The following is a 56945-nucleotide window of genomic DNA, read 5'->3' on the forward strand; positions in this document are numbered from 1 at the left end:
CCCGGGCCGCCCTGAGTTGCCACTGGAGGTGTGGATTACTTGGCGTTCGGGTTCGGCATCCACGCCGGCATGGCGACATCGGCATGGGCGAACTGCGGCAGCTTGGCGCCGAGTTCTTCCATGTTCTTGATGTCGTTGTCGTTGAGGTCCTTCTGGGTGATCAATGTCGGCGGGACGATGACGCTACGGCCCGGATCTTCGCCGGCCAGCAACATGGCCAGCGTGCGCACAGATACCTGGCCCACGACAGCCGGGTTGGTCGCGGCAGTTGCTGCCCAGGCGCTCTCCGGCTCGCGCATCGCGGCGATATCCGAGGTTGAGATGTCGGCCGAGTAGATCTTGACGCTGGATGACATGCCCGCCTCATCAACGGCAATTTTCACGCCCTTGGCGAATTCGTCGTAAGGCGCGAACATGACGGTGATGTCCGGATTGGCTGATATGACCGAGCGAGCCTGGTTGGCGACCGAGTTGGCAATCGGATTGTCCATCGTGCCGAACATCGCGGCTTCATCGATGCCCGAATACTTCTTCTTGAATTCCTTCCATGTCTCGTCGCGGCGATCAAGCGGCGCGATGCCGGCGACGTAGACATAACCGGCTTTCCAGCTTTCGCCATTGTCCTTGACGGCCTGTTCCAGGGCCAGACGGGCGAGGTCGCGGTCGGACTGTTCGACCTGCGGGATCTTGTCGTTCTCGACATTGACGTCGAAGGCGACGACCTTGATGCCGGCATCAACCGCACGCTGGGCCGCTTCCTTCATCGATTCGGTCAGGCCGTGCTGGATGATGATGCCCTGAACGCCAAGCGCGATGGCCTGGTCGACCATGTCGGCCTGCAACGCTGCGTCCTGGCGGCTGTCGAGCACGCGCAGATCGACGCCGAGCGCCTTGGCCTGCGATTCCACGCCCGACAGATAGGACTGGAAGAAGTCGCCGGTCGAAAGGTAGCGTACCAGCGCGATCTTGACGTCGCCCGGCTTGTCGAACGGTGCCGGCATATCAGCGGCAAACGACACGCCTCCCAGCGTCGTTGCAGCCAGCATTCCAAGCGCGAGCTTTGAAAAAGTTCTCCGCGTAAAAGTCATAAGGGTCTCCTCCACATTAGACTTGTTGTTTGATTTGCAGTCCCGCACGGAGCTTGGCGCTCCCTAGCGTTTGCCCCTCCTCGAGAGCGCAAAGGTGAACACCAGGGCGATGACGAGCACGAAGCCCTTGACGAAGTCCTGGGTGTAATATGGCGCGTTCATCATCGTCAGACCCTGCAAAAGCACGCCGACGAACAGGGCGCCGATGGCGGTGCCGAACGCATTCGGCTTGGCTGCGCCGAGCACGGCAAAGCCGATCAGGGCTGCGGCGACCGAATCCAGTAGAAGATTGTTGCCGGAGGCGATATCGCCGCGCCCGAGCCGGGCGGCCAGAAGAATGCCGCCGATCGAGGCAAAGACGCCGGAGATGATATAGGCCCAGATCTTGTAGGCATTGACGGGCGCGCCTGCGAGCCCGGCTGCCCGCTCATTCGAGCCAACCGCGTACATCATCCGGCCGAAGCGGGTATATTCGAGGAAGAACCAGATGAGGATGGCAAGCACGATCAGCACCACGACCGAGACTGGCACCAGATTGGGCAGGACGAGATCGAAACGGTGACGGCCGAGCGCCAGGAAGGCGGGACTAAACGTGCCTGTCGCGGTCGAACCATCCGGCATGCTCATGCCCGTGGCGATCGAGCGTCCTTCGGTTGGAATGCGCTGCAAACCGACCAGCAGGAACATCATGCCCAGCGTCGCCAAAAGGTCCGGCACGCGCATGTAGACGATCAGGAAGCCGTTGATCAGGCCGACGATGACGCCGATGGCAAGGCAGACAAGCGTTGCCGTCAGCGCGTCGCCACCCAACACCACCATGACATAGGACGACGCCATCATTGCCGTGGTGGCGACCGATCCGATCGAAAGGTCGAAGCCTCCGACCACCAATGTGGCAGTCACCCCGAGCGCCAGGATGCCGGTGATCGATACGGACTGGAAAATGAAGACGGCGCTCTGAGGCGAGGCAAACCCGCTGGTCATGATGCAGAAATAGAGGATCATGCCAAAGAGCAGCGTGATGAAGCCGTATTTGATGGCGATCTCGCGCGGTGTCAGCGTTGCTGCCGCCGGTGCGGCCTTGTGGGTGGATGGACTTGCAGTCGTCTGTTCAATGCTCATGTCTAAGTACCATTTCATGTTGACCGGCAATTTCGGCCAGAAGTCTGTCGACATCGACGTCGGCGTTGCGGTGCTCGCCGACCAGCGTGTGCTCCGACATCACCAGAATGCGGTCGGCGATCTCGAAGGCTTCGTCCAGTTCGGTCAGGAAAACGACGGTGGCGCGGCCTGGCGCGCAGGCCCGCAGTTTCGCGGCGATATCCCGGCGCGCGGAAATATCGACGCCCTGGAACGGCTCGTCGAGGATCAGCAGGCGCGATGCCTGGCTCAGCCAACGGCCAACCATGACCTTCTGCTGATTACCGCCTGACAATGTGTGCATCTCGTCGCGCTCGGTTCGGCAGACAATGCCGAGTGCCGAAATCTGCTGGCGCGCCTGCGCCCGCTCGGCACGGCGATTGGAAATGCCGAAATTCGAGATCCGCTTCAAAAACGGTAGGCTGACATTCTCGTAGATGTTGAAATCCGGAACGATGCCGCTGTCGCCGCGATCCTTGGCCACCAGGAAGACGCCTTGGTCTATCGCTGCCCGTGTGGTTTTTGGCGCATAGGCCCGGCCGTCGAGCATCATCGATCCGGACACAGGAAAGCGGGCACCGAACAGGGTCTCGGCCAGGGCCGTCTTGCCGACACCGACAAGGCCGGTGATCGCCACCACTTCGCCGTCACCCAACGTCATCGAAAATGGCTTTGCACCCCGCGCGATCCTAAGGTTTTCCGCCTTGAACACCGGGGCCGTACCGTCGCGCACAACGATGTTGCTCAGGCTGATTTTCTGGCCGAGCATGGCGTTGACCGCGCCCTCGTAATCGAGGTTCTCGCCTTCAAACAGCCCGGCGATGCGGCCGTCCCGCAACGAGACGATGCTGTCGGCTAGGCGCCGGATGTCGGACATGCGGTGTGAAATATAGAGAATGGCAACGCCACGGGCGCGCAAGCGGTCGACCAACGCGAACAACCGGTCTGCCTCCGCACTCGACAGCGACGAGGTCGGCTCGTCGAGAATAAGCACCTTGGGTTTATGCGCCATGGCACGGGCAATCGAGACCATCTGCCGGTCGGCCAGTGAAAGATCGGCGACCGTTGCATTGAGATCGATGGCCAGCCCCATGCGGTCGGCGACGGCCTCTGCCTCGCGACGGATACGCCGCGGGTTGAAAATCAGGTGGGCGCCACGACCGTTCATGCGGTCGAGGGTCAGGTTGGTTGCGACATCGAGATCGGCGACGACGCCGTCATTGATGTTCTGGTGCACGGTGACTACACCGGCGCGCATGGCATCGGCGGGTGTAACAGGCGCATACGGCTGACCAGCAAGCGTGATCGTGCCTGCGTCGCGTCCATAGACGCCGCTGACGATCCTCACCAGTGTCGATTTCCCTGCTCCGTTGGCGCCCATCAGTACCGTGACGGCCCCGGCGCGCAAATTCAGATCGACCCCACCCAGGACCTGGATTGGACCGAACGATTTGCGCAGACCCTCAATACGGAAAACGTGTTCCTGTATCATCTGCTCCTCCCTGATGATCAGGTTAGGCCGCTATCTAATCAAATGTCAAGCCCATTGACATTTGACAGAATGGTGGCTTACCAAAAGAGAAAGGACGGCGTGAACGTGTGTGGAGACGCATCATGCCGGGAGCGGAACGAGGAGGGTGCCGGGTATATTTTCTGCCTGGCGCGCCGCTCCGATAGAGAGGAGGACACATGAGTACGAACAATTTCGAAGCGCTGACGCCCGAGACCTTGCCACTGCGGCTGGGCAGCAATGCAGCCTTGGCAGGCCGGATTGGCGGAGATGGTGCACGCTGGAAGGTGCGCGAGGTCGGCGACGGCAATCTCAACCTTGTCTTCATCGTCGAGGGCCAGACTGGCAGCGCCATAGTCAAGCAGGCGCTGCCCTATGTGCGGCTCGTCGGCGAGAGCTGGCCGCTGCCGCTGAAGCGTTCCTATTTCGAATATCATGCGCTGAAGCGCGAGGCAGAACGCGATCCCGGCATGGTGCCGGAGGTTCTTCATTTTGACCCCGATCAGGCGATCATCGTCATGGAATTCCTGACGCCGCACGTGATCCTGCGCCGGGCACTGATCGATGGACGGCAACTGCCGAAGATCGGCCGCGACCTTGGCCTCTTCCTTGCCCGCACGCTGTTTCGCGGCTCCGACCTCTCGATGGAAGCGCGCAAGCGCAAGGAAGACCTGGCGCTGTTTGCCGACAACATCGAGCTTTGCGACATCACCGAAAACCTGGTTTTTTCGGACCCATACTTCGACGCCAAGCTCAACCATTTCACCACGCCCCAGCTTGACGGTATCGTTGCGGCGCTGCGCGCTGACCGCGATCTCAAGGTCGAGGCACAGCGGCTGAAACATCTGTTTACCGCCAATGCCGAAACGCTGCTGCATGGGGATCTGCATACAGGTTCGGTCATGGTCACCGACACGGAAACGAAGGTCATCGATCCGGAGTTTGCCTTCTACGGGCCGATGGCGATCGATGTCGGCATGCTGCTGTCGAATTTCTGGATGAGCTATTTTTCGCAATCCGGCCACGAACAGGATAGCAGCCGCGAGCAGATGCGATCTTATCTTCTCCGCGTTCTCGTCGAGATATGGGAAACCTTCCGGGCCGAATTTGCGCATCTCTGGCGCACCGAGCGGACCGGTATTCTCTACCAGCGCACATTGTTCGAAGACCAGGGCGATCACCTTGCATCGGAGCAGGCGCTAAATGAGGTGCTGCACACCTTGTGGACCGACATGCTTGGCTTTGCCGGCATCGAGATGCACCGCCGCATCCTCGGCCTTGCCCATAATGCCGATTTCGAAACCATCGAAGACCCGGACGTCCGGGCACGCTGCGAAACCAAGGCGCTCAAGCTCGGGCGCCACCTTGCCGTCAATCGGCGCCGCATCCACAGCATTATCGATATCAATGCGCTTGCGGAACGCCTCGAGAAGGAGACAGTCATTTGAACGTCGGAGATCGCCACTACCATACCATCTGGCGCAACGAGGATGGCCGGTCGGTCGATATTATCGACCAGCGCTGGCTGCCGCATGAGTTCCGCGTCGTTACGCTGAGGACCGTCGATGATGTCGCCGTCGCCATCCGTGACATGTGGGTGCGCGGTGCGCCGCTGATCGGCGTCACTGCCGCCTATGGTGTTGCCATCGCCATGCAGACCGACGCCAGCAACGAAGCGCTCGACGCCGTCTGGGACGTTCTGCACGAAACCCGCCCGACCGCGATCAACCTGCGCTGGGCGCTGGATGAAATGCGAAACGGTCTTCGGAACGTGGCGGTTTCTGATCGGCCCGCCGCTGCCTATCGCCGTGCCACCGAAATCGCCGAGGAGGACGTGCAGCTCAATCGCAGTATCGGCGCCAACGGGCTGAAGGTGATCCGCGAGATCGCGGCAAAGAAGAAGCCGGGCGAACCCGTTAACATTCTGACCCATTGCAATGCCGGCTGGCTGGCAACCGTTGATTACGGCACCGCCACCGCACCGATCTACATGGCGACCGAAGCAGGCATCAAGGTTCACGTCTATGTAGACGAGACGCGGCCACGCAACCAGGGCGCCCAGCTAACCGCCTGGGAATTGAACGGCCACGGCGTGCCGCATACGCTGATCGTCGACAACGCCGGCGGCCATCTGATGCAGCATGGCCAGATCGACATGGTCATCGTCGGAACGGACCGGACCACCGCCAACGGCGATGTCTGCAACAAGATCGGCACCTATCTAAAGGCGCTCGCGGCCAAGGACAATGGCGTGCCCTTCTATGTCGCCCTGCCCTCCCCGACTATCGACTGGACCGTGCATGACGGCGTCAAGGAGATCCCGATCGAGGAGCGCAACAGCAATGAAGTGACCTTCGTACAGGGACGCGCGGCCGATGGTTCGATCGCCACGGTGCGCATCTCGCCGGAAGGCAGCCCCGCCGCCAATCCGGCCTTCGATGTCACGCCTGCGCGACTGATCACCGGCCTGATCACCGAGCGCGGCATCGTCGATGCATCGCCTCAAGGGTTGAAAGCCCTGTTTCCGGAACGGAGCTGAGTAATCATGAGCCTGTCCAACCAGCAAACTACCGAGGATGTCGCAGCGGGCATTCGCAAGCGCGTCTTTCTGCACACCATGCGCAACAATGGCGGCTATCTCAGCCAGGCCTGCTCGGCCGCCGAAAGTCTCGCCTTTCTCTACAATGAGGCGCTGACGCTGGGTGAACCGACCTTGCCCAAGGTGCCGCTGCCTTTCGGTGGTGTGCCGTCAGCCACTAACCCCGACGCTTTTACCGGTGCCGGTTATCACGGGCCGTTTGCTCCGGAATTCGACCGGCTAATCATCTCGCCAGCACATTACGCATTGGTGATCTATTCAGCGCTGATTCAGGTCGGTCGCATGGACGAACATGCGCTCGACTACTTCAACGTCGACGGCGGCTCCGTCGAAATGATCGGCGCCGAACACAGTCCTGGCATGGAAGTGACCACCGGCTCGCTGGCGCAGGGGCTTTCGATGGCCTCGGGCATTGCCTTCGCCCGCAAGCGCAAGGGAGAGCCCGGCAAGGTCTGGGTCTACATGTCAGACGGCGAGTTCCAGGAGGGGCAGACCTGGGAATGCCTGGCCGCGATGGCCTATCACGGTATCGACAACATCCGCGTCATCGTCGACGTCAACCGCCAGCAATGCGACGGCGCGATGTCAACGGTCCTCGACATTGGAGACCTCGCCGCGCGTATCACTTCCTTTGGCGTGACCTGCCGTTCGATCAATGGGCATGACCTCAGTGCGATGCGGGATGCCACTGACAGTGCCGAGCCCGGCAAGCCGCTGATCATTCTGGCCAACACCTCGCCTTACCAGGGCATGGAGTTTCTCAAGAAACGCTTTCCGCGCCTCCATTATGTGCGTTTTAAATCGGCTGACGAACGCCGGGAAATGCAGACCGCAATCGCTGCCGAACTCGGCGTCGATGAAGCCGAAATTGCGAGGGCCTGATCATGGTCGATATCGTCAACCGTCCCTATGCGAAGGCCTTCGAAACCTTCGCGTCCGCTCGTCCGGAGATCCTCTGCCTGTCGGCCGACCTCACGTCGTCCTGCGAAGTCGATGGTTTCCGGGACCGGCACCCCGACCAGTTTCTGTCGCTCGGCATGGCTGAACAGAACATGCTGTCCTTTGCGGGCGGTCTCGCCATGCAGGGCTTCCGGCCGTTCCTGCATACGTTCTCGGTGTTCCTCTACCGCCGGCCCTATGACCAGTTGATCAACTCGATCGCCTATTCCAACCGCAAGGTCAGGCTGATGGGCTTTCTTCCCGGCATCACCACGCCGGGCGGCATCACCCATCAGGCGATCGAGGACATTTCGGTAATGCGCGCCATCCCCAACATGACCATCCTCGAATGTGGCGATGCGACCGAAGTCGAAACCGTGCTCCAGGTTGCCGACAGCATCGACGGCCCGGTCTATGTCCGCGTTCTGCGTGGCGAGGTGCCACGGCTGTTTTCGACCCCGTTCGAATTCAATAAGCTGCGGACACTGAGCGAAGGCGACGACGCGCTGGTGGTGACCGCCGGTGTCTGCACCGAGGAGGCCCTTCGTGCCGCCGAACCGTTGAAGGCCCGTGGTGTCGGCATTCACCATCTGCATGTCTCGACCCTGAAACCCTTCGACCGTGACGGCCTGATCAGGGCGGCGCGCGGCAAGAAGGGTGTCGTGACGCTGGAAAACCACACCATCAACGGCGGCCTCGGTTCGCTGGTGGCGGAAATTCTTGCCGAAGAAGGGCTCGGCGTCAAACTGCGGCGTCTCGGCCTGCAAGATACGTTCGCGCATGGCGCCTCCAAGCCATACCTGATGAAGAAATACGGGCTCGATGCCAGCGCGCTGGTCTCCGCTATCAGCCAGCTTCTCGGCAAAGATCTCGATATCGACGACGCGGAACTTGAAGCCGTGCGGATCGACACCGTCCATTCCGCCCAGAAGGCGGAGGCGTTGTAATGGCCCGGTTTTCGGTGACCTACTGGATCGGCGTCGAAACAGAGGCGGAGGCGCATGCCCGCGCGCTAGAAATTGCCGTCGAGCAGACGGTGGAAATCCCGCGAGATATCGTGCCAGCAGGCTATGTCGAGGATGAAATCCTCGGGCGGATCGAAGCAGTGCATCCGGGCGCAGACGAACGCGGCGGTTTCCTTGCCGAAATCTCCTATAGCGAAGATGATATCGGCGACGATTTCCTGCAGTTTCTCAATATCGTCTTCGGCAATTCCTCGATCCGCCGCGATACCCGCGTCGAGACGATGACACTATCACTTGGCATTGAAGACCTGTTTCCCGGACCACGTTTCGGCACTCAAGGGATAAGGGAGCGCTCCGGGGTGAGCCAGGGGCCGATCCTGATGTCGGCATTGAAACCCGTCGGCTTGTCAACGGCGGAGCTTGCCGGACTTGCGCGTCAATTCGCGCTCGGGGGCATGGACTACGTCAAGGACGATCATGGTCTGGCCAACCAGAAAACCTCGCCCTTCGCCGAACGCCTGAAGGCATGCACGGATGCGATTGGTGATGCCAATGTAAAGACCGGTTTTGCCACCACCTATGTGCCAAACATCACCGGCCCTGCCGACCAGACATTCGAGCGTGCGTGGATGGCCAAGGAAATGGGTGCCGGAGGCGTCATGCTGGCGCCATCGTTGGTCGGATTCGATGTTTCGCGGACTTTGGCCGCCGACCCCAACTTCGCCCTGCCAATCGTCTCGCATCCGACATTCGGCGGAACGAACGTCATTACGCCCACCACCGGCTTTTCGCACCGCTTTTTCTACGGCATCCTCCAGCGGTTGATGGGGGTCGACGCAGTAATCTATCCGAATTTTGGCGGCCGCTTCAGCTTCTCCCGTGACGAATGCCTGTCGATCGTGGATGGCTGCGCAACGGATCTCGGCAAGCTCAAGCCGATCCTGCCGGCGCCAGGCGGCGGCATGACATTCGCGCGGCTGCCGGAAATGCGTGACGCGTATGGCGACACGGTGATGTACCTGGTCGGCGGCGCACTTCTGCGCGAAAAAGCAGATATCCCCGCAGCCTGCCGTACGTTGGCGGACGCAGTACGGACACGCAGCTGATATACGCTCTGTCCAGGAGTATTCATTGAACTGAACTCTACGGGATCATTCAGGCGCTAAGGCTGTGCGATGATGTTCACGGCCGGCTCCCGGCGCCTTAGGCGGGGGCCGCATAGCGGCTTTCCCGGCAGTCCAGCCCGAGATGATCGCACAGTGTTTTACCCTCAAGCACGAGATTGAAATAGCCGCGCGGTTCCAGGATCGGCAGCACATGGGTGGCGAAGTCGTGGACCCCTTGGGCAATCATTTTCCGCAACCAAGGGCTGGCAGCTTGTCTTCGCCTTTGACGCCTATGCGCGTGCAAGCGGTGGAAAAAATCCGATCCTGGCGCTTGCGGCCTATGCCGCCGAAGACGCCAGCGCAGCGCGCAAGGCTGTTGGCGATCTGCGCATCGTCAAGGTTTTCCTGACCGACGGCAGAAGCGTCAATGTCGGCAGCGAGGAGCAGGCTGCTGAAGCGGATCGCGGTCAAAACCTCGCGCAAATCCGTCTCGATTGGACGACCGGTCTTGGTCTCGCCAGGCAGGAAGGGCTGTATGCAGGCCCATTCCTCATCGGTCAGATCCGGCGGGTAGCGTTCGCCTTTCTGGCAATGTCGGCCATCCGGCCACGCGTCGTTGAGGTCCACATCCCAAGCTGGAATCACATTCCAACAAGCCGTTCAATGGGTTCTCAAACAGTCTCTTAGGGAAGAAAGCTCAGTTGCACCTTGCAGGCAGCCGAGCGGTCGCCCGCTTGCACGAAGGCTTGAACCGCCTCATCAATTGGAAAACGATGGGAAATGATCGGCCGCACGTCAATCCGGCGGGTGGCAATCAATTCTAGCGCCACGGCGAATTCCGTATCGAACCGCTGTGACCCGATCAGCCGCAGTTCCTTGCCGACGATCGCGTTCAAAGGAAGCGTGATATCGCCAGTCACGCCGACTTGCACGATCAGCCCGCGCGGCCGCACGGTGGCAATCGCACTGCGAAGCGCTGGTTCGGCCGCGGAGCATTCGAACACGACGTCGAACTGCCCCTTGTCCTTTTCGTAGACCGTCAGCTTTTCGGGGGTATGGCGAACATTGATCGTCTCGGTCGCACCCATGGCCGTGACCCGTTGGAGGGCGGCATCGGCCAAATCGGTAACGACGACGGATGCCGCTCCGGCATGCCGCGCGGCCGCGGTGACGAGGGTGCCGATCGGACCCGCGCCCGTGACCAGCACCGACTTGCCGTCGAGGCTTCCCGCTTGTGCGACAGCATGGAGGCAAACCGCCAGCGGCTCGGCGCAAGCGGCTTCACCAGCCGTTATCAACCTTCCAGCCGGAACGCATTGCATTGCTGGGACGATCAGCCAGTCCCGGAACATGCCTTGCTCGTGGGGTAAGCGCATGGCGCTGCCCATGAAGCGCATGGTCTGGCAATGGATCGGCAGATGTTCCCTGCAGAACCGGCAGGTGCCGCACGGCTGGCTGGGGTTGACGGCAACCAGATCGCCGATCGCAAGCCCGGACACGCCAGCGCCAAGGGCTGTGATGTAGCCGGAGCCTTCGTGACCGGGAATGATAGGCTCGCGGACGCGCACAGGTCCGAAGCCACCGTCCTGGTAGTAATGGAGATCCGAGCCGCAGATGCCGGCGGCCGCCATCTTCAGCAGAACCTCGCCATTGCTGGGCTCTGCTACCGCCGCCATCTCCAGCCGAAGATCGGTCCGGCCATAAAGGCGCGCCAGCCGCGTCTGTACTGGGTCGTTCGCGCTCACCGGATCAACCCCACTTCGGTCGGCAGCCAGAGCGTGATAGCCGGAATGAAGGTGATAAGGATCAGGGCGATGAACAGCGGCACAAGCCAGGGCAGGATGGCCATGGTGGTGCGTTCGACCGAGAGCTTTGCCACACGCGACAGAACGAAGAGGACCATGCCGAGTGGCGGGTGCAGCAGTCCGATCATCAGGTTGAGGGTCATGATCAAGCCGAAATGCACCGGGTCGATATCGAATTGAAGCACCAGCGGCAGCAGGATCGGAACGAGAATGGTGATCGCCGCAATCGTATCGAGGAAGCAGCCGACGAACAGCATCAGGATGTTGACCAGGATCAGGAACACCCATTTGTTCTCGGTAATCGTCAGGATCGCGCCGGACAGCAGCTGCGCCGCCTGACTGACTGTCAGAAGCCAGGCGAAGATCGATGCGGCCGTCACGATGAACAGCACCGAAGCCGTGGTCTCGATCGTATCGAAGGTCGCGCGCGCGAGGGACGAAAGTGTCATCGTCCGATACCGCACGAGGCCAAGGAACAGGGACCACAATACAGCCGCAACGGCCGCTTCGGTCGGCGTAAACCATCCCATTGTCATACCGCCGATCAGGATGACCGGCGTCATCAGAGCCATGACGGCGGAAAAGTCGAAATACCAATCGACGGCGATCAGGACGACGAGGGCGATACCGACGGAGATATTCAGGGAAAGGCCGGCAAGCATCATAAGATAAATGGCCAGCGGCACTGCCAGAACGATCAGGATTTCCACGGAGGCCGCCATAAGACGCCTGATTTCAAACGGCGTGTCCGAACCCCAGCCGTGACGATAGGCGAAGATCGCGACGGTCAGCATCATCAGCACGGTCATGACAACGCCTGGAACGATGCCAGCCATGAACAGGGCGCCGATCGAGACATTCGCCATCATGCCGTAGATCACGAAGGGCAGCGACGGCGGAAAGATCGGGCCGAGCGTGGCCGATGCGGCCGTCACGCCGACCGCCACTTCGACAGGATAGCCATGCTCCTTCATCGCCTTGATCTCGATCGTTCCGATACCGGCGGCATCGGCGAGCGCCGTGCCGGACATGCCGGAAAAGATCACCGATCCGATGATGTTAACCTGCGCGAGGCCGCCCTTCATCCAGCCGACGAGGGCCACGGCAAAGGAATAGATGCGGCCCGTGACGCCGGCCGAATTCATCAGGTTTCCCGCAAGGATGAAGAACGGCACGGCCAATAGCGGGAAGCTCTCGACGCCGGCGATCATCCGCTGCGCGGCGATGATGTCTGGAGCGACGTTATAGAAGACGAGATAGAGAACCGATGCAACAGCCATGGCGATGGCGACGGGAACGCCGATCAGCATCAGGACAAGAAAACCACCAACAAGCAGAAGCATGGATCAATCCTCGACCTTCTGGAATTCCTCAGGCCGTTCGAGAACCGAATATCCTCGGCGCTGATTGGCAATGAATACCTGGATGGAGCGGCCGAGCATCAGCACGAAGCCTGCCAGCACGCTAAAAAAAACGATGTTGCGTGGCAGATCGACGGTCACCATGCGCTCGTCGGCGACGATCGCCACGTATCGCCACATCAGCCAGCAGCCATAGGTGAAGAAGCTGATGCGGACGATGTCGACGCAGACGGCCAGTGCACGGGCAACGCGTTCGGGCAGGTAGTGATAGAGCACGTCGACCTGAATATGCCGTGACAGCCGGACGCACATGACTGAGCCGAGGAAGACGATGCCGATCAGGCAATTAGTTGCGATTTCCTCGGTCCAGGCATAGGAATTGTTGAGTACGTAGCGCGTGAAGAACTGCAGGAACACGCATCCCGTCATGATCCAGAAGATTGCGAGCGTGACCCAGTCCTCGACGGCATAGTCGGAAATATCGGCGGTCGGCGCCACATCTTCGAAGGAGTGGGCAAGCTCCTCCGGCGTCACAGGGGTGTGGATTTCGTGTGGCATGGGATCATCCGGCACAGGAGAAAGGAATGCCGGCCACCGTTGCGGGCGACCGGCACGACGGTTCACTTGATGGCGCGGATGGCCTCCCAATCCTGCTTGTCGTAGCCGAACTCCTCGAACGTTACCTTTTCGACGACGTTCTTCTCGAAATCGGCCTTATCTACTTCGGTGACGGTCAGGCCCTTTTCCTTGAAGCTGGCTACAAGCTCCTTTTCGCGGTCCTCGATCGTCTTCGTGGTGCGTTCTGCTGCCTGCTGCATGACCTCGGTGAAGATCTGCTTGTCCTCATCTGACAGGCTGGACCACAGCGTTTTCGAGATCAGCGTGTTGAGATGATCGACGATATGGCCCGTCAGGATAATGTGCTTCTGGACCTCGTAGAACTTCTTCGCCTCGATGGTGGTCAGCGGATTTTCCTGCGCTTCGACGGTGCCGTTCTGGAGCGCGAGATAGACCTCCGCAAAGGCGATCGGTGTCGTATTGGCGCCACAGGCCCGCGGCATTGCCAGATAGGCTGGCACGTCGGGAACGCGGATCTTCAGCCCCTGCAAATCGGCGCATTTCTCGATCGGCTTGTTCGAGGTCGTGTGGCGCGTGCCGTAATAGCTGACGGCGGTAATATGATTGCCGGACGCTTCCTCGTAGCCGGCAGCCAGCTTCTTGAAGATGTCGCTCTTGGTATAGGCGATCAAATGGCTCGGATCGCGGAAGATATAGGGAAAGTAAGTGACGCCGATCGGCTTGTGTTCGCGCGCCGCGAAGCTGGAACCGGAAATGATAATATCGACAGTTCCGAGCTTCAGGCCCTGATTGAGGTCGGCTTCCTTGCCGAGCTGCGATGCCGGAAAGACATCGATTTTGTAGCGCCCTTCCGTCCGCTTGCCGATCTCTTGCGCCGCCCATACGGAATCGGTGTGAAACGGCTCCGAGGTTTCGTAGACATGGGCCCATTTCAGTGCTGTTTCGGCCTGCGCAGTCAATGCCGAGGCCAGGATCGCAGCCGTTGCTCCCAGTAGCATTTTCAGTGTGAGCTTCATCTTATGTCTCCTCCCAAGTTGAAGTTCGTTGATTCTCCTAGTTTCGTCCGGCGCGACTCCAGGGGGCCGGTATCGTGCTGTCGGCCGGCTTCTCCTCGAAGCTTTCCGAAAGCCGCAATTGCGATTGATCGAGATGCACACGCATAGCGACGCGCGCTGCAGCTGGGTCACCCGCTGCGATGGCGTTGCGGATGACGCGATGCTCCTCCATCGCGGCCCTCCAGGTTTCGGTATTCTCGAAATAGCTGGCAAGCTTCTCGAAATAGGGGGTCATCCGCATATCGTGAATACTGCCGACGAAACGGGTCAGTGTGGCATTGGCAATAATGCCGGAAACGATCACGTGGAAGTCGCGGTCGAGCGCGAGCGCCCGATGCCGGTCATTGAGGGCTACGGCCATTTGGGCGAGATTATCGTCAAGCACCAGAATGTGTTCCGGCGTCGCCAGCCGGGCAGCCTCTTCGGCGACCGCGCACTCGACGACGGTGCGCGCTCGCAGCAGCTCAAAAGGTCCCTCGAAATCCTCAGGCGGAAGGTCGGCGAGCACCGGCTTGCGGGCATTGACATAGACGCCGGAGCCCATGCGGATGTCGATGAAACCTTCAACCTCGAGAACGATGAGCGCCTCGCGGATCGTCGGACGCGAAACCCCAAGCATCTGCGCCAGCTCCCGCTCTGCAGGCAGGCGTGAGCCGGGAGCGAGTGAGCCCTTTTCTATCAAGCTTCGCATCTGATCCGCGGCCTGGCGATACAGGCGGCGTGATTCCACTGCAGAAAACATATTCCCTAACCAATGCGGTCAAATGGACAGGTGGTCATACCAATCAATACGATACCAGCGCCGTTCTCATGTCAAGCCCCGGCATGCGTGCTTCCTGGTGAAGACGCCACGCGATGGCCGGCCGGCGGCCGACCACCGGCAGTGGCATGCGGTCATCGAGCCCCGAGCAGGTGGCCCCGCATAAAGCGGGCAGTAAGCGATTCCCTGCGCAGGAGCACAGGGCAGATGTCCACGACCCTGTGCACAAGGGCGCCGAAACGATTGGATGAGCTTCCTAAACCATCGAGTTCTTCGATGTAATCGGCGCCAACAAAACATCTGGCTCGGCTAACCCTTCAGAAAGTCTGCGCGGTGCGGGTGAAGCAATCGACCAGCCGGCCGTTTTCCAGCGCCCTCACCCCGTGTTGCTGGTCGGATGGTGCGTTGAAGCTGTCGCCCATACCCAGCGCCTCGGTCCGGCCTTCGATCGTCACGTCGAAGGTACCCTCGGCAACATAACTCGACTGCACGTGCGGCTGGGAGTGCATCCAGCCCTCTCCGCCTTTCTCGAAGGCGAACTCCACCATCATGAGCTCGTCCGTAAGCAGACGATACGGCGCCGGTTCCCCTCGGAGGTTGTGTCCCACTCCCCCTCGCACGCGCGCACGAAAATGCCTTTTCCCTGAATGAGGATTACCTCGCAAGCCAGCCGGCGTCGACGGGAATGATGGCGCCGTGCATGTAGTTAGACGCGCGCGCATGGAGGAACACTGCGGCATCGCCAACGTCGCCGGCCACGCCCCAGCGGCCGGCCGGAATACGCTCGAGCAGCGCCTTGCTTCTATCCGGATCATTGCGCAGCTTCGGTATTGTTTGTCTCGATGTATCCTGGCGCTATCGCGTTCACGTTGATGCCCTTGGCCGCCCATTCGTTGGCAAGCAGCCTGGTAACGCCAAGCGCGCCGTTTTTTCGATGCCGTGTAGGACGGCACGCGGATGCCGCCCAGGAAGAACAACGACTTCAGGTTCACCTCCATCACGTCGTCCCAGTCTGCCTAGGTGAAGTCGACGCTGTCGGCGCGGCGGATGATGCCGGCATTGTTGACGAGCCCGTCGAGCGCGTCCTCAGCCATCAGGTCGTTCAGCATGGCAACCGAGCCCCCGTGTCGCTGATATCCGCTTTGACGGGCAGGAAGTCTGCGCCTTCGGCCTTCACCATTCTTGCCGTCTCGTCCATCGCCGAACGGCCGATGCCGAACCATGCCTCCAGCGCGCGCGACCGCGACAGCGATGCCCTGTCCAATTCCGGTATTGGCACCGGTGACGGCGATGCGCCTGCCCTCCAGGCTGAATTCGGATAGATCGCTCACAGCATCTCTCCAATCGCGACGGGGTCCACGTCGGTATAATCGACATTGTCACCGGCCATCGCCCATATAAAGGCGTAGTTGGAGGTGCCGCAGCCCGAATGGATCGACCAGGCGGGGGACAGGACCGCCTCTTCGTTCGCCATGACGATATGGCGAGTCTCGGACGGCTCGCCCATAAAATGGAAGACCCGTGCCGTATCAGCGAGATCGAAGTAAAGATAGGCTTCCATGCGCCGGTCATGAATGTGCGCCGGCATGGTGTTCCAGACCGAGCCCTTGGCAAGCTGCGTCATGCCGACGACGATCTGGCAGGTATCGATCGTGGTCGTGAACTGAAAGATCGATCGCTCATTCGAGGTTTCCTGGCTGCCGAGGTCGAGGCGCTTTGCCTCGTCGAGCGTGATGAGCTGTGTCGGGCATTTACGATGTGCCGGGGCGGACAGTAGATAGTATTTGGCGGGCGTATCAGCATTGGCCGAGGAAAACGTCACCTCTTCGCCGAGGCCGACATAGAGCATGTCGCGGGTGTTGAGCGTGTGCTGTTCGCCGCTCACGACGGCGGTGCCCTCGCCACCGATGTTGACGACGACGAGTTCGCGGCGCTCCAGGAAGGATTTCGTACCGGCGGGCTTGATCGTCTCCAGCTTCAACGGCTGACCGAGGGGCATCGCGCCACCGACGATCATCCGGTCATAGTGGGTGTAGGTGACGTTGAGCTCACCCGGCTCGAAGAGGTTGCCGATATGGAAGTTGTGGCGCAGTTCATCCGTGCCCATCGCAGCGGCGGCGAACGGGTCGATCGCGTAACGGCTTGTATATTCAATCGTCATGTCGCTCTGCTTTCTGTTCAAAAGGTTCGGATACGCGCCGACGGCGCAACGAGTTGGGAATAGTCGGCCTGCTGGCCGGAAAGACGCTTGCGATAACGCTCCTGCGCCGCGAGCAGATGTGCCCGCATTGCGTCGCGGGCGCTGTCCGGATCGCCGACCGATATCGCCTGGAGGATGCGCAAATGTTCACGCTGAAGGCCATTCAGATATTCCTGGGACAGGACTTCGACCGAATACCACGGTGAGTTGCGGTCGCAGGGAATGGTGCGGTCACCAAGCGCATCGAGAATTTCGATATAAAACGGATTGTTGGTTGCTGCTGCGATTTCGCGATGAAATGCGAAGTCGGCCTTGCCGGTCGGCTCCCCCTGCTTCAGCAGGCGTTCGAATTCGAAAAACGCCTCCTGGATACGTGCCTCCTGGGACGGACTGCGGCGCTGGGCGGCAAGGCCCGCGCTTTCGATCTCGATACCCATACGCACTTCCAGCACATTCATGGCCTGGCTGATGCGGTTGCCCATGTCGGCGGTCATGGCGCTGATCTTGCGGGTCGGATGGTCTAGGACGAAGACGCCTGCACCATGCCGCACCTCCACCAGATTATCGGCTGCCAGCGAGGCCACAGCCTCGCGCACTACCGTTCGGCTGACGCCAAAGATCTCGGTCATGCGCGATTCTGTCGGCAGCCTTTCCCCAAGCTCGAAATCGCCGGCGAGAATTTGCGTCCGTAGAGCGTGCGCCACATTCTCGAAGAGTTTCGGCTTGCGCTCCACTCTCATGTCCGTCGTGTTTCCACTCATGTCCATTCCTTACTTGAAGATGCTCGGCAGCCAGAGCGACAGGGCCGGTATATACGTGACCATCATCAGCACGGCGATACCTGCGCCATAGAAAGGCCAGATCGAACGCATGGCTTGCCATACCGATATCTTGCCGACAGCGCAGGCCACGAACTGCACGGCTCCGACCGGCGGCGTGTTGAGACCAATCCCGTAGTTCAGGATCATGATCACCCCGAAATGCACCGGATCCACCCCATAGGCGGTGGCGATCGGCAGGAAAATCGGCGTGGTGATAATGATTGTCGGCCCCATGTCCATAAACGTGCCGAGGACCAGCATCAGGACATTGAGGAGCAGCAGGATCATGATGGGGTTTTCTGAAAGCGTCTGCATCCAAGCGACCAGTGTCGCCGGAACCTTGAGAAACGCCATCAGCCACGAGAACGCCGCCGCGCAGCCGATGATGAGAAGTACCATCGCGGTGGTGCGCACCGCGCCCATGGTGGCGTGGACGAAATCCCTCCAGCTCAGCTGTCGATAGACAAAGACCGTGATCAGCAAGGCATAGATGACCGCGATGCAGGAGCTTTCGGTCGCCGTGAAGATACCCGAGCGCACGCCGCCAAAAATGATGGCGATGAGCAGCAGACCGGGGATGGCGACGGCAAAAAGATGGAGCGCCACCACCAGGCCGGGAAAAGGCTCAGTCGGATAGCCACGCTTGCGGGCAACGATATAGGCGGTAACCATCAGCACCGCTGCGAACAGAAGACCGGGAACGATGCCGGCGGTGAACAGGTCGGCAATGGAAATCGTGCCGCCTGCGGAGATCGAATAGATGATCATGTTATGCGAAGGCGGCAACAGCAGCGCGATCAGAGCCGCCATCGAGGTGACGTTCACCGCGTAGTCGGCGCCATAACCGCGCGCCTTCATCTGGGGGATCATGATGCTGCCGACGGCTGCCGCTTCGGCCACCGCGGAGCCGGAAATTCCACCGAACAGGGTGGAGGTCAGGATGTTCACCTGGCCAAGGCCGCCGCGCAGGTGCCCGACGACGGTCGCCGCAAACGCAACAATGCGTCCGGCAATGCCGCCGCGGACCATCAAGTCTCCGGAATAGATGAAGAAGGGGATCGCAAGCATGGAAAACACGCTCATGCCCGAATTCATGCGCTGGAACACGACCAGTGGCGGCAGGCCCATATAGAGAACAGTCGCAAGGCTGGAAACGCCGAGGCAGAACGCGATCGGTGTTCCGATCAACATCAGGAGCGTAAACGCTCCAAAGAGGATCCAGAGTTCCATCGATTACCCTTTCTTGCCGAAGTGCTCGGCGTCGTTCCGAACGAAGTCGGCGGCGCCTTTTTGAACGTCAGGAATATTTTCGAGCTCGACTGCAACTTCTGTCGGTACAATTTCATCAAGCGCGTCGTCGATCGGAGCGCCAAGCGCCCTGACGGTGATGCGCTCAAGAGAGAACAGACCGATGAGTATTCCGCCTCCCACCAGCGGCACGTAGTCCCACGCGCCTGATATGCCTAGCGCCGGCAGTGTCGTGTTCCATGTTAGCGTGACCAGATTGCTGCCGTACCAGATCATGCCGAGACCGAAAGCGAAGATGACGATGTCGGAGATCATGCGCAGCCACTTTTTGGCAGCCGACGGCAACGCGTAAAGAAGCACGTCGAAGCCCATATGGTTGTTCTCACGCACGCCGACGGCAGCGCCCAGAAAAATGAACCAGCTCATCAGAATGACGGCGCCGGGTTCGGTCCAGCTTGGCGAGTCGTTGAGAACATAGCGGCAAAAGACCTGCCAGGCGACGATGGCCGTCATGACCACAAGCCCCGTACCGGCAAAATAGAGGATCCCGGTGTTGAGCTTGGACAAGATAGGCAGGCCTAGTCTGAGTTGGGTGGACATTGGGTTTGGCGCCTCCTGACCCTTCAGGCTGGCCGAAAGGGCCCGACCCGAGGTCCGCACGTGTCTTTTCGAAAAGGACGCCGACCCTCCCCCTGGCTACGACCCAGGGAGAGGGTCGGCTGCGCTTACTGCACCGCCTGAACGTCGGCAACGAGCTTCTTGAGGACCTCATCAGTGATGTGTTTTTCATAGACGGGTTTCATAGCATCGATGAAGCCCTGCTTTTCCACTTCGCTGATCTCAGCGCCGGCCTTCTCGACGACCGCACGCGATTGCGCCGTCTTGGCCGACCACAATTCACGCTGCTTGGTCACGCTGTCCTTGGCCGCCTGCTTGAAGATCTCCTGATCCTCCGGCGTCAGCTTTTCGAAGGCAGCCTTGTTCATGACGAACACTTCGGGAAGGATCGTATGCTCGTCCATCGAGTAGTATTTCGCGACTTCATAATGCTTGGCAGTGTCGTAGCTCGGGAAATTGTTCTCCGCACCTTCGATCACGCCGGTCTCGAGCGAGGAATAAACCTCGCCGTAAGGCATCGGCGTGGCGTTGGCGCCGAGCGCGGCCGCCATGTCGACGAAGATATCGGACTGAATGACGCGGAACTTCATGCCTTTGAGGTCTTCGACGGTCTTGATCGGCTTTTTTGAGTTGTAGAAGGAGCGCGCCCCGGCGTCATAGAAGGCTAGCACCACAAGACCGGCCGGCTCGAAGGCTGCCTTGATCTGGTCGCCGATCGCGCCATCCATAACCGTGTGCATGTGGTCTTCCGAGCGGAAGATGTAGGGCAGCGCCGGAACAATACTTTCCTTCACCGTGCCATTGAACGGCGCCATGGAGATGCGGTTCAACTCAATGACGCCGGAACGGACCTGTTCGATAGTATCCTTTTCTTCGCCGAGCTGGGCCGAATGATAGACTTCCACGGAATAGCGGCCGGCGGTCCGCTCCTTGACGAGTTCGCCGAAGTATTTGACGCCCTCCACTGTCGGGTAACCGTCCGGATGCGTATCGGACGACTTCAGGACGGTCTGCGCGGACGCAGCCCCCACGAAAAGCATCGAGGCAAGCGCGACACCGGTCCACAGTTTGGTGATATGCAACATTTTTCTCCTCCCAGTTGGCGGGCATTGTGCCCGCTGTTGCTGTCATAAAGTCACAGTTTGTACGCCCTCTTGGCGAGGCCGTAGGTAAGGTCGTAGGCCAGTTCATGCGCCTCGTGGTCCCGCAGCCGCCCTTCGGCGACAAGACGCCCCAGGAAGGCGCAATCGACGCGGCGGGCGACATCGTGGCGCGCGGGGATCGATGGAAAAGCCCGCGTGTCGTCGTTGAAGCCGGCGGTGTTGTAGAAGCCGGCGGTCTCGGTGGTCATCTCGCGGAAGCGCCGCATGCCTTCGGGGCTGTCATGGAACCACCATGCCGGCCCGAGCTTCAGCGCCGGATAGACGCCGGCAAGCGGCGCCAGTTCGCGGGCATAGCTCGTCTCGTCAAGCGTGAAGAGGATGATCGAGACGCGGGGATCCGTGCCGACGGCGTCGAGCAACGGCTTGAGCGCGCGCACATAATCCGTCTGCTTCGGGATGTCGAAGCCTTTGTCGCGGCCGAATTTCTGGAAGATCGCCGGGGAATGATTGCGCCACGAACCGGGATGGATCTGCATGACGAGCCCGTCGTCGGCACTCATCCTGGCCATCTCGGTCAGCATCTGCGCCCTAAACAGTGCGCGCTCGCGCTCATCTGCCTTGCCCGCACGAACCTTGCCGAAAAGCGCCTCGGCCTCGCCGGCGCCGAGGTTGGCCGTCTGCGCCGACACAAGACCATGGTCGGTGGCGGTCGCGCCAAAGGATTTGAAATAGGAGCGGCGGTTGCGGTGCGCATCCAGATAACCCTGCCAATGGCCCGTATCGCAGCCGCTGATCCCGCCAAACCTCTCGAGATTGTCGAGGAAACCTTCGAAATCCGGATCGATGACAGAATCGGGGCGATAGGCCGGAATGACGCGGCCCTTCCAGCCACTGTTGCGGATCATCCCGTGCCAGGGCAACGCGTCCAGGGCACCATCCGTCGTCGAGATGACTTCGATGTTGAAGCGCTCGAACAGAGCACGCGGCCGGAACGCATCGGTCTGCAGCTGCGCGGCGATCGCGTCATAATAGGCATCGGCATTGCCGGCCGTCAGCGGCAACGTCATGCCGAAGAGATTTTCGAGAGTGTAGTCCAGCCAAAGCCGGGTTGGCGTTCCCCGAAACAGGTAATAGTTCTCGGCGAAGAGACGCCAGATCTTGCGGCCGTCTGTCTCGACCGACGACCCGTCAAGCGTCGGCACCCCGAGGTCCTCCAGCCGGATCCCCTGGCTGAACAGCATCCGGAAAATGTAGTGGTCCGGCACGATAAGCAGCTGCGCCGGATCCGGGAAGTGATTGTTCTCGGCGTACCAGCGCGGATCGGTATGGCCGTGCGGGCTGAGTATGGGAAGGTCCTTCACGCCGGCAAAGAGCTCCCGCGCTATGGCACGGGACGCCGGGTCGGCGGGAAACAACAAATCCGGGGCGACAAGGGTCATTGCATCAGCCGCTCCTCCTTCGGCTGACAATTGGGTAAGATCATTTAAAGATCATGTCAACATACAAAAAAACATCGGTTGTATGATGACTTTTGCTTGACCCTGAGAGAAGGCTTGGGCACTAAATAGGATCAAGCGTAGGAGGAGAGCTATGTTCAGTCATTTTGAGGGCAGCCCATGAGCGCCCCTGCCATCCTGTCAAACAGCACGCTTGCCGCTGTTGCGGCTGACATCGCGTGCCCAGGCTACAACCGCGCACAAGCGCAGCCCGGTATCGTCCATCTCGGCCTCGGCGCCTTCCATCGCGCACACCAGGCGGTGTTCGTCGATGACTGCCTGAACAGCGGCGAGCCTGGCTGGGGCATTATTGGGGCTTCGTTGCGCAGCCGCGACACACGCGATGCGCTCGGCCCCCAAGACGGGCTGTATACCCTCTCCATCGTCGATGAATCCGGCGAGACACTGCGCGTCATCGGATCGATCCTGTCTTCGCTGGTTGCACCTGAAAACCCGGCTGCGCTGCTTGACGCGATGACGGAACCCGGCATCAGGATCGTCACGATCACCGTCACGGAAAAAGCCTATCTTCGTGACGCTTCGGGAGATCTCGACTTTTCCCATCCCGAAATTGCCTGGGATCTTGCAAATCCAGGTCAACCCCGCACAGTTCATGGCTTCCTCATCGAAGCGATCGCCCGGCGCCGGGCTGCAGGGATAGCACCGTTCACCGTACTTTCCTGCGACAATCTTCCTGCGAACGGCGCGACGTTGAGGCGCCTTGCCGTCGCTTTCGCAATGGCGCGCGATGCCGATCTGGGCGGCTTTGTCGAGCGCGAAGTCGCCTTCCCCTCCAGCATGGTGGACCGAATCGTGCCGGCGACGACGGACGAGGACCGGGACCGTGTTTCGCAAAAGCTCGGCGCCCGCGACGCCTGGCCGGTGACGACGGAGCCCTTCCTGCAATGGGTCATCGAAGACGACTTTCCCTCCGGTCGCCCGGGCTGGGAACGGTTCGGGGTCCAGATGGTGAAGGACGTCGCGCCGTTCGAAGAGATGAAGCTCCGGCTTTTGAACGGCTCGCACTCCTCAATCGCATATCTCGGCCTCCTGATGAACAAGCCAACCGTTTGCGACGCCTTCGCCGACCCGCTCATCCGGCAATTCGTGTTGCGTTTCTGGAGCGAGGCGATCGCTTCCCTTCCCGCGGATGCCGGTCTGGACCCGGCGGCCTACACGGCGGAGCTGGCAAAGCGCTACGACAACCCGGCGATCCGGCACCGCACGGCGCAGATTGCCAATGACGGCAGCCAGAAACTGCCGCAGCGCGTGATCGCCGCTGCGCTCAATCGGATGGAAGCGGGTGCTCCGGTCGGGCACTTGATGCTGGCGCCGGCGGCATGGCTTGCCGCAGCCGAGGCCCGCGGGCGAGAACTCCCGGCAGGACATTTCACGGACCCGTTGGACAGCGCGCTCGCCGATATTTTCACGACGCACGCCAACGCCATGGAAATCGCTGATGCCGCATTCGACGCAACAGGTTTCGCGGCCGGTTCGCCGTACCGGCCGGAGCTTGTCCGCATGACCGCCGGTCACCTGGTTTCGCTGCGGCGAAACGGAGCCGAAGCCACTTTAAAGGAGCTTTTCACATGAAGGAAACGTGGCGCTGGTTCGGTCCGGACGACACGGTGACGCTGGCGCATGTGCGCCAGGCGGGTGCCAGCGGTATCGTCAGTGCGCTCCATCACCTGAACGACGGCCGCGCCTGGCCGGCGGACGAAATTGCCAAGCGCAAGGCGGAGATCGAAGCTGGGGGACTGAGCTGGGACGTGGTGGAAAGCATCATCGTGCATGAGGACGTGAAGACGCGCACGGGCCGCTACAAGGAATACATCGAAAGCTACAAGCAGTCGATCAGGGCCATCGCCGCCGCCGGCATCAAGACGCTCTGCTACAATTTCATGGCGATCACCGACTGGACGCGCACCGACCTACACGCACCGATGCCGCATGGCGGCGATGCGCTTCGTTTCGACATTGTCGATTTCTGCGCCTACGACGTTCTCGTTCTGAAGCGTGAAGGTGCCGAAGCGGACCATCCACCCACCCGCCTCGCCGAAGCGGCGAAGCGTCTCGCCCGGATGAGCGAAAGCGATCTCGCGCGGCTGGAAAATAATCTGATCGGCTGGGTGCCGGCGCGCGAATTCGTCTTCGACCGCGACAGCTTCCGCAAGGCACTTGCCGGCTATGCCGACCTGACTGTCGATGGCCTGCGCGAAAACCTCTTCGCCTTCCTGCGCGAGATCGTACCCGTCGCCGAAGAGGTCGGCGTGCGCATGGCGATCCATCCCGACGACCCCTCCTTTCCGATTTTCGGCCTGCCGCGCGTCGTGTCAAGCGCATCGGACGCAAAGGCAGTGTTGGATGCGGTCGGATCACCGGCCAACGGCCTCACGCTGTGCACCGGCTCCTACGGTTCGAATGCAGCGAACGACCTGCCGAAGATGGCGCGCGATTTCGGCAGCAGAATTCATTTCGCCCACTTGCGAAACGTCACGAAGGAGCCTGACGGCTCGTTTCATGAGGCTGAGCATCTAGCAGGTAACACCGACATGGTGCGCGTGGTCGCCGCGCTGATGCGGGAGGAAGCCCGCCGCAAGGGCGACGGCAGTACGGACTGGCAAATCCCGATGCGCCCCGACCACGGCCATGCCATCGTTGACGACATCGGCAAGAAGGTGAACCCGGGCTATTCCTGCATCGGGCGGCTGAAGGGGCTCGCGGAACTTCGCGGCATTCAGACGACGCTTCAGGCCACCGGAATACCCGACTGGCTATAGGAGGTATCGTCGATGGTGGCCCCAACCCGAAAACTGCGCACCGGCATTATCGGCCTTGGAATGGCATCGGCGCCGCATGCGCTGAGCCTGCTCGACCTTAAAGACAAGGTCGATATCGCTGGCGCCTTCAGCCCGACCGAGACGCGGCGCACCGCTTTTGCGCAGCGGTACGGCCTGCCGGTCGTCGACAGCGCCGATGCGATCTTCGACGATCCGTCCATCGACTACGTCGTCATCCTGACACCGCCAAGCACACATCTGGAGCTGGTAAAGCGCGCGGCGAAGGCCGGCAAGCAGGTACTTCTGGAGAAGCCGCTCGAAATTTCCCTGACGCGATCACGGCAGGTTGTCGAAACGGCCGAGCGGGCCGCGATCAAACTCGGTGTGGTTCTACAACGCCGGTTTTGTCCCGCTATCGCCGAGACGGCGCGACTGATCGCCGAAGGAAAGCTGGGCGAAATCGTTTCCGCATCCATGCGGCTCGGCAATTGGCGTCCGCAAAGCTATTATGACGAGCCGGGTCGCGGAACCTTGGCACGTGACGGCGGCGGGGTTCTGCTAACCCAGGCGATCCATACCATCGATCAACTGATCGTATTGGCGGGATTGCCGACGCAAGTCACCGGCTTCGCCGTCACAAGCCCCGTGCACAGCATGGAAACGGAAGACGTCGTCCACGCTGCGCTTCGCTTTAGCAACGGCGCGCTCGGTGCCCTCAGCGCAACCACCGCCGCCTATCCGGGCTTTCCCGATGTGATCGAGATTCTTGGCACCCTCGGCACGGTACGGGTCGAAGGCGACCGCTGCATCATCAATCTGACGGACGGGCGTAACATCGAGCTGCAGGACGATTCCACGAACGGCGGCAGCGGCGCAGATCCCATGGCCTTTTCCCATGTCAACCATCGTGCCGTGCACGAGGATTTTTTGAATGCGATTACAACGGATCGGCAGCCGCTCGTCTCTGGCGTCGAAGCGCTCAAGGCACATCGGCTCATCGACGCCATCCTGCGTGCCTCTACCTCGGGTAAGGTCGTACGGGTCTGAAGCGCGTCAAGTTCGGAATTTTGGCGGGGTCACTGGTCGCCGGATTGGGCGGATATATGATCTTGAGGGTCAGCGGCCGTAGGCCCGCCAGAGTCGCGGAGCGCGAGCGGGTTCAGCCCAGCCAGCCAAGCACGCCCGCGACAACAAAGGAAATCTGAACGATGGCTACGGCAACCAGCGCCATCCACATGAGGTTCATTCCGCGGCCCTTGAAGGTCAAGTGTCGTCCTTCCGCTCACTATGTCGCAGTCGAAAATACCGGCATAGCCAACCCTACCGCGATTGGCAACCCGAGCCCATATCTGATGTCGGTCGCGCATAGACTGGAAGAAGATCATGATACACCAGCCGCACGGGCCCGAACACGAAAGCCTTGCCAAAATTGCCCTGTTGATCGGCACCATGGCGTTGCTCGTTAGCTTGGCGGCCAGCCTGGCGCTGGCACTATGGCTTCTTTAAACGCGACGTAATGACTTACCACTCTAGTTTGGAATTCAAGGATGTCACGCGACAGTTCCGGCCCTGGGGTGACATAGACGGGGAACACCGTCGATGCTTTCGCCAAGCATTCCTACCAGGAGAACTCAAAAGGGAATTGTTTGCGTCAGATTACTTGAAGCCCGTGCCGTGGAATTCGAACGCTCCCGCCAGAGGGACTTCCTTCCTCCTGACAGGAGGAAGGCCTCGTCGCCGCTTCCAAAACTGGCGGACCGGGCTTTCGGGTCTCACAAGGTCCGCCGCTTTCCTTGCTGCTGAAACAAGCGAACGCATTGCCATGTCAACACATAAAAGACCGCGCGGCATAGAGCGGCGAGCCGGCCAGCAAGCGTATTTGCACGCCCGCCCGCATTGGCATCAAAGTTAGGAATAGACGTGGGGATGACACGAGAAGTAGCCGGCGGAGGTGACCGCTGGCCTAAAGCTTGCACCTGACGTTGCCGCCTTGGGTACCAGGCTCTCGACGTGGCAAGTGCCGGCCCTGCAGGGCGCTGATCACGGACTTCACGGCTCCGCAAGACGATTGTTTGCAGCGGCCTCAATGAACCGCACGGCGGTTGCAACACCGTCCTCTTCCCGGATCATGGAGCCGAGCGCGTCAGCCTGGTGCCGCATAAGCGGGTCATCCATAGCTGCGATTGCTGCTGTCAGGCGCTCAACGGATAGTGCTCTACGGTTGAGAGGAAACCCAACACCGAGTTCCTGCACCCGCCTTGCCCAGAAAGGCTGATCGCCGAAGAATGGGCAGATGACCATGGGCTTGCCGGCTCGAAGAGATGCCGCGGTGGTTCCGGCTCCGCCATGGTGGATGATCGCGTGCATATGGGGAAACAACCTGTCGTGAGGAGCGTCACGGATAATGTGAACGTGTCGGGCCCTTTGTTCGGCGGAAAGGGCCCCGCCTCCAAAGGCCAATACACCCCGCTTGCCCGCCCTTGCGAGAGCTTCGAAAACAGTGGCCGTCATGCGATCTGGATCCAACCCGGGCATGCTTCCGAAGCCGACATAAATCGGCGGCTGCCCTTCCGCGAGGAAGGCTTCCAAGTCGTCTGGCGGTCGCCAGCTCTTGCTGTCGAGAAACCAGTAGCCGCTCACCAGGACGTCCCTGCACCAGTCCGGAGGGACCGGAACCGCATGGCTACTGTAGGCGTAGAGCGTGCCGCTCGAAGCAACAGCAGGCGTCCTCCGTTGCGTCAAGCCAAGTTGTTCCGACCTCCAGGCCGAAAGGATCTTGCCGAACAGTAGGTCGGCGCCCCTGATGGCCGCGATATGGCTGATCCGGTTGAGCCAGCCCAGATCCTTGAAGGGCAACATTGGGCTGGGAAAGGCAGACGTTGGCGTAAAGCCAGGCAGGGGCGAAGCCAAAACAAATGGGCGCTGAAGAGCCTCCGCCATGTGTGGTACCGCGATGGCTTTCGGGTGATATACGAAGATGTCGGGCGTAAACGCTTGGGCTGCTTTCCATTCCGCGTCGAGCAAGGCTCGCATCATCGGACGGACGTGCTTCAGAAGCTTGAGACCGGCGCCGAACCCTCGGCCGCTGGCAATCGCGGCCTTTCCTTCCGGGGTATCAAGAAGAGCAAGGAACTGTCCCGGCAACGGGGCGAAGGCGATGCCGTGTGTTCGAACCATACTTTCGAACTGATCCGGGGCGGCAAGCTGTACGCGGTGGCCCCGCTCGATCAATCCCAATGCCAAAGCGATATAGGGCTGAACGTCTCCTCGCGTACCGAGCGTATGAATAGCTACTTTCATCGTGCTGTCTTGCCTTACCTCAATGCGAGCGGACACGGTTCGGAATGGAACAGCTTGCTCAACAACCATTCGCCGAATCCTTAGCTGCCAGAAAATATGACTTGGAACTGTAGGTGTGAAGTGTTTGCGCACCCCAAACCATGAACGTGACATACGAGTCAAAACCTGACAACATGAACGGCAGATGAACGAAATCTGTCACCGAGACCGGTTCTCCAAAAAGGAGCTACCGTCATATTTTCTTTGTTCGGCCCGGCTGCCAGCCTTAAGGATACTCGGTATTCAAGCCTTGCAGCCTCTGTCACGTCGGCCATCGCCTATGGTGCAGGCATGGAGAATGTCCGCATCACCGCTCGCGCCGAATACGGAATTGTCCGGCTTGAAGGAACTGCGCCAACGTTGACGATCGCAGACCGCGCGGTCGAGATTGCAGTCGGGGTGGCCGGATGCAACGTTCGCAGCGTTATCACTTTGAGCCACCACTAAATCGACAGACGGCCCTCTCAACCCAGGCGACCAGTGTAGGTCACGGTGATGAGTCCTAAATGGACGCCGGCGGCGACAGATTTATTTACGGCCGCTGAAATCCGCAGGACCCTGCGGGCTTACACACTCGCCACTTTGGTGGCGTTGTTCATCCAATGGTTCTCGAACGCGACTTCGTGAGCGACAGCGTCCGGATCAGATCGTGACCTGAATTCCAAGCTCGACCACTCGGCCCGTCGGAAGTTGGAAGTATTCGGTAGCGTTGCTGGCATTCCGGGCGAGGCCAATGAATACACGATCCTGCCAAAGAGGCATTCCGCCCTTCACCGATGGCTTGATGGTCCGGCGCGACAAAAAGAACGACGTCGACATGATATCGAACTTCCAGCCGAGTTTTCGTGCGAGCGCAAGAGCCTTCGGAATGTTTGGCGTCTCCATATAGCCGAAGGTGATGACGGCGCGGCTAAACAGCGGATTGAAGCTCTCAAAACGAATCTTCTCGTCGTCCGGCACGATCGGCGAACTGGATGTTACCACACTCAGAATCACGTTGTGTTCGTGCAGGACTTTGTAGTGCTTGAGGCTATGGAGGAGAGCGGTTGGCGCCCCTTCGACCTCGCTGGTGAGAAAGATCGCCGTTCCGGGAACCGTGTTGGGCTTCTTCTTCGTCAGATTGTCGAGAAGGAAGTTGAGCGGCACATCGTCGGCTTTGGTCCTGTCCGACAGCAGCTTGCGTCCCGATATCCAAGTCTGCATCAGGAAGCCGATGAAGATGGCGACAACCGCTGGCACCCAGCCGCCTTGGGCGAATTTCGCGACATTGGCAGCGAAGAACCCGGCATCGATGATGAGCAGCGGGATGACAACTGCGAGTGCCGCCAAGAGCCGCCAGCGCCATATCTGCCGCATCACGACGAGAAGCAGAACGGCCGTCACGAGCATCTCCCCTGTCACTGCGATCCCGTAGGCCGCGGAAAGGGCACTCGAGCTTTTGAAGCCGATTACGAGCAGGACGACGGAGATCAACAGCAGGAAGTTGACCTGTGGCATGAAGATCTGCCCGGCCTGTGATTCAGAGGTGTGGAGCACGGTGAAACGGGGTAGCAGGTTGAGGTGCATCGCCTGGCTCATGAGCGAGAATGCACCTGAAATCACCGCCTGGCTGGCAATGACGGTCGCCATCGTGGCCAACACCACCATCGGCAGCAGTGCCCATTCGGGCTGCATCTCGAAGAAGGGATGCTCGACGGACTGAAGATGGGTCAGCACGAAAGCTCCCTGCCCGAAATAGTTCAACAGAAGGCATGGAAACACCAGCGCGAACCAGGCGAAGACGATCGGTCGGCGGCCGAAATGCCCGAGGTCGACATAGAGGGCTTCCGCACCTGTGACGGCCAGAAAGACCGCGCCGAGCACGGCGATGGCAATATGCGAATGGTCGATCAGGAAGCGGACACCATAGTATGGATTGAGAGCGACCAAAACGCCGGGCGCTTCAAAGATATGAAAGAGGCCCGAGACGCCGAGTGCCAGAAACCACAGCGCGGTGATCGGTCCGAATACAGAGGCCACGCGACCGGTCCCAAATCTCTGGACAAAGAAAAGCGCGACGATAATGCACAATGTGATCGGCACGACCCAATCGGCGAGCTGTGGCGCAAGGACCTCCAGTCCTTCAACGGCCGAGAGAACAGAAATTGCCGGGGTGATGATGGCGTCACCCAGAAACAATGATGCACCGATGATGCCAAGGACCAGGACCCAGACAGGACGACCCTTCAAGCTGTTTCGGGCAAGTGTCATCAAGGAAAGCGTGCCGCCTTCTCCCTTGTTGTCAGCCTTCAAAACAAAGCCAACATATTTCACCGTGACGACAATGGTCAGCGCCCAGACGATCAGGGAAAGAAGCCCGAGAATCTCAGTGACGGTTCCGCCGGCGGACTGCTTGGATGCGTGAAGCGCCTCGCGGAAGGCATAGATCGGGCTGGTACCGATATCGCCGTAGACGACTCCGATCGCCCCTAAAACCAGAATGCGGAAGTTCTTTCTCTCGGAATGGGTGTTTTCGCTAACGTCCAGCTTTGGATTAGGTGTCAACCCCGACCTCCTTTTGCAGTGAGCAAAAAGCTCTACAGAAAGACCCCCCATTACTCAACTGCTAGCAGCAGATGACCTATGAATTGCGGCGTATGCCCTCCCGCGCGCGCTCGGCCGCAGCGTGATGGCTGAAGTCACCGCGGGACCAATGGGAGGCAATCTACAAGGGTTTGGGCTTTTCCGAGGCAGCGGCCCGCTCCGGCATGAACATGACGGCTGTCAACCTAGATGGCGACTTTGGCAAGCCCACAGAGCACGAGCGCGGCCACGTCACACTCCAGGACATCATCGCTGCAGCCGTCGCCGGGCCGGCGGGCTCATCCAACGTTGTATAGCTGGCTGTCGCATAAGGCGCGAGACATACGCGACTGCCGAAAGTAAGGAGGCGTCAAAGCCGTCTTTCAACCGCAGTCGAAAGGAATTATTCGGAAAGCTACTTCAGAAAAGGCATTCGCCCGCGCCGGAAATCGATCGCAAGATCTGGCCTGATCAGGAATCGGGTGGCCACAAAAGTCAAACCTGTGCATGCTATGAGCCAGCTCAGGAGCTGGTAGATGACAACCGCTTAGCCCTTTGCGTGAAGGAAATGATTAGCGATGGTTGAGCGTATTGGCGTCTTTTGTGTTTCCTATGGGGAACAACAACTGTAAGAGAAATGCGCATCGACATTTCCCCGATGTGGGTCAGTCATCGGGTCGCCGCGCTAATGCGCCGAGGTGCACCGTTTTCACTATCCGCCCATGGCCTGAATGTTTCTAAGATCGATTGACAGGTTTACTCAGGCGCTAACTCAAGGCGCTGTTTCACAAGCCAAGCCCAAAGCTCGGGATCATTTAAGGCGGCCCACTCGACCCCCGAGTGGTCGACGCCCTCCAGAACACTCAAACGAGCATTGCGCTTCAGACCCACAAGGCGCTCATAAAGCACGACTGAATCCGACAAAGGGATGACATTATCGTTCGTGCCGTGGAACACCCAGAAGGCTGCCTTTTCATTTGTCCTGCTCAGGTAGTGGCGGTTACCGCCGCCAGCGATCGGAACGACAGCGGCGAATGTTCCGGGAAACTGTTCTGCCATGGCCCAACTACCGAAACCGCCGCGGCTGAACCCCACGACATAAACGCGCGCGCGATCGACGCGATACTTCGACATAACTTCTTCGAGAGCCGCCTCCACTTTCTCGATGGGATAAAGCAGCTCTTCGCTGGGATTCTGAGGCGAAAAAACTAGGAAGGGGAATGTCTTTCCATCCTCGATCAATTTTGGAATGCCACTCGATCTAACTTTCTCGATATCGGTCCCGCCCTGATCGCCGCCGTGTAGCCACACAACAAGCGGATACGAGTTGCTGGACGACGCATAGTCGTCTGGCGTGTACATCAGATAATTGAGATCATTCTTTATGCTGGCGCTCGACGTCGCTGCCAACTGCTCGGCATGCGCCGCGCCTGCGCTGCACACTCCAATTACGGCCGTGAAAGCCAGTGCCATGATGTTCCGCGTCATTCGACCTCCTCCTTCATGATGTTTCGCCTGTAACATCACATGGAGCCGAAGAACCAGAACTCAAGCCCTCCGAGGATGGAACCGTTGGTTCGGGGAGGGCTCTCGCGGGAAACCCTGGCAATCGCGGAAGCGCAACGGATCGAGTGTGTCCGATACCGAAATTCCGACCGATTGGATATGGAGATGAAGCCAGATACCAGGGCCTTTAAAGCCCTACAAAAAATTCAGTCTGCCAAGCGTCCTCCGACATGTCTTGGTCCGGCGCTTTCCTGACGCGACCACTGGCAAGGCAGACCAACGGTTTCCAGTAGCGCTCGCGGGTGGTGTGAATGACCAAAATGAAGGCGGAAAGCAGCCTAAGCTCTGGACGATAACAGAATGTCCGCTCGGTCTGGAAGCGCTCTATCACTCCAAGCTCCTGATGAGTTTAGAACCATCGACCACTACGTTGCCAATCATCTGAAATCCGGTTGCACAGCAGACTTTCCTTTACGAATTCATCCAAAGGCTAGCGGTTGCGGTTCGACAAACGCGCGCGTTTTTACTGACCAAACTTTCGATGTGATTTCTGGTTAGTGAAGCTGATCGATTATTACTGCAACCCCGGTTGAATGTATCCCGTGACAACCCGTCGAAAAAATCGACGGGTTGTCAGCAGCCCGAAGGCGCTGATGTCGGCGCCCCCGTTATCGAGACACCTATTTACTAACCAACAAGCGCGTTATCGTCACGCTTGACGGCAACGATCGTCGAACGCGGCAGCTTGCCTTCGCCGTCCGGGAAGGGCGCGCTGGGGTGCTGGATGCCGACGAACATCGTCCGCTTGTCGCCGGACCAGGTCATGCCGGTCACTTCACCGCCCTTTGGACCGGTGAGGAAGCGCTCGATGCGGCCGGTTGCCGGATCGCCGGCGAGCATCTGGTTGTTGCCCTGACCAACGAAATCGCCCTCGTTCGAATCCTCGCCGTCCGTCTGGATCCAAAGGAGACCGGTCGAATCGAACATCATACCGTCCGGCGAGTTGAACATGTTGCCGGCATTGATGTTGGACGAACCGGCATACGCGTCGTCCTTGTGGACGCCCGGGTTGCCGGCCATGACGAATAGGTCCCACTTGAACTTGTCGTCGGCATGGTCGTCGTTTTCCGGATACCATCGCACGATCTGGCCGAACTCGTTGCTTTCGCGCGGGTTGACGGCACTGAGTTCCATGACGTCGCCGCCGGCATTGGTGCGCATCTTGCCGTCTTTGAGGACGCCGCGATGGCTGTTGTTGGTCAGTGCGCAATAGGCTTCGATGGCGACCGGGTTGACCGCGACCCATTCCGGGCGGTCCATGGTGGTAGCGCCAACCTTCGAGGCGGCCTGGCGGGTGAAGACGGCGATTTCGTCCGCCTTCATGCCAGTGGTTTCCGGTGTCAGAGCCAGCCATTCGCCGGTGCCTTCGTCGGAAAACTTGGCGACGTAGAGCGTGCCTTCGTCGAGCAGCTTCGAGGTGTCGCCACCCGGCACATAGATGCCGTTGGAAATATACTTGTAAAGAAATTCGCCACGCTCGTCGTCGCCCATATAGACGACTACGCGACCGTCGCGGGCAATCACTACGGCGGCGTTTTCATGCTTGATGCGGCCGAGCGCGGTGCGCTTGATCGGCGTAGAGGACGAGTCCGTCGGATCGACCTCGACGACATAACCGGCGCGGCGCGGTTCGTTCGGATTCTTCGATACGTCGAAACGCTCGTCGAACTGCTCATAGCCGTAGCGGGTCTCGGCGACGATACCATAGCGCTTGAAGTCGTCCGGCATCTTGAAGTTCGTGTCCGTCGAGCCGAAGTAGCCGTTGAAGTTCTCTTCGCAGGTGAGGTAGGTGCCCCAAGGGGTCTTGCCGGCGCCGCAGTTGTTGAACGTCCCGAGACAGTCGACACCGTTCGGATCGGCAGCCGTCTTAACGAGGCTGGAGCCGACCGCCGGGCCCGAAAGTTTCATCGGTGTGTTATGATGGATGCGACGGTTGAAGGGGCTATTGACGACGATTTTCCAACCGTCGCTGCCTTCGGTTACTTCCATGACGGTCACGCCCTGCATGTTCTGCAGGATCTTTACGTCCTCGAGGCTCTTCGGCATGCCCTTTTCGTTGTTGGGCAGGTTGGTCTCGTTGTTCACATATTCATGGTTGACGGCGATCACCTGGAGATTGCCGATCACGAAGAGTTCCATTCCGTCGGTGTTCTCGCCAAAAACCTTGTCAGAGGCTTCGAGCGACACGCCGTTGGCTGGATCGATGTCGGCGACGTTGGAAAACAGTGGCTGGCCCCACTTTGCGAGCGGCTTCCAGCTGTAGCCTTCCGGCACGTGGACGGTGGTGTCGGTGGCAATGGCGATCGGCTTGAACGGGAAGCGCGATGCGGCTTCCTGTGCCTGGGCTGGAGTCGAGCTCATCAGGTTGCCGACCGAACCCATGGCGACGGCGGCCGAGCCCATGGCCAGGACGCCCAGAAACCCACGACGCGATAAGGCGCGTTCGACGACACGATCGAAATCGGTCAGGGCCGGCGGCGGATTGTGTAATTCGTCCCATTCGTCCCAGGACAGATGGTTCGTGTTGGTGTCACTCATGTTGATCTCCGAGCTTGGAATGGAATGGTTCCAACAAGACATATCTCGACAAAATCACATCCGGATGACGGGTAGCGTCGCCTTAACTTGGGTGTGGCATAGGATGGCCACGATGGAGCCCATTTATTCCGCAGTCGACAGGGTGATTTGACGCTACGTGTGCATGGCGGCATTTCGCAGTTTGCGATGTTCAGCAGTGCTCGTCCGGTTGCGACGAAGATGGATGGCTCACGCGCTCGTTGGTCAACGCCGTGCGCTCGCGCGAGATGCGCCGGCGATCCTCTTCTAGCGCACGCACCAGCGCCTCGCCGTCGATCTTGTCGCTCTTTGCCCGTATCGCCAACCTCGAACTGGTCGATGAACTCCGTCTTGTCGAGAATGCCGGCTATACCGGTGCCTATTTCCGCGCCGAGCTCGCCAAGGCCGTGGGCGGCCACAAGAACGTCGGCGACGTGCGCGGCGACGGGCTGATGGCAGCGGTCGAATTCGTCGAGGACAAGGATGACTGCACGTTCTTCGACGCATCGAAGAAGATCGGCCCACAGGTCTCCGCCGCCCTGCTTGAGCGCGGCGTCATTGGGCGTGCCATGCCACAGGGCGATATCCTCGGCTTTGCCCCACCGCTCTGCCTCACCCGCGTCGAAGCCGACATCATCGTAAAGGCAGCGGGCGGCGCAATCGAGTCCGTTCTCGGCCGCTAAGGGAGGATCGGATGGTTGCTGTTCCTGAAACGATGGCCGCCGTGCGCCTGATGGGTCACGGCGGCCTCGACAAACTGGTCTCTCTGCCGCGACGTGCCGGTGCCTTCCGTGGCACCGGGCGAGGTTCTGATCAGGGTCAGCGCCTGCGGCATGATTCCTTACGCAATTGGCCCCGATCCAAGGTTGGCTCGATATCGGCCGTGTTTATCACGCAGCGACAAGCACGATTTTGCCTTGGACGTTCCCGCGAGAAGCGCGCCGGTGGGCGATCGCGGCGTCTGCCAACGGATCGGTGCTATCCACGATGATGCGAAGGGTGCCGTTTTCCCGCAAGCGACTACCCTCGGCCAGTTGCGTGCCGCTGGAGCGAACCTGTGTCGATGACACCGTGATCCCGCCTCTTGCCGCTTCTTCATGGCCAGAAAAGCCGAGAGAATTGACGAGATACAGTGCACCGCCCTACTACAGGACCGTCAACCAGCGTCCATGTTCGCACCACCCACAGCATCGACGACAAGGCCACCTCCTCTGCAACCGTTTCAGCAGCCGTCCTGGTGTAATCGATGAACGCGTCTGCGCCCAACTCACGCAGCAGCCTCATGCTTGCCGGATGCGACAGCGATCACGCGCGCCCCTTTCCACTTCGCCACCTGAACCGCCAGATGTCCGACGCCGCCTCCAGCGCCATTCACCAAAACCGATTTCCCATCGAGGGCGATCGGTACATGGCGGAACGACAGGAACGGGTTTGCGGCGTCATGGCCGAGGTCCACTAGAAACTGCCAGGCCGTCAGCAGTGACATGGGGGCGCCGGCCGCCAGAACGTGATCGATTCCAGCGGGCTTTAACGCCAGTTCAGATGCCGGCAACCGCTGCCTTTCGTAAGATCCTCCCGCTTGAGACGCTGGAAGGTCTTCAATTCAGGGGGCCGTCATCCTGGAGTTTCCCGACATGGCGGCAGCTCGCTTTTGGTATGGAAGTGCCGAATATCAGGCGGCAGCCGCACACCGCTTCCGGGGCGCGAGATATCGCGGCTTCATAATTGAAGGCCGTGAGCCCTAGGGTACCGTGATTGGCGTCTCCGGCCGTAATTCGTCTTTCCAGGCTTCTAACACCGTCTCGCAGTCGGCAACGGCTCGCCTCTGTGTTCGCGTTCAAACGTCCGGTGCCGCTCCTCGGGATCACCCTTTCGTCGCTCGACACCGAAGAGAGCGGGCAAGAACCGCAGCTAGCTCTCGGGCTCTGATCAGCAAGTCCGCAAAACGAAAAAGCCTGCCGCGGGAGGAGGTGCGGCAGGCTTTCCGAAAAAAACCGAACAGCAGCTGGGAGGAGGAGTGCCGCTGTTCCGACAGACGTCCCTTGGGAGGAGGAGTGGGCCGTCTGAAATCGAAGCTGTGCGGGAGGAGGTGCATCGCTTCGATGAAACCAAGATACCCTTTCTCTCCGCACATTAAATAGACTTTGCTGCAACGCAGCTATGCGGAAAATGCACGGCCTCTCCCCGACGAAAGAAATCTCCAACTCAGGGCTTCGTGGCAGGCCAGATAGTCAGGCCGATCCAATCCTTGCCATCAAGATAGGCGGCAATGACCATGAGCGACGCCGGGGCCGGGTCACTCAACTCTGGGCGGTTATCGAGGATCAGTTCCTTGCCGCGCAGACGCGCCCACCTTTTCAGATCCCGTACCCAATAGCTGCGCCGAACCTCGGGGCGGTTTCGTGAAAATATCCCGCCATTCTCCTCAACCACCGTTGTCAGATATGGCCGGATTTCGACGCCGTTCTTCGCAGCGATTTCAACGAAGGGATCAAAGCCGATGTAGGACCAAGGCGAGCCGATGGAGAAAAGGTATTCAACGATTTTAGTCACTGCCTGTCATTCCTGTGAACATTTAGAGTAAAATTGAGCGAGAGATACTCTCACTCATGCCGTTCGAAGCTGTCTGCCCACATCCCTTGTCAGCCGAGTTGCGGCGCGATGAGCGTAAAGAAATCATGGAGAATCTGCCGGTATTCCTGGTCTTCGAACTCGTAGGGAAGCTCTAGCCTGAGTTCGCTGACAAGCGGCAGAATTGGATCGGAAAACAGCTGCTCAAGAATCTGCTCCGCGCAGCCTACTAGATCGCCTGCGTAGAGCGTACGCCGCTCGCCCTGCGGCGTTAGAGTGCGCTCGTGACGCCCAGCCGCATAGTCAAGATAACGCTTGCGGGTCAGAGCGTCGGCGCTGTCGGTCGGCACCATGACACGCCCGAGCCCATCGGCGCCAGCCGCTTCTCGGACCCCATGTCGAGCAAATGAGCAAGTAACTTTCTCAATGGAGCTTACCAAAGCCTGTTGATCCATCTGCGGCCTCATCGCCTTGAGAATAGGTGGGAGTGGCGCGCCGGTTGGCACTGACTTTCCTTCTCAGGAGAGAGAGCAGTCCATATCCCCCCTTCCATCGTCCAAAGCCGCTGTCGATATTGATATGCCCTGCATATCCAAGGTCTTTTGTCTGAGTCTTCCACAAGGCACTGTAGAATGACAGGCTTTCGAGAGGCATATAGATATCGTTCAGACTTCCGACCGTGATGGTTGGAAACGGTAGAGCACGGGTCGGCATCCGACCGAAATGGATTGCCCCTGGGTGAAGCTTTTCCGTGGTGGTGAGATCGCAAGGGGCGACGAGCAAGGCTCCCTTGATCAACGATGCCGAAGGAGTGTCCGCGCATTTCGCGGCCAGTAAACAGCCAAGACTGTGGGCAACAATGTAGGCCGGCCCTTCTTGAGCCAGGACCTCCTCAAGCCGTTTCATCCATGCCTCAATCCGGGGAAATTGCCAGTCGTCCTGCTCGACCAGCCGACTTCTTACGTCGTCCTTGAGCCAGAAACGCTGCCAATGTCCGTCATCGGATCCATTCAAACGGGGCAGGATCAATGTGGGTATCATCTGATCTTCTCCGCCTTGGACCGCCTTCAGCTCTGAAAACAGCGAGGGCGCTGTTCGAGGGCGAATATCTCTTCCGAAATTTCGGATATTCGGTCGCGCAGATCACGGCGCGCCCGGTAATCCATGCCACCGCTTCCCGAAAATCCGGCATCATCAAGGTCCAGCTTTGCTTCCAATTGGTCCTTCATGGTTTGGAGGCGGTCTCATCATGTCCTCACATCCGTAACGTGGAAATCCCGCATTCCCACCATCGGTGATAGTGCGAGCATTGTTATCCATGAAAAATAGACTAAGGAAACAGTAGCCTAACCACGGCAGTGATCGCAAAAATTTACGCCGCCGCTCGGGCCATGGCTGGAAAACTGGCCTGAGAAAAATCGGAAGCGCCTGCGAGCCGGTGGCTGACAGGCAGACCAGCTACGCAATGCCCCGGCCCATTTGCACAATATTTGTGGACCTGAAACACGATCAAGGTCGCGCAATGATATCCGTTGCACCATGATGGCCCGGACTATCGACATTGCCATTTTCAACACGGGCCCTTGATGCTGTTTGTCCCCCTCCCCTTCGTCGTCGCCGTGCTACTGGTCGTTTTGTTCGTTATCGTTCTCAAGCGAGATGAAGGCGCGCCGCCAAATGTGCCATTCCTCGCACTTATCCTGCTCAGTGCCTTTCAGTCGCTGCTCTCCGGTCTGCGTTGGGGTTATGCCGTTGAAAGCGTGATGTATATCATGCCGGTCCTCGCGGCCGCCGTGCCGCCGCTCGCCTACACCGGCGTTGCGGGGCTCGTGCGGGAAAGCAGCATGTCCTTGCGCATGCAGATTGGGCTGCACGCGATCCCATCGCTTGTCATTGTCATGCTGGTTGCCGTTTGGCGGGACGCCATCGATGCGATACTGGTGCTAATTTTCGTCGGTTATGCGGTGGCGATCCTGCGCTTGATGCAAGCCGGGACAGATGCCCTGCGCCTTGCCCCCTTCGATGGCGCAGCGCCGGCTTATCGCGCTATTCTCTTTGCCGCATTTGCGCTGCTCCTTTCGGCATCTGTCGATACACTTATTGCTCTCGACCTTGCGTGGACGCACGGCGAATATACCCGGCCGGTGATCACGACCGGAAATCTCGCGGCACTGGCCGTGCTGTCGATCGCTGCCGCAGCCGCCAGCCGAAGCCATAGCCCCATGGGCACGCCCGATGCCGACCTGAAGCCGCAACTGGCCGAAGACAAAGAGACGATGGCTGACATCCAGGCATTGATGGAAACAAAACGCGTCTATCGCGATGCGGACCTCAATCTTGACCGGCTAGCCCGCAAACTCGGCATCCCCGCGCGGCAGATTTCAACGGCGATCAACCGCGCGACGGGCAAGAACGTCTCGCAATATGTCAACGAGCACCGGATCGCCGAGGCCTGCAGCCAGCTGGTGACAACCGAACGGCCCGTGACGGAAATCATGTTCGAGGTTGGCTTCCAGACAAAATCCAACTTCAACCGCGAATTTCGCCGTGTCACCGACATGACGCCTCTCGAATGGCGCGAACGCAACGCAAAACCGACCTCAATCGCGATCGAGTACGGCCGCAAACGCGTTTGAGGTCTCGTTTCCGCTCCAGCCACTCATGCTGGTTGCATGAACACACATCCCGACATTCGCACCGAACACGATCGCAAGCTCGCCGAGACCCTGAAGTCTCTGTCTTTCGAGCCTGCTCCTGACAACACGAAGCCGCAGAACCGGCCGCTCCGGCGGCTTATCTTTCCCGGCTGCCTCTCAGCACTGGCCTTGGCTGCCATCGGTGGCGTTGTCCTCTCTCAGGCGGAAACGACCCACACCATTCAGGCCACCATTTCCACTCTGCCCAATCCTGCAGACAGCGTTTCATCGTCCATAGAGGTCGGTGCGCATCAAGACGCAGGGAATGAGGAGCAAAACACTCCGCGAAATCCCATCACAGCAGTTCGCGAACTGACAGGCTCCGGTTTTGTGGTCGCTCCACGCGTGACGACCGTCTTCTCCAAATATGAAGGCAGGATCACCAAAATCCTGGTGGATGCCGGTGATCGCGTCGAAAAGAACCAGGTCCTGGCGACACTTGAGGATGCCGGCGCCCGCTTCGCGCTCGATCAGGCGAAAGCAGGAAAAACTGGAGCGGAACTGGTCCTTGCGGGCCGGGCCATCGATCTTGCACAGGCCCGCGCCTCTCTTCACCGCTCACAGACGTTAGCGGCCAGGGATGCCACATCCGATCAGGCGCTCGAAGAAGCGCGCACGCTCGCGGACCGCGCCTTAAACGCGCTTGCGCAAGCCAGGCAGGACCTTGAACGCGCTGATCTCGCCATCCGTATCGCCGAAGAACCGGTCGCGGAACTGACCGTTCGTGCACCCTTTGCCGGCACCGTGACGCGACTTGAAGCCCATGCCGGCGATACCGTGCTGGCGCGTATCGACAGCGTGCGCGAAGGCCAAAGCCTGATGACGATCACCGATACGGCGAGCATGGTGATAGACGCCGATATCGCCGAAACCAGCATTGCCCTGCTCCAGCCCGGACTTCAGGGCGAGGCGATCCTCGACGGGTTCCCTGGTCGGCCCTTCGCCGTCACGATCCTGCGTCTGGCACCCGTCATCACTGCGGAAAAAGGGACCGTTGCCCTGCGCCTGTCCCTTGCCGCGCCCCCCTCCGGTATCCGGCCGAACATGGCCGTCCGTATCCGCATCCCTCTCATCGACCAGACCAACCCCATTGGAGGCAACACGCAATGACCCAACATATCGCTCAGGAGCCCTACATAGCGCTCACGGGAATCAGCAAGGCCTACCGCATTGGCGGTCTGGCGATCCCGATCTTTTCCGGGCTCGATCTCTCTATCCACCGCGGCGATTTTGTCGCCGTCATGGGACCATCCGGATCCGGCAAATCGACATTGCTCAACATGCTGGCCGGCATCGACCGGCCCGATACCGGAAGCCTGCGCATCGGCGCAAGTCATCTCGATCAGATGGGCGAAGCTGCACGGTCCTCCTGGCGGGCGCACCATATGGGCATCGTCTTCCAGTTCTACAATCTGCTGCCGATGCTGACCGCCGCGGAGAATGTCGAACTGCCACTGCTGCTGAAACCCCTGTCACGCAGGGAACGGCGCATCCGGGTTGAAAGGGCCCTCGATCTGGTCGGGCTTTCCGGCAGGGAAAAACAATATCCCGGCGTCATGTCCGGAGGCCAGCAGCAGCGGGTCGGTATCGCCCGGGCCATCGTTTCCGATCCAGGCCTGCTTCTCTGCGACGAGCCGACCGGCGATCTCGATCGCAAGTCCGCCGACGAGATTCTCGAAATGTTGCGCTTCCTCAACCGTCAGCTGGAAAAGACGATCGTCATGGTGACGCATGACCCACAGGCAGCACTCCATGCCAAACGGACGCTGCATCTCGACAAGGGCGACTTCATCGAAGAAAAAAGGGCCGCCTGATGACCTTCCTTGATCTTGCCAGAAAGAATGCATGGCGAAAGCCGCTACGGACAGTGCTGCTCATCGTCAGCATAACGGTCGCCTTCCTGACCTATGGGCTAACGGCAAGCTTCCTTGCCGGTGCGCAAGGGGCGGCCGGCGCGAGCGACGATTTGCTCGGCGTCATGAGCGCTGGCGGGCGAACACTGCCTCTGGCCATCGCCGCGATTCCGCGGATTGCGGCCGAACCCGATGTCGCGGCTGTTGGCTATATGAGCCGGATGCGTGGTTTCGTGGATTTGGAAAAAAATGTTGTTGCCGTGAGCGCTGGTGATCCAGCCCTTCTGATGGCCGTCAACGGCAAGGAGCTGGGGCTGACGTCGGATCTCATTCATGCAATCGGACAGGCGCGTGAAAACGTTCTAGTTGGCCGGGCGCTGGCAGACGCGCAAGGGTGGACGGCCGGTCAGCGCATATCCGTCACCACCTTCGACACTGCAAAGAAGGATGGAAGCCGCGACTGGCGCTTCAAGATTGCCGGCATCTTCGAGGGCGAGAATGCCGCAACCGACACCTACTTCATGATCGCCCGCTACGACTATGTAAACGCTGAGCGGGTACGGGGAAAAGATACCGTCGATGCCTTCATTGTCCGCCCACGAGCCGGAGTTGTGCCGGGGGAACTCGCTGCCCGCATCGATCAGCTGTTTGCCAACTCGGCGGCCCCCACGCGAACGCAATCGGAAAAGCAGTTCCTTGAAGCGTTCCTGCGCCAATATGCAGATATCGGCATGATCGTAAATCTCGTCACCAGTGCGGCATTCGTCACCCTGTTGATGATCGTCATCAACACGATGGTTTTTGCGGTGCGCGAGCGCCTGTTCGAGATCGGCGTATTGAAGACACTCGGCTTCTCGCAGATGCGGATCATGACGCTGATCCTTAGCGAGACCCTGTTCGTCTTTGCCATCGGTGGCGGTTGCGGCCTAGCGCTCGCCAAACTCGCGACCGTCTTTGCCGGTCCAACCCTGGGACTGGTCTTCTCTCCGCTCGTACTTGCCAAGGCGCTCGGGATCCTCGTGGCCGTTGGCTTTGTCACCGGTGCTTTACCGGCCCTCCATGCGATCCGCACGCCCATCATCAACGCTTTCAGATCGAGGTAATGTCCATGCTCTCTCAACTCCAGCAAATACGCGTGATGATACGTGCCAATCTCTTCAGCCTACAGCGCCGTGTCGCCATTTCGGCCTCGATGGCCCTGTCGGTCGCCCTTGTGGTTTGTGTCCTCGCAGGATTTCTAGCAATGGCGAAAGGCTTCGAAACAGCGCTAGAAAGTGCCGGATCTCCCTTGGTCGCGGTCGTGCTCGGTGGCGGGACCAACCAGGAGCTAGGCTCCGACATCCCAGCCTCCGTCTTGCGCACCATAGACGCCACCACCGGAGATATCGGTTCCGCCCGCGACACTGCCGGTGACCTCGTCTCCTCGCGCGAAATTGTCGTACCCGTCGATATCAGGCAAGGACCGGACAGCTTACCCCGGACGCTGGCATTGCGCGGCATGGAAGCGGCAGGTCCGTCGATCCGTGACGGTATAACCCTGTCTCAGGGGCGGTTTTTCATACCAGGCTCCCGCGAGATCGTGGTTGGCGATCGTCTTGCCCGCGAGTTTGGTTTGTCGGTCGGCGATACCGTCCGCCTCGGCGCGGTCGACTGGGCGGTTGTGGGACATTTCTCAGCACATGGCAGCGCCTTTGAATCAGAGCTCTGGGGCGATTTGGATGCCGTTCGCGCGGCCTTTTAACCGGCAAGGTCAGGTACAGAGCCTTCGGTTGCGGTTGACCCGTCGAGACTCTCTCAATCGGTTGCAGGGCAGTCTGTCCACGATTGCGGGAACACCTTTGACCGCCCTTTCCGAAGCTGGCCTTTACGCTGCCCAGTCAGGGCGAACTGCCAGCCTTATCCGGTTGTTCGGTTGGCCGATCGCACTGCTCATGGCAATAGGCGCCACGGCAGGGGCACTCAACACGATGATGAGTGCCGTCTCCGACCGGACGGTCGAGATCGCCACCGTCCGCGCGCTTGGTTTCAGCCGCCTGTCGGCCTTTATCGGAACATGGCTCGAGGCCATGATGCTTGCCGCAATAGGCGTCATCCTGGGCCTTGCCGCATCGTGGCTCGTCTTCAACGGTTGGCAAGCCAGTACGATCGGCGCCAACAACGCACGCATGGCCTTCCAGTTGACGGTTACCGGCGATGTCCTGGCGACAAGCGGTCTATTGGGCCTCGCTATCGGAATCCTCGGCGGTGCACTCCCCGCCATCGCGGCAACGAGGTTGCCGATAACCGCGGCGCTGCGGACGCGAGGATAGTTGCCCCGGCGGTTGCCCGAAACGCAGCGGGGATCCCGGCAGCGGGGAAGCCCGTCTCTTTGCACACACGCAAGTCCACCGTGGTTGCTCGGTGAGAAACGAGGGAAAACTGCTCGCGTAATGTCTCTGGAATCTCCGTGGGCAAAATGGGAACCGTCAGAGCAATTCTGTTCATGACGGGAAACGTCTCCGCGTGCTCGAACCTTTCCACCGCCTCAACCTGCAATCACCGGGAGCCGGTCTTGGCTTGGATCTCGCGCAGAAGGCCGCAGAGCTTCATGGCGGCAAAGTGCATTTTCTCGACGGTCAGGATCGCTTTATCGTTCGGTTCGAGCTCGGCGCCTCGCATCTGCTGTAGGACTATCCGCTCTAAGGCAGCTGTGGAGAGACCCGCCGAGCGGCGAGCGCTCGGCACCTGTCAAACGATCCTTCCACGTGCCGCGACCGGCCAGACGGCTGAGATTTCGCCCTGTTCGACAATCGTGACGGCGTCCACCATGTTGGTAACGACGCAGGCGTGATTGGGCACGATGCGCAGCCTATCGCCGACCTTGAGATTGATCGGCATCTGGCTGACGAGACGGCCATGTTCCTCTGAGAGTTGGTCGATAGCGATATCATCACGGCCGAGCACATGGCCATAGCCGGAAAGGCCAAGCAAATCGGAGGTCAATGTCTTGGAACCGGCATCGATGATGGCGCGGTTGGGTGATGGTACCGAAACGACGGTTGCAAGCACCGTAAGCGCGCAGTCATCCCAGCTGCAAACACCGCGCGAGACCAGCGATCGATCGTTATAGACATAGGTTCCGGGGCGGTATTCGGTGGCGACGGGTGCCTCGGCCGCGGTCATCATCGATGGCGTGCCGCCGGAAGTAATGACGGGAACGGCGATGCCAGCAGCCTCGATCAAGGCTTTTGCACGCGTCATGAAGGCTTCGACGGCCGCCGCTCCATCTGCCGGCGGGTAGGTCATCAGGCCGCCGAAGACGAGGCCTGGCGCCACAGCGATCCGCTGTGAGAGGGCTGCGGCAGCCTCGGGGGTTGGCACTCCGCAACGATCGGCGCCGGTATTGCATTCGACCAGAACGCTCAAGGGTGTGGGTTGCGAGACGAATTTCGACGACAGTCCGTCGATGACCATTTCATTGTCGGCGACAACGCTGAGCGTCACCTTACGCGCCAGGCCGGCGAGGTGATCCAGCTTTGAGGCACCAAGGATATTGTAGGTGATCAGCACGTCGCGGATCTGCGGGCTCCCGGCCACCATCGCCTCGGCCTCGGACACCTTCTGGCAGGTGACGCCGATTGCCCCTGCCCTCAGCTGCATCTCTGCGATGGCCGGAAGCTTGTGCGTCTTGATATGCGGGCGAACTTTCATGCCGTGTGCATCAGCATAGGCCTGAAACCGGTCGATGTTGCGGCGGGCAATATCGAGATCAACCAGCACCGCCGGCGTGTTCACGGTCTGAAGTGTCAATGCGGCCTTGGTCATGGTATCCCCCGGAAAAATGTCCGATGCGATTAAACACGGTAGAAAATTGCTGCACACGTATTGCGCCGATTTCTATCCGGAGAATTCTTGACAATCTATTCACCCCCGCTTGGAAACATGTAAATCCACTAAAACAGAATGCCGGGATTTTTGAACAATCACTTCGTTACCGGAGGCGCCAGGCAATTAAGAACACCCCCGCCATCCCGCATTGGATGCGGCATCGAGAAATCGATGCGCTCTGGCGTCCAGCTTGATGGTCGGCAGACGTCACATTCATAACTTGGACGAGTGGAAGAAAGGGCTGGCGGCCCGCACGGGACCACATCGCTGCGCCTTTGGAGCCTGATCATGCGTTCAGCGCTTCCTGTCCTGCGCCAGTCGCCATTGACGGGGTGAGAGCCCCGTTTGCGTCTGGAAAAAGCGCGAGAAATACGCCGGATCCGAAAACCCCAGCCGGTAACCGATTTCCTGCACCGGGATCTGTGTGAACAGCAATTCCCGTTGGGCTTCGTCGATCAGCTTCCCATTGATCAGCATCTGGGTATTACGGCCATTATGCTGCTTGACGATGCGGTTGAGATGGGTCGGCGACAGCCCGAGCTCGCTTGCATAGAACGTCGATGGTTTGTGCGAACGGAAATGCTGATGGATTAGGCCGGTCAGCCTGTTCAGACGGCGCTCATTTTCGGTCGTGCCACCCTCGTCGTCACCGCCAGCAGAAATGCGCGCGGTGAGCCGCAGCACCGCAGTTAGATAAGCCTCGCAAAGATCCGCCGGTCCGGTTCGCCTTGCAGCCGTTTCCGCCGCCAGCCGGTGCAGGGTCTTGGCGATGTAGCGGCCGTCCTCATCCCCCTGAGGCAAGGCTGTCAGCTGGGGGGTGGCAAGCCATTCCCCAAGCTGGCTGGGATCCCCCGGCATCGTCTTCAGGTGCGAAGCCGATATGGTGAAGACATAACCGTCGATATCCTTCGAAAAGCGAAAGCCATGGCGCGCAAAGGGCGGAACAGTGATGACGGCAGGCGTGACAATCGGATGGACCTCGTCGCCGAAGATGGCATCGCCGGAGCCGGTTTCGATGTACAGAATTTGAAAGAACTGTTCGTGGCGGTGCAGCCCGATCTCCCAGTGATGCAAACTGCTGCGCGATGGAATTGTTTCACAATGCAGCCAGAAAGCGGGAGAATCTCCGGCTTTTTCGCCGTACAGGTCGTAGGTAGGGATCGAGCGCATTGGTTTTCTTTGGGTTCTCATGTTCGATTTGTGCAATTTCTTGGCGGCGATGTCCATGGAGAGAAGCAGGCGCCGGTGTCACAACTGAAGCAATGCAAAGCTTCGGGAGGAAGAGATGCGCACGCAGGTCGTCATCATCGGTTCAGGACCGTCCGGATTGCTGCTCGGGCAATTGCTTGCCAGGGCCGGGATCGAGGCCGTTATCCTGGACCGGGTAAGGAAAGACTACATCCTCGGGCGGGTGCGTGCAGGCGTACTCGAACAGGGCACCGTTGGATTGATGGAAGCGGCCGGCGCGGGAGCGCGGATGCATGCCGAGGGCTTGCCCCATGACGGCTTCTCCCTCGCATTCGACGGACGCGACCACCGGATCGATCTCAAGGATCTGACCGGCGGCAAGGGCGTGATGATCTACGGCCAGACGGACCTGACGCGCGACCTGATGGAGCATCGCGAAGCGATCGGCGCGACGACGATCTACAATGCTTCAAACGTCTGGCCGCATGACTTCGATGGCCACTCGCCCTACGTCACCTATGAGACCAACGGCGTCACTCATCGCATCGACTGCGATTTCATCGCCGGCTGCGACGGGTTTCACGGCGTCAGCCGCAAGGCCGTGCCGGAACAGGCAATCACCACATTCGAGAAAGTCTACCCGTTCGGCTGGCTCGGGCTGCTTGCCGATGTGCCGCCGGTCAGCCACGAACTGATCTATGCCAACCATCCGCGCGGCTTTGCGCTCTGCTCGATGCGCTCGGCAACCCGCAGCCGCTATTACCTGCAATGTGCGCTCGACGAAAAGATCGAGGACTGGAGCGACGACCGCTTCTGGGATGAGTTGCGGCGGCGTTTGCCTGCCCATCACGCCGGGGCCCTGGCGACAGGCCTCTCCTTCGAAAAGTCGATCGCGCCGCTGCGCTCATTCGTGGCCGAACCGATGCGGTTCGGCACTCTCTTCATGGTTGGAGACTCGGCCCATATCGTGCCGCCGACGGGCGCCAAGGGTCTCAATCTGGCGGCCAGCGATGTCCACTACCTCTACGCGGGCCTCTGCGAATATTATCAGGAACGTTCGCTGGCCGGTATCGATGCCTATTCCACCCGCGCGCTCTCCCGCGTCTGGAAGGCGGTGCGTTTTTCCTGGTGGATGACGACGATGCTGCACCGCTTTCCCGATACCCGCGCTTTCGACCAGAAAATCCAGGAAGCCGAACTCGATTATCTCACCCATTCCCGTGCGGCAGCGACAGCGCTGGCGGAGAATTATGTCGGGTTGCCATACTGATGGTTGGCAGGCGTGGCTTTCTGTCAGCATGTAGCCGTCCCTCCGCCCGCAGGCTTTGAGCACCGGGAACACCCTCTTGCGAAGAGATCGGCAATTTGAACAGGCCGGGCTATCAGCAGCCATCAAAACCGATCGGTTGGAAGGCGCGCCTTGAGGGCGATGCCTCGAACGAACTGTTCGAGATGTTGACCGAATGGAAAACCAACGCGTAGACCAGCATGAAACCGACGATGCTGCCCACACGGTCGTGCAGCGTCATGCCGACGATCATGCCTATTACAAAGACCAAGGATTCACCGAGGCCGACCGACAAGGACGCAACCGCCGGGCCGGGGCAGAAACCACCGAAGCCCCAACCAACGCCAAACAGAGCCGAACCGATAAGGAGCGGCGGGTCGACCTTTTTGTTCTTCGGGACATGGAAGGATCCATCGAGAAGGGACGATCCATTCGGTACATGACGCGGACGCCGACGAACGCTATGATAACCGCTCCGCCGAGAACGAAGGCAAGGCTGGGATCCCAGACCCCGAAAATGTCGAGGAAACCCTGCACCCGGGCCGGGTTCAGCATGCCGGAGAGCGAAAGGCCGAAGCCGAACACTAGACCGGATGTTAGCGCGGCAGCCGTCTGAAGGATTTGGGGGTTCATTGTCCGATTCCCCTCAGAACCGTCACGGCAACGACGCCGGCGGTTAGAAATGTTGCGACGGCCGCTATCGACCGGGGTGAAAGCCGGGCGAGCCCGAGCACGCCATGTCCGCTCGTACATCCAGACCCCATCCGTGATCCGAAACCGACAAGCAGGCCCGCGCCGATGATCAGCGGCCAGCCAGCAGAAATCTCGACAGTCGGCCACTGCCCGAAGCTGTATAGGTAGACAACCGGACCGAGGAGCAGACCGACGACGAAGGCAAGGTTCGTTGCGATCCCTCCTCCTTGGGCAAGACGCGCAACGATTCCGCTGATCCCGGCGATACGACCGTTAACGAGAAGCAGCATGACGGCCGACAAGCCGATCAACATGCCTCCGATGATCGTCATTTGCCCACCACGGGATTTGTCGTTGGCACCACAAAGCATTCGAAGCGTCTATCTCTGAGCAACTGGCATCCAGAGACGGCGCTCTCTCGGCTGAGAAACCCGGTTAGCCTAGCGCGATAAAGGCCGGCGGATTGACCTTCGATACGTGTGATTGAAACGCCGAGTTCAGGCAAGCCAACATGCACAACTTTCTTTGCCTGGGCGAGTAGTTTGACGGCGGCCACTTTTGTGTTGCTTGCTGAAATCTGAACTATCCACGTCGTAGATGGTTTGGTTAGCCTAGGGGCCGGGCCATTGTCTAGAGACGCCACCTCGATTTCGCCGCCTTTGCTGTCAAACTGCGGCTGCATTGCCGGGACAGGAAGGGCCGATCCTGCTCCTGAATCTGCCGCTCTCGCCTTGATACTCGCGACGGCGATATGCCGGTCGAAGAGTGCTGCCATAGTATCGTCACGACTGCGGGGCGACTTTCCGCCAAGCACCACGCCGACCACCCGGCGCCCACCGGTATTATAGGCGTTGACGCTGTTGAAACCCGACGCATTGACGAAGCCGGTTTTGATGCCATCGACGCCGGGATAGCGGTCCATCATCCGGTTATGTCCCTGAATGACCCGGCCGCGAAACGTAAAGGAACGTTGCGCGAAAATGCGATATTCCTTGGGAAAGTCTCTCATCAGCGCGACGGCGAGGATGGCCATTTCGCGCGCCGTGGTGACCTGGCGTTTATCCGGCAGGCCTGAACCGTTGCGGAAGACCGTGCGCTGCATCCCCAGCGCCCGCGCTTTTTGCGTCATCATCGTGCCAAATGCCCTTTCTGATCCCGCAAGATGATCGCCCATCGCTTCGGCCGCATCATTGGCCGAGCGGATCGCCATGGCGTAGACCGCTTCCTTCACGGTCAGCGTCTTGCCGGCGGCGAGCCCGAGCTTGAACGGCTCAGTTGCTGCGCCATTCCGCGACATCACAATCGTCTGATCCCATCGGAGACGTCCCGCATGCAGCGCCTCAAAGGTCAGATACAGTGTCATCATCTTTGTCAGCGACGCCGGATGGTTGAGCACATTCGCGTTTTCCGCGGCCAGCACTTTGCCCGTGTTTGCATCAAGCACCAGGTGGGCCTGACCGGCTGTTGCAAGGCCAATGCCGGCAGACAAAATGCACAGTAAGAGTACGCCATGCAAAGCCAGGATTTGCAGTCGATGGATCGTCTTTCGCATATTGGTTTCCTTGTTTCGGGAGCCTGCTGTCATCGCAGGGAATGAAAAGGGTCTGGCTGCACATCGAATGAGGGCAACTCGCCGAGCATCGGGAGCACCCGGCTGAACACCGCGCTGCCAAGTGGTGCCGCGTTCCACCCGGCTGTGCGGAAGCCGTAGGTTTCCGGCAGAGCCTTTGGCTCGTCGAGAAGCGTGAGCAGTAGAAATTTGGGGGCATCGGCAGGAACAATGCCCATGAAGGAGGTGATATTGAGGGTCTTCGAATACTGGCCGCGGACCACCTTCTCAGCCGTCCCCGTCTTGCCACCGATCAGGTAACCCACAACCCTGCCATTCTTGGCGGACCCCACTTCGGCATTCAGAGTGAACAGATAGCGCATGGCCTCGCTGGTCCGAGCGGTGACGAGGTCGGATGCGATGAGACGCGGAGCGACCGCTGCCGCCTTGAGGAAGGTCGGGCGGATCAGGCGTCCCCCATTGACCAGCGCGGCGACGCCCATGGTCGCCTGCAGCGGCGTGACTGCAAGACCGTGTCCGAACGAGGCGGTCGCCGTGTCGATATCAGTCCAGCGCCTGGGTAGGATCGGCGTGGCCGTCTCAGGCAATTCGGTGCGGAGTGTGTCCATTTGCCCGAACTGCTGCAGGAAGCGGCGGTGCCGACCCTTGCCGACGTCGAGAGCCATCTTCGCCATTGAGATATTCGACGAATAAATGAACGCCTCCGGCAGCGATAACGGCCTGTACTTGCCTTGGAAATCGTGAATTCGAGCGCGGCCGAAAGCGAGCGGCCTGCTCGCATCAATGACCGAGCGGATAGAGAATCTGCCTGAGTCAAGCGCCATGGCGGTGGTCAGCGCCTTGAATGTCGAACCCATCTCGAAATCTGCTGCTGCAATACGATTGATGCGATCGGGCTTCAGCGCATCGGCGGGACTATTCGGATCAAAGTCAGGCAGGGAGGCGAGCGCGAAAATCTCTCCGGTCTCGATATGAAGCACAAGCCCAGCACCGGCCTTGGCAGCAAATTTCTCCATCGCCTTCCTCAACTCCGCTTCTAGTGCATGCTGCACGCGGATGTCGATCGTGGAGACGACGGGCGTGAACGCCTCGGTGGAGATATCCATACCACTGTGACGAAGATCTGCGAGACCATCAGTCTCGATCCATTTCTCGAGCCCCGATATTCCGACATTGTCGACATTGACCGCGCCGAGCACATGTGCCGCCAGCGCTCCGTTAGGATAAAATCGCTTTTTTTCCCTTTGGAAATTCACGGCGGGTACGCCGGCATCCCACAACGCCTGCTCCTGGAAGGGCGTTATATGCCGCTTAATCCACGCAAATTGAGAGCCGGAAGAGAGGCGGTCGTAAAGTTGACGGCGGTCGAGTTCCGGTAGCACTGCAGTAATGCGCTCTACCGCTTCGTCCACATCGACAATCAGCCGGGGCACAGCGAAGGCGCTGGTGACGGGAAGGTCCATCGCCAGAATGGCGCCGTTTCTGTCAAGAATAGCCGGACGGCCGTTGATGGCGGCCTTCGGCGGATTTTGAGACTGGGGCGGCGCCAGGAAAGCAAGACAGACCAGACGGCCGAGCACAATCAGAAACACGGTCAGGAAAGCCGCCATCATGAGTACGATGCGGTGACTTGAGGACAGACTGCGGGACCTTATCGTCGAACCCGAATATGCGCGCATGTTAATAGAGACCACCGGTGCTGCGCAGCAGCCGATCCCGTAAATCATCATCGAGCTGTTCGGACGATGGAGCGGTTTGGAGATCGATAACGTCATCGATCACGCCGCACTGTCCCGCGCATGGCCCCGTGCCTGGCTTGAATGCCTCTACAAATGAGCCCGCCTGCTTTTCTGTCGCGTTTCCGCGGCGCCTGTTGATATGGCGGAGGATCATGCCATCTGGCTGATGGAACGTGCCTGCCTTGCGGCCAGCCAGCGCCGTCTTCATGAAGTCGATGAAGATCGGTCCAGCCAGACCGCCACCGGTCTCGCCATAGCCCATGGGCTTAGGCGTGTCATAACCCATGAAGACACCGGTGACGAGATCTGGCGTGTAGCCGACGAACCAGACATCCTTCTCGTCGTTCGTCGTGCCGGTTTTGCCCGCGACCGGTACGCCGAGCACGCTAACGCTCCTGGCCGTCCCGCGCTGGACGACGCCTTGCAGCATCGAGGTGATCTGGTAGGCGGTCATCGGATCAAGCACATAGTCCTTGTCATCGATTACCGTTGGTTCCGGTTGCTCGTTCCATTTCTCGGCATTGCAATCTTCGCAACGTCTTTCGTCCTGCCGGAAGATGGTCCGCCCGTCTCGGTTCTGGATCCGATCGATGAGAGAGGCATGCACTTCCAGACCACCGTTGGCGATAACGGCATAGGCGGACACCAGTCGCATCAGCGTTGTTTCCCCGGCGCCAAGTGACATCGGCAGATATTCTTTGAGATCATCATAAAGGCCGAAACGTTTGCTGTAGTCGGCGACGACGTTCATACCGACGGCACGAGCAAGGCGCACTGTCATCTGGTTGCGGCTGGTCTCTAGCCCTGTCCGCAACGTCGAAGCGCCGCCGGAGCGGCCGTCATAATTTTTTGGCCGCCAAATCCGACCAGCACCATCGGGAATGGCTAGCGGCGCATCGAGCACCAAAGTCGTGGGCGTATAGCCCGCGTCCAAGGCTGCGGCATAAACAAAGGGTTTGAATGATGAGCCCGGCTGACGATAGGCTTGTGTTGCACGGTTAAATTGCGACTGCGCATAGGAAAAGCCGCCAGCCATGGCCACGACGCGGCCTGTGCGGGGTTCCATGGACACCAGCGCGCCCTGCACCTGCGGCGGCTGGCGCAGCCGATGTCCAACATCCGTTTTTTCGACATAGACGATATCACCAACGGAGAACACTTTTGCGGCATCTTTGAAGCAGCGTTTTTTGCCTTCGTGCGGCCTGCAAAGCGCCCAGCCGAGCGCCTTCAGATCCATGTCAATCGAGGTCTCGACGCCGCCCTCCGGACGTAACACGATGCCTTCCGCACCGACCCGTGTAACCATCGACAACTGCCATTCCGGCACATCGGCAAGATGCGCGATACTCCGGATGACACCCGGCCATTCTGCGCTATTCGCCAGATGGGCGATTGGCCCGCGATAGCCCTTTACCTGATCATATTCGACAAGACCTTTTCTCAGAGCACGCATCGCAGCGTGCTGGAGCACAGGATCCAAGGTCGTGCGCACGCTGAAACCGGCCGTGTAGAGTTCGGCCTCTCCATATTGCGCCAGCAGGAACCTGCGCACCTCCTCGGTGAAGAATTCCGCTGTCGCTATTTCCGGCCGCTTCTCGTTGAGCGAGACTTTCAGCGGTTCCCCCATCGCCTGAAGAGCAACGGCGTTGGTGATGAACCTGTTGCTCACCATCTGTTCGATGACCCAGTTGCGGCGGGCGATGGCCCGATCATGGGCCTTCAACGGATGATAATTGTTCGGCCCCTTTGGAAGGGCCGCCAGATACGCAGCCTCGGCGACGCTGAGCGCGCCGACACCCTTGCCAAAATAGGTCAACGCCGCCTGTGCGACGCCATAGGCGCCGGCACCAAGATAGATGTCGTTGAGGTATAGTTCGAGCAGCTGATCCTTGGTAAATGCCTGATTTATCAGCACGGCCAGCAGCGCTTCCTTTAGTTTGCGCTCGAACGTCCGGTCGGTCGTCAGCAGAAAATTCTTGGCAACCTGCTGCGTGATCGTCGACGCGCCGATGAGGCGCTCGCCGGACAAGGCATTTCCGACATTCGAGATAATGGCTTTTCCGATGCTGAGCGGATCGATGCCCGAATGACTGTAGAAATTCTTGTCCTCCGCCGCGAGAAAGGCGCCTCTCACCTGCAAGGGAACCGCGCCGATCGGTATGAAAAGACGCTTCTCGCGTGCAAATTCCGCAAGCTGACTTCCGTCACCAGCGTAGAGCCGTGAACTCAGAGCCGGTTGCCAATTGGCAAGCGTCTTGTAATCGGGAAGTGTGGCACCGACAGTCTCGATGACGGCATAAACGGTCAGCGCAAGCACAAGCCCTCCGTTGATGACAACGCTTAAGAACGCCCCAATCAGTTTCATTCCGCGCTCCATTTATCTCCCAACTGCTACTGGCCGCTAGCCATCCAGGGTCGCGGCAACAGAAAGCTGTTCCGCGTTTCCTTCGGGAAACGCGGCTTCTACTGATCCTTTGATCTGCTTTGCCCGGTTGCCTTGAAACGAGCCAATCCGGTGAAGTTTGGATACAGGGCTTGATACCGTGGGACAAACGACGTTATTTGGCATTAGGTACAAATTAAATTTAGGTCATCATGGTTCGCCCACATCTTCCTCTCAACGCACTTCGCGCATTTGAAGCATCTGCCCGGCATTTGAGTTTTACACGGGCAGCGATCGAGCTCTGCGTCACACAGGCGGCCGTCAGTCACCAGGTGAAAATTCTGGAGGAGCGGCTGAAGGTCAGCCTCTTCAAGCGCCTTTCGCGCGGATTGAAGGTCACGGCCGAAGGCGAGGCGCTGCTGCCGGTCGTGCGCGATTCCTTCGACCGTATGTCCGATATGCTGGAGTGCTTCGAAGGCGGCTACGTGCGGGAAATCCTGACCGTCGGCGTGGTTGGCACCTTCGCTGTCGGCTGGCTACTTCCGCGGCTTGACCACTTTCATTCGCGCTATCCACATATTGAATTGCGACTTTCCACCAACAACAACCGCGTCGATATCGCCGCCGAGGGGCTGGATTATGCCATCCGCTTCGGTAGCGGCGCGTGGCACAATACCGACGCCCATCGGCTTTTCGAGGCTCCACTTTCTGCAATCTGCGTTCCTGAGATTGCGGAAAAACTGGAACGTCCGGAGGACCTCACGGGGAAGGTGCTGTTGCGCTCGTACCGATCGGACGAATGGGCCGGATGGTTCGAGGCCGCTGGTATGATCAGCGATCCGCCGATTGCGAAGGGCATAATGTTCGACTCGTCCCTGGCGATGGTGGAAGCAGCGCTTCAAGGCGCAGGAGTCGCACTTGCTCCGCCGCTGATGTTTCATCGGCAGCTGACGGCGGGATTACTGCAACAACCCTTTGACGTCTTCGTTTCGCGTGGCAGCTACTGGCTAACCGCACTAAAATCGCGAGTCGAAACTCCTGCAATGCTTGTTTTTAAGGAATGGCTGTTCGAAATGGCTTCAGATTGACGACTCTTTCGCCACGGCGATGACCGCTCAGCCCACGAAACTAGGGGCAGGCATAAGAAAATTTAATGCCTGCGAATTAGCGCCCAGGGCGACGCCCAGGTTAATTAGGCAGCTAATGTGGTCGTCTTGATGGGATTGTAACCGTTGGCCCGCATCTGCAACGCGGAAATCATTTCCGCCCATTGGAACCGCGTCGCACGCCTTGAACCAACTCAAACGTTGGGGGTGGCTCCCTACTGCGGTTTCGTCTGTGGATGCTTCCCCGATGCTGGCACCACCATTTCCTCCACCTCCCATACCTGCGCCACCAGCGCGTCCGTGGCCGACGCCCCGGTCGCCGCGGTCCATCTCTTCGACGCAACCGGACAGGCCATGCTCGGGCGCCGCTCAGGCCCGGCTTACGGCTTCCTCGGCCAGGAATTGCGGGTACGCTGAATAGAAACGGAATGGCCGATACGCCAAAGACACGGGCAGGAGCGCCCAGCTGACCAGGCTCGCAGAAGGGCGGCAAAGGCTGCCCGATGTCACCGGCACCAATCTCGAGCATTCCCGCATTTTCAACCGGAGGCTCATCTTCGAAGCGCTGCACCAGTCCGGACCGCTGAGCCGTATCGACATCGCCAAGCGCGTCGGGCTGTCGCCGCAGACCGTCTCCGGCATCACGAGGGAATTGCTGGACCAGCAGTTCATCATCGAAACCGGACGTTCGCAGGGCCAGCGTGGCCAGCCGCAGACCTATCTCGGCGCCAACCCTGTCGCCGGCTTCTCCATCGGCATCCATCTCGATCGCAACCGCGTCGTCATGGTCGTCTG

46 protein-coding genes and 13 pseudogenes (1 of these 59 only partly in view) are annotated in these 56945 nt (G+C 59.7%); 25 read left to right on the top strand and 34 right to left on the bottom strand.

The window, feature by feature from the left end; all coding sequences use genetic code 11:
• Positions 1–35 precede the first annotated feature (35 nt).
• From ACP7E0_RS20805 to ACP7E0_RS20815, 3 genes are all read right to left on the bottom strand, one after another.
• The gene (locus tag ACP7E0_RS20805; RefSeq protein ID WP_426127429.1) at positions 36–1088 is read right to left on the bottom strand and encodes a substrate-binding domain-containing protein; all 1053 of its coding nucleotides are present in this window, start codon (positions 1086–1088) and stop codon (positions 36–38) included.
• A 63-nt stretch (positions 1089–1151) separates the two neighbouring features.
• A complete protein-coding gene (locus ACP7E0_RS20810) occupies positions 1152–2210 on the bottom strand; it encodes an ABC transporter permease (RefSeq protein WP_426127430.1) in 1059 nt (352 codons plus the stop codon).
• Positions 2200–3720 carry a sugar ABC transporter ATP-binding protein gene (locus ACP7E0_RS20815; protein WP_426127432.1) on the bottom strand — a complete coding sequence of 507 codons (1521 nt, stop codon included), beginning with the start codon at positions 3718–3720 and terminating at the stop codon, positions 2200–2202. Before ACP7E0_RS20815 ends, ACP7E0_RS20810 begins: the two co-directional genes overlap by 11 nt.
• Positions 3721–3917: 197 nt before the next feature.
• Between ACP7E0_RS20815 and mtnK the strand changes: the two genes are divergently transcribed.
• The 5 genes from mtnK to ACP7E0_RS20840 are packed head-to-tail and all read left to right on the top strand — an operon-like array spanning position 3918 to position 9347.
• Positions 3918–5186 carry an S-methyl-5-thioribose kinase gene (mtnK, locus tag ACP7E0_RS20820; protein ID WP_426127434.1) on the top strand — a complete coding sequence of 423 codons (1269 nt, stop codon included), beginning with the start codon at positions 3918–3920 and terminating at the stop codon, positions 5184–5186.
• Positions 5183–6277, top strand: a complete 1095-nt coding sequence (gene mtnA, locus ACP7E0_RS20825) for an S-methyl-5-thioribose-1-phosphate isomerase (protein WP_426127436.1) — start codon at positions 5183–5185, stop codon at positions 6275–6277. The genes mtnK and mtnA overlap by 4 nt, the downstream gene beginning before the upstream one ends.
• 6 nt (positions 6278–6283) lie before the next feature.
• Positions 6284–7219, top strand: coding sequence for a transketolase (locus ACP7E0_RS20830; RefSeq protein ID WP_426127437.1), 936 nt, complete (start codon positions 6284–6286; stop codon positions 7217–7219).
• Positions 7220–7221: 2 nt separating this feature from the next.
• The gene (locus ACP7E0_RS20835) at positions 7222–8223 is read left to right on the top strand and encodes a transketolase family protein (protein WP_426127439.1); all 1002 of its coding nucleotides are present in this window, start codon (positions 7222–7224) and stop codon (positions 8221–8223) included.
• A complete protein-coding gene (locus tag ACP7E0_RS20840) occupies positions 8223–9347 on the top strand; it encodes a RuBisCO large subunit C-terminal-like domain-containing protein (protein WP_426127441.1) in 1125 nt (374 codons plus the stop codon). Before ACP7E0_RS20835 ends, ACP7E0_RS20840 begins: the two co-directional genes overlap by 1 nt.
• A gap of 97 nt (positions 9348–9444) precedes the next feature.
• On the opposite strand, the gene ACP7E0_RS20845 is transcribed toward ACP7E0_RS20840, so the two are convergent.
• The gene (locus ACP7E0_RS20845; RefSeq protein WP_426127443.1) at positions 9445–9594 is read right to left on the bottom strand and encodes a hypothetical protein; all 150 of its coding nucleotides are present in this window, start codon (positions 9592–9594) and stop codon (positions 9445–9447) included.
• Positions 9595–9596: 2 nt separating this feature from the next.
• Between ACP7E0_RS20845 and ACP7E0_RS20850 the strand changes: the two are divergent.
• A pseudogene (locus tag ACP7E0_RS20850) lies at positions 9597–9842 on the top strand (alkane 1-monooxygenase); the annotation flags it as partial.
• A gap of 188 nt (positions 9843–10030) precedes the next feature.
• Here ACP7E0_RS20850 and ACP7E0_RS20855 read toward each other — a convergent pair.
• The 13 genes and pseudogenes from ACP7E0_RS20855 to uxaC form a co-directional block, all read right to left on the bottom strand.
• Entirely contained in the window at positions 10031–11023 is a 993-nt protein-coding gene (locus tag ACP7E0_RS20855) for an L-idonate 5-dehydrogenase (protein ID WP_426127658.1), read from the bottom strand.
• Positions 11024–11088: 65 nt separating this feature from the next.
• Positions 11089–12495 carry a TRAP transporter large permease gene (locus ACP7E0_RS20860; protein ID WP_426127445.1) on the bottom strand — a complete coding sequence of 469 codons (1407 nt, stop codon included), beginning with the start codon at positions 12493–12495 and terminating at the stop codon, positions 11089–11091.
• 3 nt (positions 12496–12498) lie between these two features.
• Positions 12499–13071, bottom strand: a complete 573-nt coding sequence (locus ACP7E0_RS20865) for a TRAP transporter small permease (protein ID WP_426127447.1) — start codon at positions 13069–13071, stop codon at positions 12499–12501.
• A 62-nt stretch (positions 13072–13133) separates the two neighbouring features.
• Entirely contained in the window at positions 13134–14108 is a 975-nt protein-coding gene (locus ACP7E0_RS20870) for a sialic acid TRAP transporter substrate-binding protein SiaP (RefSeq protein WP_426127449.1), read from the bottom strand.
• A 37-nt stretch (positions 14109–14145) separates the two neighbouring features.
• Positions 14146–14889, bottom strand: coding sequence for a FadR/GntR family transcriptional regulator (locus ACP7E0_RS20875; protein WP_426127450.1), 744 nt, complete (start codon positions 14887–14889; stop codon positions 14146–14148).
• A 327-nt stretch (positions 14890–15216) separates the two neighbouring features.
• A pseudogene (locus ACP7E0_RS20880) lies at positions 15217–15562 on the bottom strand (cupin domain-containing protein).
• Positions 15562–16238, bottom strand: a pseudogene (locus tag ACP7E0_RS20885) (SDR family oxidoreductase). Before ACP7E0_RS20885 ends, ACP7E0_RS20880 begins: the two co-directional pseudogenes overlap by 1 nt.
• A complete protein-coding gene (kduI, locus tag ACP7E0_RS20890; RefSeq protein ID WP_426127452.1) occupies positions 16235–17068 on the bottom strand; it encodes a 5-dehydro-4-deoxy-D-glucuronate isomerase in 834 nt (277 codons plus the stop codon). Before kduI ends, ACP7E0_RS20885 begins: the two are co-directional and overlap by 4 nt.
• Before the next feature lie 17 nt (positions 17069–17085).
• Positions 17086–17868 carry a FadR/GntR family transcriptional regulator gene (locus tag ACP7E0_RS20895; RefSeq protein ID WP_426127454.1) on the bottom strand — a complete coding sequence of 261 codons (783 nt, stop codon included), beginning with the start codon at positions 17866–17868 and terminating at the stop codon, positions 17086–17088.
• A 9-nt stretch (positions 17869–17877) separates the two neighbouring features.
• Positions 17878–19158 (bottom strand): TRAP transporter large permease, encoded by a 1281-nt coding sequence (locus ACP7E0_RS20900; RefSeq protein ID WP_426127456.1) that lies wholly within the window; start codon positions 19156–19158, stop codon positions 17878–17880.
• Positions 19159–19161: 3 nt separating this feature from the next.
• Entirely contained in the window at positions 19162–19776 is a 615-nt protein-coding gene (locus ACP7E0_RS20905) for a TRAP transporter small permease (protein ID WP_426127458.1), read from the bottom strand.
• 125 nt (positions 19777–19901) lie between these two features.
• Positions 19902–20879 carry a TRAP transporter substrate-binding protein gene (locus ACP7E0_RS20910; RefSeq protein ID WP_426127460.1) on the bottom strand — a complete coding sequence of 326 codons (978 nt, stop codon included), beginning with the start codon at positions 20877–20879 and terminating at the stop codon, positions 19902–19904.
• A gap of 50 nt (positions 20880–20929) precedes the next feature.
• Entirely contained in the window at positions 20930–22336 is a 1407-nt protein-coding gene (gene uxaC, locus ACP7E0_RS20915; RefSeq protein ID WP_426127462.1) for a glucuronate isomerase, read from the bottom strand.
• 177 nt (positions 22337–22513) lie between these two features.
• On the opposite strand from uxaC, the gene ACP7E0_RS20920 reads away from it, so the two are divergent.
• The 4 genes from ACP7E0_RS20920 (at position 22514) to ACP7E0_RS20935 (ending at position 26679) form a co-directional block, all read left to right on the top strand.
• Positions 22514–23986, top strand: coding sequence for a mannitol dehydrogenase family protein (locus ACP7E0_RS20920; protein WP_426127464.1), 1473 nt, complete (start codon positions 22514–22516; stop codon positions 23984–23986).
• Entirely contained in the window at positions 23983–25173 is a 1191-nt protein-coding gene (uxuA, locus tag ACP7E0_RS20925; RefSeq protein WP_426127466.1) for a mannonate dehydratase, read from the top strand. The genes ACP7E0_RS20920 and uxuA overlap by 4 nt, the downstream gene beginning before the upstream one ends.
• A 12-nt stretch (positions 25174–25185) precedes the next feature.
• On the top strand, positions 25186–26220 hold the full coding sequence (locus ACP7E0_RS20930) for a Gfo/Idh/MocA family protein (protein ID WP_426127468.1): 1035 nt from the start codon (positions 25186–25188) through the stop codon (positions 26218–26220).
• A gap of 336 nt (positions 26221–26556) precedes the next feature.
• The gene (locus ACP7E0_RS20935) at positions 26557–26679 is read left to right on the top strand and encodes a hypothetical protein (RefSeq protein WP_426127470.1); all 123 of its coding nucleotides are present in this window, start codon (positions 26557–26559) and stop codon (positions 26677–26679) included.
• Between the two features lie 543 nt (positions 26680–27222).
• Here ACP7E0_RS20935 and ACP7E0_RS20940 read toward each other — a convergent pair.
• Positions 27223–28473 (bottom strand): glycosyltransferase, encoded by a 1251-nt coding sequence (locus ACP7E0_RS20940; protein WP_426127660.1) that lies wholly within the window; start codon positions 28471–28473, stop codon positions 27223–27225.
• A 243-nt stretch (positions 28474–28716) separates the two neighbouring features.
• Here ACP7E0_RS20940 and ACP7E0_RS20945 point away from each other — a divergent pair, with 243 nt between their 5' ends.
• A complete protein-coding gene (locus ACP7E0_RS20945) occupies positions 28717–28959 on the top strand; it encodes a BON domain-containing protein (protein WP_426127472.1) in 243 nt (80 codons plus the stop codon).
• Positions 28960–29154: 195 nt separating this feature from the next.
• Here ACP7E0_RS20945 and ACP7E0_RS20950 read toward each other — a convergent pair whose 3' ends face one another.
• The 4 genes and pseudogenes from ACP7E0_RS20950 to ACP7E0_RS20965 form a co-directional block, all read right to left on the bottom strand.
• Positions 29155–31038 carry a potassium transporter Kup gene (locus ACP7E0_RS20950; RefSeq protein WP_426127662.1) on the bottom strand — a complete coding sequence of 628 codons (1884 nt, stop codon included), beginning with the start codon at positions 31036–31038 and terminating at the stop codon, positions 29155–29157.
• A gap of 792 nt (positions 31039–31830) precedes the next feature.
• Positions 31831–32562 (bottom strand): dienelactone hydrolase family protein, encoded by a 732-nt coding sequence (locus tag ACP7E0_RS20955; RefSeq protein ID WP_426127473.1) that lies wholly within the window; start codon positions 32560–32562, stop codon positions 31831–31833.
• 705 nt (positions 32563–33267) lie between these two features.
• Positions 33268–35178, bottom strand: coding sequence for a PhoX family protein (locus tag ACP7E0_RS20960; protein ID WP_426127474.1), 1911 nt, complete (start codon positions 35176–35178; stop codon positions 33268–33270).
• A gap of 223 nt (positions 35179–35401) precedes the next feature.
• Positions 35402–35542: pseudogene (locus ACP7E0_RS20965) on the bottom strand (IS110 family transposase); the annotation flags it as partial.
• Here ACP7E0_RS20965 and ACP7E0_RS20970 point away from each other — a divergent pair.
• Both ACP7E0_RS20970 and ACP7E0_RS20975 read left to right on the top strand, forming a co-directional pair.
• Positions 35508–35879 (top strand): annotated as a pseudogene (locus ACP7E0_RS20970) (aminotransferase class III-fold pyridoxal phosphate-dependent enzyme); the annotation flags it as partial. The pseudogenes ACP7E0_RS20965 and ACP7E0_RS20970 sit on opposite strands and share 35 nt — an antisense overlap.
• Positions 35880–35890: 11 nt before the next feature.
• Positions 35891–36032 (top strand): annotated as a pseudogene (locus ACP7E0_RS20975) (Zn-dependent oxidoreductase); the annotation flags it as partial.
• A gap of 54 nt (positions 36033–36086) precedes the next feature.
• Here ACP7E0_RS20975 and ACP7E0_RS20980 read toward each other — a convergent pair.
• Positions 36087–36748, bottom strand: a pseudogene (locus ACP7E0_RS20980) (NADP-dependent oxidoreductase); the annotation flags it as partial.
• 49 nt (positions 36749–36797) lie between these two features.
• Here ACP7E0_RS20980 and ACP7E0_RS20985 point away from each other — a divergent pair.
• Positions 36798–36941, top strand: coding sequence for a DUF1330 domain-containing protein (locus ACP7E0_RS20985; protein WP_426127664.1), 144 nt, complete (start codon positions 36798–36800; stop codon positions 36939–36941).
• Between the two features lie 73 nt (positions 36942–37014).
• Positions 37015–37125 (top strand): annotated as a pseudogene (locus tag ACP7E0_RS20990) (DNA polymerase IV); the annotation flags it as partial.
• Positions 37126–37428: 303 nt separating this feature from the next.
• Here the strand turns inward: ACP7E0_RS20990 and ACP7E0_RS20995 are convergent.
• The 4 genes and pseudogenes from ACP7E0_RS20995 to ACP7E0_RS21010 all read right to left on the bottom strand — a co-directional run.
• Positions 37429–37749, bottom strand: a pseudogene (locus ACP7E0_RS20995) (2-hydroxychromene-2-carboxylate isomerase); the annotation flags it as partial.
• A gap of 89 nt (positions 37750–37838) precedes the next feature.
• Positions 37839–38135 (bottom strand): annotated as a pseudogene (locus ACP7E0_RS21000) (LLM class flavin-dependent oxidoreductase); the annotation flags it as partial.
• A gap of 55 nt (positions 38136–38190) precedes the next feature.
• Positions 38191–38808, bottom strand: coding sequence for an alpha/beta hydrolase (locus tag ACP7E0_RS21005; protein WP_426127476.1), 618 nt, complete (start codon positions 38806–38808; stop codon positions 38191–38193).
• Between the two features lie 26 nt (positions 38809–38834).
• Positions 38835–38984: a hypothetical protein gene (locus tag ACP7E0_RS21010; protein WP_426127477.1), complete on the bottom strand. Its 150-nt coding sequence runs from the start codon at positions 38982–38984 to the stop codon at positions 38835–38837.
• A gap of 369 nt (positions 38985–39353) precedes the next feature.
• Here ACP7E0_RS21010 and ACP7E0_RS21015 point away from each other — a divergent pair, with 369 nt between their 5' ends.
• From ACP7E0_RS21015 to ACP7E0_RS21040, 6 genes and pseudogenes are all read left to right on the top strand, one after another.
• Positions 39354–40403 carry a helix-turn-helix domain-containing protein gene (locus tag ACP7E0_RS21015; protein WP_426127479.1) on the top strand — a complete coding sequence of 350 codons (1050 nt, stop codon included), beginning with the start codon at positions 39354–39356 and terminating at the stop codon, positions 40401–40403.
• Positions 40404–40439: 36 nt separating this feature from the next.
• On the top strand, positions 40440–41573 hold the full coding sequence (locus ACP7E0_RS21020) for an efflux RND transporter periplasmic adaptor subunit (RefSeq protein ID WP_426127481.1): 1134 nt from the start codon (positions 40440–40442) through the stop codon (positions 41571–41573).
• Positions 41570–42277, top strand: a complete 708-nt coding sequence (locus ACP7E0_RS21025; RefSeq protein WP_426127482.1) for an ABC transporter ATP-binding protein — start codon at positions 41570–41572, stop codon at positions 42275–42277. The genes ACP7E0_RS21020 and ACP7E0_RS21025 overlap by 4 nt, the downstream gene beginning before the upstream one ends.
• Complete coding sequence (locus ACP7E0_RS21030) at positions 42277–43419, top strand: ABC transporter permease (protein WP_426127484.1); 1143 nt, start codon at positions 42277–42279, stop codon at positions 43417–43419. Before ACP7E0_RS21025 ends, ACP7E0_RS21030 begins: the two co-directional genes overlap by 1 nt.
• 5 nt (positions 43420–43424) lie before the next feature.
• Positions 43425–44625 (top strand): annotated as a pseudogene (locus ACP7E0_RS21035) (ABC transporter permease).
• Between the two features lie 181 nt (positions 44626–44806).
• Positions 44807–44983, top strand: a pseudogene (locus tag ACP7E0_RS21040) (sensor histidine kinase); the annotation flags it as partial.
• A gap of 60 nt (positions 44984–45043) precedes the next feature.
• Here ACP7E0_RS21040 and ACP7E0_RS21045 read toward each other — a convergent pair.
• Positions 45044–46120: a D-TA family PLP-dependent enzyme gene (locus tag ACP7E0_RS21045; protein ID WP_426127486.1), complete on the bottom strand. Its 1077-nt coding sequence runs from the start codon at positions 46118–46120 to the stop codon at positions 45044–45046.
• Between the two features lie 357 nt (positions 46121–46477).
• The gene (locus ACP7E0_RS21050; protein WP_426127488.1) at positions 46478–47410 is read right to left on the bottom strand and encodes a helix-turn-helix domain-containing protein; all 933 of its coding nucleotides are present in this window, start codon (positions 47408–47410) and stop codon (positions 46478–46480) included.
• 58 nt (positions 47411–47468) lie between these two features.
• On the opposite strand from ACP7E0_RS21050, the gene pobA reads away from it, so the two are divergent.
• Entirely contained in the window at positions 47469–48641 is a 1173-nt protein-coding gene (gene pobA / locus ACP7E0_RS21055) for a 4-hydroxybenzoate 3-monooxygenase (RefSeq protein ID WP_426127490.1), read from the top strand.
• Between the two features lie 112 nt (positions 48642–48753).
• On the opposite strand, the pseudogene ACP7E0_RS21060 reads toward pobA, so the two are convergent.
• From ACP7E0_RS21060 to ACP7E0_RS21080, 5 genes and pseudogenes are all read right to left on the bottom strand, one after another.
• A pseudogene (locus ACP7E0_RS21060) lies at positions 48754–49292 on the bottom strand (DUF6691 family protein).
• On the bottom strand, positions 49289–49684 hold the full coding sequence (locus ACP7E0_RS21065) for a YeeE/YedE family protein (RefSeq protein WP_426127492.1): 396 nt from the start codon (positions 49682–49684) through the stop codon (positions 49289–49291). Before ACP7E0_RS21065 ends, ACP7E0_RS21060 begins: the two are co-directional and overlap by 4 nt.
• Entirely contained in the window at positions 49681–50904 is a 1224-nt protein-coding gene (locus tag ACP7E0_RS21070; protein ID WP_426127493.1) for a D-alanyl-D-alanine carboxypeptidase, read from the bottom strand. Before ACP7E0_RS21070 ends, ACP7E0_RS21065 begins: the two co-directional genes overlap by 4 nt.
• 29 nt (positions 50905–50933) lie before the next feature.
• Positions 50934–52601: a peptidoglycan D,D-transpeptidase FtsI family protein gene (locus ACP7E0_RS21075; protein ID WP_426127495.1), complete on the bottom strand. Its 1668-nt coding sequence runs from the start codon at positions 52599–52601 to the stop codon at positions 50934–50936.
• Between the two features lies 1 nt (position 52602).
• Positions 52603–55026, bottom strand: a complete 2424-nt coding sequence (locus ACP7E0_RS21080) for a penicillin-binding protein 1A (RefSeq protein WP_426127497.1) — start codon at positions 55024–55026, stop codon at positions 52603–52605.
• A gap of 230 nt (positions 55027–55256) precedes the next feature.
• Here ACP7E0_RS21080 and ACP7E0_RS21085 point away from each other — a divergent pair, with 230 nt between their 5' ends.
• The 3 genes from ACP7E0_RS21085 to ACP7E0_RS21095 form a co-directional block, all read left to right on the top strand.
• Complete coding sequence (locus tag ACP7E0_RS21085; protein WP_426127499.1) at positions 55257–56132, top strand: LysR substrate-binding domain-containing protein; 876 nt, start codon at positions 55257–55259, stop codon at positions 56130–56132.
• Positions 56133–56276: 144 nt separating this feature from the next.
• The gene (locus tag ACP7E0_RS21090; protein ID WP_426127500.1) at positions 56277–56567 is read left to right on the top strand and encodes a hypothetical protein; all 291 of its coding nucleotides are present in this window, start codon (positions 56277–56279) and stop codon (positions 56565–56567) included.
• A 136-nt stretch (positions 56568–56703) separates the two neighbouring features.
• On the top strand, positions 56704–56945 hold the 5' portion of the coding sequence (locus ACP7E0_RS21095; RefSeq protein WP_426127666.1) for a MarR family transcriptional regulator. Its footprint extends 73 nt past the window's final position; only the first 242 of its 315 coding nucleotides appear in the window; its start codon is at positions 56704–56706; its stop codon lies beyond the right edge, outside the window.

The organism is Pararhizobium sp. PWRC1-1 (genome assembly GCF_049897905.1).
Lineage (GTDB): Bacteria > Pseudomonadota > Alphaproteobacteria > Rhizobiales > Rhizobiaceae > Pararhizobium.

Bases quoted from the DNA above. Each gene is read 5' to 3' on its own strand.
- ACP7E0_RS21080 (WP_426127497.1), bottom strand. From the start codon at position 55,026: ATGAAACTGATTGGGGCGTTCTTAAGCGTTGTCATCAACGGAGGGCTT.
- ACP7E0_RS21085 (WP_426127499.1), top strand. From the start codon at position 55,257: ATGGTTCGCCCACATCTTCCTCTCAACGCACTTCGCGCATTTGAAGCA.
- ACP7E0_RS20960 (WP_426127474.1), bottom strand. From the start codon at position 35,178: ATGAGTGACACCAACACGAACCATCTGTCCTGGGACGAATGGGACGAA.
- pobA (WP_426127490.1), top strand. From the start codon at position 47,469: ATGCGCACGCAGGTCGTCATCATCGGTTCAGGACCGTCCGGATTGCTG.
- ACP7E0_RS20815 (WP_426127432.1), bottom strand. From the start codon at position 3,720: ATGATACAGGAACACGTTTTCCGTATTGAGGGTCTGCGCAAATCGTTC.
- ACP7E0_RS20930 (WP_426127468.1), top strand. From the start codon at position 25,186: ATGGTGGCCCCAACCCGAAAACTGCGCACCGGCATTATCGGCCTTGGA.
- ACP7E0_RS21025 (WP_426127482.1), top strand. From the start codon at position 41,570: ATGACCCAACATATCGCTCAGGAGCCCTACATAGCGCTCACGGGAATC.
- kduI (WP_426127452.1), bottom strand. From the start codon at position 17,068: ATGACGATTGAATATACAAGCCGTTACGCGATCGACCCGTTCGCCGCC.
- ACP7E0_RS20865 (WP_426127447.1), bottom strand. From the start codon at position 13,071: ATGCCACACGAAATCCACACCCCTGTGACGCCGGAGGAGCTTGCCCAC.
- ACP7E0_RS20940 (WP_426127660.1), bottom strand. From the start codon at position 28,473: ATGAAAGTAGCTATTCATACGCTCGGTACGCGAGGAGACGTTCAGCCC.
- ACP7E0_RS20855 (WP_426127658.1), bottom strand. From the start codon at position 11,023: ATGGCGGCGGTAGCAGAGCCCAGCAATGGCGAGGTTCTGCTGAAGATG.
- ACP7E0_RS20860 (WP_426127445.1), bottom strand. From the start codon at position 12,495: ATGCTTCTGCTTGTTGGTGGTTTTCTTGTCCTGATGCTGATCGGCGTT.
- mtnK (WP_426127434.1), top strand. From the start codon at position 3,918: ATGAGTACGAACAATTTCGAAGCGCTGACGCCCGAGACCTTGCCACTG.
- ACP7E0_RS20895 (WP_426127454.1), bottom strand. From the start codon at position 17,868: ATGAGTGGAAACACGACGGACATGAGAGTGGAGCGCAAGCCGAAACTC.
- ACP7E0_RS20845 (WP_426127443.1), bottom strand. From the start codon at position 9,594: ATGATTGCCCAAGGGGTCCACGACTTCGCCACCCATGTGCTGCCGATC.
- ACP7E0_RS20805 (WP_426127429.1), bottom strand. From the start codon at position 1,088: ATGACTTTTACGCGGAGAACTTTTTCAAAGCTCGCGCTTGGAATGCTG.
- ACP7E0_RS20920 (WP_426127464.1), top strand. From the start codon at position 22,514: ATGAGCGCCCCTGCCATCCTGTCAAACAGCACGCTTGCCGCTGTTGCG.
- ACP7E0_RS20910 (WP_426127460.1), bottom strand. From the start codon at position 20,879: ATGTTGCATATCACCAAACTGTGGACCGGTGTCGCGCTTGCCTCGATG.
- ACP7E0_RS21045 (WP_426127486.1), bottom strand. From the start codon at position 46,120: ATGACCAAGGCCGCATTGACACTTCAGACCGTGAACACGCCGGCGGTG.
- ACP7E0_RS20955 (WP_426127473.1), bottom strand. From the start codon at position 32,562: ATGACGCGGAACATCATGGCACTGGCTTTCACGGCCGTAATTGGAGTG.
- ACP7E0_RS21065 (WP_426127492.1), bottom strand. From the start codon at position 49,684: ATGACGATCATCGGAGGCATGTTGATCGGCTTGTCGGCCGTCATGCTG.
- uxaC (WP_426127462.1), bottom strand. From the start codon at position 22,336: ATGACCCTTGTCGCCCCGGATTTGTTGTTTCCCGCCGACCCGGCGTCC.
- ACP7E0_RS20830 (WP_426127437.1), top strand. From the start codon at position 6,284: ATGAGCCTGTCCAACCAGCAAACTACCGAGGATGTCGCAGCGGGCATT.
- ACP7E0_RS20875 (WP_426127450.1), bottom strand. From the start codon at position 14,889: ATGTTTTCTGCAGTGGAATCACGCCGCCTGTATCGCCAGGCCGCGGAT.
- ACP7E0_RS20900 (WP_426127456.1), bottom strand. From the start codon at position 19,158: ATGGAACTCTGGATCCTCTTTGGAGCGTTTACGCTCCTGATGTTGATC.
- ACP7E0_RS21050 (WP_426127488.1), bottom strand. From the start codon at position 47,410: ATGGACATCGCCGCCAAGAAATTGCACAAATCGAACATGAGAACCCAA.
- ACP7E0_RS20835 (WP_426127439.1), top strand. From the start codon at position 7,222: ATGGTCGATATCGTCAACCGTCCCTATGCGAAGGCCTTCGAAACCTTC.
- ACP7E0_RS20935 (WP_426127470.1), top strand. From the start codon at position 26,557: ATGATACACCAGCCGCACGGGCCCGAACACGAAAGCCTTGCCAAAATT.
- ACP7E0_RS21005 (WP_426127476.1), bottom strand. From the start codon at position 38,808: ATGATACCCACATTGATCCTGCCCCGTTTGAATGGATCCGATGACGGA.
- ACP7E0_RS20905 (WP_426127458.1), bottom strand. From the start codon at position 19,776: ATGTCCACCCAACTCAGACTAGGCCTGCCTATCTTGTCCAAGCTCAAC.
- uxuA (WP_426127466.1), top strand. From the start codon at position 23,983: ATGAAGGAAACGTGGCGCTGGTTCGGTCCGGACGACACGGTGACGCTG.
- ACP7E0_RS20810 (WP_426127430.1), bottom strand. From the start codon at position 2,210: ATGAGCATTGAACAGACGACTGCAAGTCCATCCACCCACAAGGCCGCA.
- ACP7E0_RS21030 (WP_426127484.1), top strand. From the start codon at position 42,277: ATGACCTTCCTTGATCTTGCCAGAAAGAATGCATGGCGAAAGCCGCTA.
- ACP7E0_RS20840 (WP_426127441.1), top strand. From the start codon at position 8,223: ATGGCCCGGTTTTCGGTGACCTACTGGATCGGCGTCGAAACAGAGGCG.
- ACP7E0_RS21015 (WP_426127479.1), top strand. From the start codon at position 39,354: ATGCTGTTTGTCCCCCTCCCCTTCGTCGTCGCCGTGCTACTGGTCGTT.
- ACP7E0_RS21070 (WP_426127493.1), bottom strand. From the start codon at position 50,904: ATGCGAAAGACGATCCATCGACTGCAAATCCTGGCTTTGCATGGCGTA.
- ACP7E0_RS21075 (WP_426127495.1), bottom strand. From the start codon at position 52,601: ATGCGCGCATATTCGGGTTCGACGATAAGGTCCCGCAGTCTGTCCTCA.
- ACP7E0_RS20870 (WP_426127449.1), bottom strand. From the start codon at position 14,108: ATGAAGCTCACACTGAAAATGCTACTGGGAGCAACGGCTGCGATCCTG.
- ACP7E0_RS21020 (WP_426127481.1), top strand. From the start codon at position 40,440: ATGAACACACATCCCGACATTCGCACCGAACACGATCGCAAGCTCGCC.